Source organism: Denitromonas iodatirespirans (genome assembly GCF_018524365.1).
Classification (GTDB): Bacteria; Pseudomonadota; Gammaproteobacteria; order Burkholderiales; family Rhodocyclaceae; genus Nitrogeniibacter; species Nitrogeniibacter iodatirespirans.
Genome location: NZ_JAEKFT010000001.1, coordinates 1 through 55,906, shown reverse-complemented (window position 1 = coordinate 55,906; position 55,906 = coordinate 1). Strand labels below are relative to the sequence as shown.

Annotated in this window: 55 protein-coding genes and 1 pseudogene (1 of these 56 cut by a window edge); 25 read left to right on the top strand and 31 right to left on the bottom strand. The window is 67.2% G+C overall.

The window, feature by feature from the left end:
- A protein-coding gene (locus tag I8J34_RS00280; protein ID WP_214359356.1) for an ABC transporter ATP-binding protein crosses the window boundary here: on the top strand, positions 1-386 show its end. 409 nt of this gene lie to the left of the window's left edge; only the last 386 of its 795 coding nucleotides appear in the window; its start codon lies beyond the left edge, outside the window; it ends in the stop codon at positions 384-386.
- 42 nt (positions 387-428) lie between these two features.
- Here the strand turns inward: I8J34_RS00280 and eutC are convergent, their stop codons facing one another.
- On the bottom strand, positions 429-1,235 hold the full coding sequence (gene eutC / locus I8J34_RS00275; RefSeq protein WP_214359355.1) for an ethanolamine ammonia-lyase subunit EutC: 807 nt from the start codon (positions 1,233-1,235) through the stop codon (positions 429-431).
- Positions 1,232-2,632 (bottom strand): ethanolamine ammonia-lyase subunit EutB, encoded by a 1,401-nt coding sequence (locus tag I8J34_RS00270; RefSeq protein ID WP_214359354.1) that lies wholly within the window; start codon positions 2,630-2,632, stop codon positions 1,232-1,234. Before I8J34_RS00270 ends, eutC begins: the two co-directional genes overlap by 4 nt.
- A 183-nt stretch (positions 2,633-2,815) precedes the next feature.
- Here I8J34_RS00270 and I8J34_RS00265 point away from each other — a divergent pair, with 183 nt between their 5' ends.
- The 4 genes from I8J34_RS00265 to I8J34_RS00250 all read left to right on the top strand — a co-directional run bounded on the left by I8J34_RS00265 (position 2,816) and on the right by I8J34_RS00250 (position 5,153).
- Positions 2,816-3,310: a DUF302 domain-containing protein gene (locus tag I8J34_RS00265; protein WP_214359353.1), complete on the top strand. Its 495-nt coding sequence runs from the start codon at positions 2,816-2,818 to the stop codon at positions 3,308-3,310.
- Complete coding sequence (locus I8J34_RS00260) at positions 3,294-4,475, top strand: YeeE/YedE family protein (RefSeq protein ID WP_214359352.1); 1,182 nt, start codon at positions 3,294-3,296, stop codon at positions 4,473-4,475. Before I8J34_RS00265 ends, I8J34_RS00260 begins: the two co-directional genes overlap by 17 nt.
- Positions 4,459-4,746 carry a putative signal transducing protein gene (locus tag I8J34_RS00255; RefSeq protein ID WP_214359351.1) on the top strand — a complete coding sequence of 96 codons (288 nt, stop codon included), beginning with the start codon at positions 4,459-4,461 and terminating at the stop codon, positions 4,744-4,746. Before I8J34_RS00260 ends, I8J34_RS00255 begins: the two co-directional genes overlap by 17 nt.
- A gap of 137 nt (positions 4,747-4,883) precedes the next feature.
- Entirely contained in the window at positions 4,884-5,153 is a 270-nt protein-coding gene (locus I8J34_RS00250) for a hypothetical protein (protein WP_214359350.1), read from the top strand.
- 17 nt (positions 5,154-5,170) lie between these two features.
- Here I8J34_RS00250 and fliR read toward each other — a convergent pair whose 3' ends face one another.
- The 5 genes from fliR to I8J34_RS00225 form a co-directional block, all read right to left on the bottom strand.
- Positions 5,171-5,962: a flagellar biosynthetic protein FliR gene (gene fliR, locus I8J34_RS00245; RefSeq protein ID WP_214359349.1), complete on the bottom strand. Its 792-nt coding sequence runs from the start codon at positions 5,960-5,962 to the stop codon at positions 5,171-5,173.
- A 2-nt stretch (positions 5,963-5,964) separates the two neighbouring features.
- Positions 5,965-6,234 carry a flagellar biosynthesis protein FliQ gene (fliQ, locus tag I8J34_RS00240; RefSeq protein ID WP_214359348.1) on the bottom strand — a complete coding sequence of 90 codons (270 nt, stop codon included), beginning with the start codon at positions 6,232-6,234 and terminating at the stop codon, positions 5,965-5,967.
- Between the two features lie 28 nt (positions 6,235-6,262).
- Positions 6,263-7,009 (bottom strand): flagellar type III secretion system pore protein FliP, encoded by a 747-nt coding sequence (gene fliP, locus I8J34_RS00235; RefSeq protein ID WP_214359347.1) that lies wholly within the window; start codon positions 7,007-7,009, stop codon positions 6,263-6,265.
- Positions 7,006-7,455, bottom strand: a complete 450-nt coding sequence (gene fliO / locus I8J34_RS00230) for a flagellar biosynthetic protein FliO (RefSeq protein WP_230411651.1) — start codon at positions 7,453-7,455, stop codon at positions 7,006-7,008. Before fliO ends, fliP begins: the two co-directional genes overlap by 4 nt.
- Positions 7,456-7,564: 109 nt before the next feature.
- The gene (locus tag I8J34_RS00225) at positions 7,565-8,119 is read right to left on the bottom strand and encodes a DUF1415 domain-containing protein (RefSeq protein ID WP_230411650.1); all 555 of its coding nucleotides are present in this window, start codon (positions 8,117-8,119) and stop codon (positions 7,565-7,567) included.
- A 370-nt stretch (positions 8,120-8,489) separates the two neighbouring features.
- On the opposite strand from I8J34_RS00225, the gene I8J34_RS00220 reads away from it, so the two are divergent.
- Together I8J34_RS00220 and I8J34_RS00215 are read left to right on the top strand one after the other, a co-directional pair.
- On the top strand, positions 8,490-9,017 hold the full coding sequence (locus I8J34_RS00220) for a phasin family protein (protein ID WP_214359346.1): 528 nt from the start codon (positions 8,490-8,492) through the stop codon (positions 9,015-9,017).
- A gap of 164 nt (positions 9,018-9,181) precedes the next feature.
- The gene (locus I8J34_RS00215) at positions 9,182-9,691 is read left to right on the top strand and encodes a hypothetical protein (RefSeq protein WP_214359345.1); all 510 of its coding nucleotides are present in this window, start codon (positions 9,182-9,184) and stop codon (positions 9,689-9,691) included.
- Positions 9,692-9,739: 48 nt separating this feature from the next.
- On the opposite strand, the gene I8J34_RS00210 is transcribed toward I8J34_RS00215, so the two are convergent.
- Complete coding sequence (locus tag I8J34_RS00210; protein WP_214359344.1) at positions 9,740-11,065, bottom strand: mechanosensitive ion channel family protein; 1,326 nt, start codon at positions 11,063-11,065, stop codon at positions 9,740-9,742.
- Positions 11,066-11,290: 225 nt separating this feature from the next.
- Between I8J34_RS00210 and I8J34_RS00205 the strand changes: the two genes are divergently transcribed.
- The 3 genes from I8J34_RS00205 (at position 11,291) to I8J34_RS00195 (ending at position 13,511) form a co-directional block, all read left to right on the top strand.
- Positions 11,291-12,010, top strand: a complete 720-nt coding sequence (locus I8J34_RS00205) for a hypothetical protein (RefSeq protein ID WP_214359343.1) — start codon at positions 11,291-11,293, stop codon at positions 12,008-12,010.
- A complete protein-coding gene (locus tag I8J34_RS00200; protein WP_214359342.1) occupies positions 12,007-12,987 on the top strand; it encodes a DUF6976 family protein in 981 nt (326 codons plus the stop codon). The genes I8J34_RS00205 and I8J34_RS00200 overlap by 4 nt, the downstream gene beginning before the upstream one ends.
- A 95-nt stretch (positions 12,988-13,082) precedes the next feature.
- Positions 13,083-13,511 (top strand): GFA family protein, encoded by a 429-nt coding sequence (locus I8J34_RS00195; RefSeq protein ID WP_214359341.1) that lies wholly within the window; start codon positions 13,083-13,085, stop codon positions 13,509-13,511.
- 25 nt (positions 13,512-13,536) lie between these two features.
- Here I8J34_RS00195 and I8J34_RS00190 read toward each other — a convergent pair whose 3' ends face one another.
- From I8J34_RS00190 to I8J34_RS00170, 5 genes are read right to left on the bottom strand one after another with little or no spacing between them, the layout of a single operon-like run.
- Positions 13,537-15,363, bottom strand: coding sequence for a gamma-glutamyltransferase family protein (locus tag I8J34_RS00190; protein ID WP_214359340.1), 1,827 nt, complete (start codon positions 15,361-15,363; stop codon positions 13,537-13,539).
- Between the two features lie 36 nt (positions 15,364-15,399).
- The gene (locus tag I8J34_RS00185; RefSeq protein ID WP_214359339.1) at positions 15,400-16,203 is read right to left on the bottom strand and encodes an ABC transporter permease; all 804 of its coding nucleotides are present in this window, start codon (positions 16,201-16,203) and stop codon (positions 15,400-15,402) included.
- A complete protein-coding gene (locus I8J34_RS00180; protein WP_230411649.1) occupies positions 16,194-16,832 on the bottom strand; it encodes an ABC transporter ATP-binding protein in 639 nt (212 codons plus the stop codon). Before I8J34_RS00180 ends, I8J34_RS00185 begins: the two co-directional genes overlap by 10 nt.
- Positions 16,829-17,254: an antibiotic biosynthesis monooxygenase family protein gene (locus I8J34_RS00175; RefSeq protein WP_214359338.1), complete on the bottom strand. Its 426-nt coding sequence runs from the start codon at positions 17,252-17,254 to the stop codon at positions 16,829-16,831. The genes I8J34_RS00180 and I8J34_RS00175 overlap by 4 nt, the downstream gene beginning before the upstream one ends.
- 2 nt (positions 17,255-17,256) lie before the next feature.
- Positions 17,257-17,592, bottom strand: coding sequence for an NIPSNAP family protein (locus I8J34_RS00170; protein ID WP_230411648.1), 336 nt, complete (start codon positions 17,590-17,592; stop codon positions 17,257-17,259).
- A 75-nt stretch (positions 17,593-17,667) separates the two neighbouring features.
- Between I8J34_RS00170 and I8J34_RS00165 the strand changes: the two genes are divergently transcribed.
- Complete coding sequence (locus I8J34_RS00165) at positions 17,668-18,351, top strand: ArsR/SmtB family transcription factor (protein WP_214359336.1); 684 nt, start codon at positions 17,668-17,670, stop codon at positions 18,349-18,351.
- Here I8J34_RS00165 and I8J34_RS00160 read toward each other — a convergent pair whose 3' ends face one another.
- The 9 genes from I8J34_RS00160 to I8J34_RS00120 all read right to left on the bottom strand — a co-directional run bounded on the left by I8J34_RS00160 (position 18,352) and on the right by I8J34_RS00120 (position 31,625).
- Positions 18,352-18,594 (bottom strand): hypothetical protein, encoded by a 243-nt coding sequence (locus tag I8J34_RS00160; protein ID WP_214359335.1) that lies wholly within the window; start codon positions 18,592-18,594, stop codon positions 18,352-18,354.
- 106 nt (positions 18,595-18,700) lie between these two features.
- Positions 18,701-22,072, bottom strand: a complete 3,372-nt coding sequence (locus I8J34_RS00155) for an EAL domain-containing protein (protein WP_214359334.1) — start codon at positions 22,070-22,072, stop codon at positions 18,701-18,703.
- Positions 22,069-23,178: a chemotaxis-specific protein-glutamate methyltransferase CheB gene (gene cheB / locus I8J34_RS00150; RefSeq protein WP_214359333.1), complete on the bottom strand. Its 1,110-nt coding sequence runs from the start codon at positions 23,176-23,178 to the stop codon at positions 22,069-22,071. Before cheB ends, I8J34_RS00155 begins: the two co-directional genes overlap by 4 nt.
- Entirely contained in the window at positions 23,175-25,376 is a 2,202-nt protein-coding gene (locus I8J34_RS00145) for a hybrid sensor histidine kinase/response regulator (protein WP_214359332.1), read from the bottom strand. The genes cheB and I8J34_RS00145 overlap by 4 nt, the downstream gene beginning before the upstream one ends.
- Positions 25,377-25,383: 7 nt before the next feature.
- Positions 25,384-27,135, bottom strand: coding sequence for a methyl-accepting chemotaxis protein (locus tag I8J34_RS24935; protein WP_214359331.1), 1,752 nt, complete (start codon positions 27,133-27,135; stop codon positions 25,384-25,386).
- 71 nt (positions 27,136-27,206) lie between these two features.
- Positions 27,207-29,075 (bottom strand): HAMP domain-containing methyl-accepting chemotaxis protein, encoded by a 1,869-nt coding sequence (locus I8J34_RS00135; RefSeq protein ID WP_214359330.1) that lies wholly within the window; start codon positions 29,073-29,075, stop codon positions 27,207-27,209.
- A gap of 29 nt (positions 29,076-29,104) precedes the next feature.
- On the bottom strand, positions 29,105-29,710 hold the full coding sequence (locus tag I8J34_RS00130) for a chemotaxis protein CheW (RefSeq protein ID WP_214359329.1): 606 nt from the start codon (positions 29,708-29,710) through the stop codon (positions 29,105-29,107).
- Positions 29,707-31,155: a CheR family methyltransferase gene (locus I8J34_RS00125; protein ID WP_214359328.1), complete on the bottom strand. Its 1,449-nt coding sequence runs from the start codon at positions 31,153-31,155 to the stop codon at positions 29,707-29,709. Before I8J34_RS00125 ends, I8J34_RS00130 begins: the two co-directional genes overlap by 4 nt.
- A 17-nt stretch (positions 31,156-31,172) precedes the next feature.
- Positions 31,173-31,625 carry a chemotaxis protein CheW gene (locus tag I8J34_RS00120; protein ID WP_214359327.1) on the bottom strand — a complete coding sequence of 151 codons (453 nt, stop codon included), beginning with the start codon at positions 31,623-31,625 and terminating at the stop codon, positions 31,173-31,175.
- 395 nt (positions 31,626-32,020) lie between these two features.
- On the opposite strand from I8J34_RS00120, the gene I8J34_RS00115 reads away from it, so the two are divergent.
- The 13 genes from I8J34_RS00115 (at position 32,021) to I8J34_RS00055 (ending at position 47,292) form a co-directional block, all read left to right on the top strand.
- On the top strand, positions 32,021-32,914 hold the full coding sequence (locus I8J34_RS00115; protein ID WP_214359326.1) for a LysR family transcriptional regulator: 894 nt from the start codon (positions 32,021-32,023) through the stop codon (positions 32,912-32,914).
- A 379-nt stretch (positions 32,915-33,293) separates the two neighbouring features.
- Complete coding sequence (gene gudD, locus I8J34_RS00110; RefSeq protein ID WP_214359325.1) at positions 33,294-34,634, top strand: glucarate dehydratase; 1,341 nt, start codon at positions 33,294-33,296, stop codon at positions 34,632-34,634.
- Positions 34,635-34,681: 47 nt separating this feature from the next.
- Positions 34,682-35,476 (top strand): HpcH/HpaI aldolase family protein, encoded by a 795-nt coding sequence (locus I8J34_RS00105; protein WP_214359324.1) that lies wholly within the window; start codon positions 34,682-34,684, stop codon positions 35,474-35,476.
- Between the two features lie 23 nt (positions 35,477-35,499).
- A complete protein-coding gene (locus tag I8J34_RS00100) occupies positions 35,500-36,390 on the top strand; it encodes a 2-hydroxy-3-oxopropionate reductase (RefSeq protein WP_214359323.1) in 891 nt (296 codons plus the stop codon).
- Positions 36,391-36,418: 28 nt separating this feature from the next.
- Complete coding sequence (locus I8J34_RS00095; protein WP_370661874.1) at positions 36,419-37,684, top strand: glycerate kinase type-2 family protein; 1,266 nt, start codon at positions 36,419-36,421, stop codon at positions 37,682-37,684.
- Between the two features lie 135 nt (positions 37,685-37,819).
- Positions 37,820-38,857, top strand: coding sequence for a type 2 periplasmic-binding domain-containing protein (locus I8J34_RS00090; RefSeq protein WP_214359322.1), 1,038 nt, complete (start codon positions 37,820-37,822; stop codon positions 38,855-38,857).
- A gap of 79 nt (positions 38,858-38,936) precedes the next feature.
- Entirely contained in the window at positions 38,937-39,377 is a 441-nt protein-coding gene (locus I8J34_RS00085; protein WP_214359321.1) for a tripartite tricarboxylate transporter TctB family protein, read from the top strand.
- Positions 39,378-39,395: 18 nt separating this feature from the next.
- Positions 39,396-40,898, top strand: a complete 1,503-nt coding sequence (locus I8J34_RS00080) for a tripartite tricarboxylate transporter permease (RefSeq protein ID WP_214359320.1) — start codon at positions 39,396-39,398, stop codon at positions 40,896-40,898.
- A gap of 158 nt (positions 40,899-41,056) precedes the next feature.
- Entirely contained in the window at positions 41,057-42,169 is a 1,113-nt protein-coding gene (locus tag I8J34_RS00075; RefSeq protein WP_214359319.1) for an SMP-30/gluconolactonase/LRE family protein, read from the top strand.
- 13 nt (positions 42,170-42,182) lie between these two features.
- Complete coding sequence (garD, locus tag I8J34_RS00070; RefSeq protein WP_214359318.1) at positions 42,183-43,769, top strand: galactarate dehydratase; 1,587 nt, start codon at positions 42,183-42,185, stop codon at positions 43,767-43,769.
- A 55-nt stretch (positions 43,770-43,824) separates the two neighbouring features.
- Positions 43,825-45,243: a pyruvate kinase gene (pyk, locus tag I8J34_RS00065; protein WP_214359317.1), complete on the top strand. Its 1,419-nt coding sequence runs from the start codon at positions 43,825-43,827 to the stop codon at positions 45,241-45,243.
- Between the two features lie 136 nt (positions 45,244-45,379).
- On the top strand, positions 45,380-46,318 hold the full coding sequence (locus I8J34_RS00060) for an AEC family transporter (protein ID WP_214359316.1): 939 nt from the start codon (positions 45,380-45,382) through the stop codon (positions 46,316-46,318).
- A 35-nt stretch (positions 46,319-46,353) separates the two neighbouring features.
- A complete protein-coding gene (locus I8J34_RS00055) occupies positions 46,354-47,292 on the top strand; it encodes a 2-hydroxyacid dehydrogenase (protein ID WP_214359315.1) in 939 nt (312 codons plus the stop codon).
- Positions 47,293-47,530: 238 nt separating this feature from the next.
- Here I8J34_RS00055 and I8J34_RS00050 read toward each other — a convergent pair whose 3' ends face one another.
- From I8J34_RS00050 to otsB, 9 genes are all read right to left on the bottom strand, one after another.
- Positions 47,531-48,013, bottom strand: coding sequence for a hypothetical protein (locus I8J34_RS00050; protein ID WP_214359314.1), 483 nt, complete (start codon positions 48,011-48,013; stop codon positions 47,531-47,533).
- 25 nt (positions 48,014-48,038) lie between these two features.
- Entirely contained in the window at positions 48,039-48,419 is a 381-nt protein-coding gene (locus tag I8J34_RS00045) for a DUF6152 family protein (RefSeq protein WP_214359313.1), read from the bottom strand.
- Between the two features lie 369 nt (positions 48,420-48,788).
- A complete protein-coding gene (locus I8J34_RS00040; RefSeq protein WP_214359312.1) occupies positions 48,789-49,340 on the bottom strand; it encodes a glutathione peroxidase in 552 nt (183 codons plus the stop codon).
- Between the two features lie 315 nt (positions 49,341-49,655).
- Positions 49,656-51,047, bottom strand: a complete 1,392-nt coding sequence (locus tag I8J34_RS00035; RefSeq protein ID WP_214359311.1) for an alpha,alpha-trehalose-phosphate synthase (UDP-forming) — start codon at positions 51,045-51,047, stop codon at positions 49,656-49,658.
- Positions 51,044-51,826 carry an SDR family oxidoreductase gene (locus tag I8J34_RS00030; protein WP_214359310.1) on the bottom strand — a complete coding sequence of 261 codons (783 nt, stop codon included), beginning with the start codon at positions 51,824-51,826 and terminating at the stop codon, positions 51,044-51,046. The genes I8J34_RS00035 and I8J34_RS00030 overlap by 4 nt, the downstream gene beginning before the upstream one ends.
- Entirely contained in the window at positions 51,819-52,514 is a 696-nt protein-coding gene (locus I8J34_RS00025) for a hypothetical protein (protein WP_214359309.1), read from the bottom strand. Before I8J34_RS00025 ends, I8J34_RS00030 begins: the two co-directional genes overlap by 8 nt.
- Entirely contained in the window at positions 52,511-53,506 is a 996-nt protein-coding gene (locus I8J34_RS00020) for a Gfo/Idh/MocA family protein (protein WP_214359308.1), read from the bottom strand. The genes I8J34_RS00025 and I8J34_RS00020 overlap by 4 nt, the downstream gene beginning before the upstream one ends.
- A 13-nt stretch (positions 53,507-53,519) precedes the next feature.
- Complete coding sequence (locus tag I8J34_RS00015; RefSeq protein WP_214359307.1) at positions 53,520-54,566, bottom strand: zinc-dependent alcohol dehydrogenase; 1,047 nt, start codon at positions 54,564-54,566, stop codon at positions 53,520-53,522.
- Positions 54,567-54,642: 76 nt separating this feature from the next.
- Positions 54,643-55,329 carry a trehalose-phosphatase gene (gene otsB, locus I8J34_RS00010; RefSeq protein WP_214359306.1) on the bottom strand — a complete coding sequence of 229 codons (687 nt, stop codon included), beginning with the start codon at positions 55,327-55,329 and terminating at the stop codon, positions 54,643-54,645.
- A gap of 453 nt (positions 55,330-55,782) precedes the next feature.
- Between otsB and I8J34_RS00005 the strand changes: the two are divergent.
- A pseudogene (locus tag I8J34_RS00005) lies at positions 55,783-55,906 on the top strand (IS5/IS1182 family transposase); the annotation flags it as partial.

Here is a 55,906-nt window from a genome sequence, read left to right as displayed (position 1 = left end):
CGAACGAGATCTCCGGCGGCATGAAGCAGCGCGTGGGCATCGCCCGCGCCTTCGCCATGGAGCCGCAGATCCTGCTCATGGACGAGCCCTTCGGCGCGCTCGACGCGCTCACCCGCGCCAGCCTGCAGGACGAGCTGATGGGCGTGATGGGCAAGACCGGCGCCACGGTGGTGATGGTGACCCACGATGTGGACGAGGCGGTGTTGCTCTCCGACCGTGTGGTGATGATGACCAACGGCCCGGCGGCGACCATCGGCGAGATCCTTGAGGTCAAACTCGACAAACCGCGCGAGCGGCTCAAGCTGGCGCATGACCCGGCCTTTGCCGAATACCGCGCGGCGGTGATGGAGTTCCTCTACCAGAAGCAGATGAAGAAGGCCGCCTGAGATCGCGACCGGCGCGGGCTCCGTATCTGCCCGCGGCGGTGCTCAGTCGTCGGTCAGAAAACTGCCGCGCGACACGATGCGCTGCGCGGTCGCGGTCTCGTCCTTGAGGCGCACGCCCGAGATCCGGCGGCGCATCGCCTCGCGCAGCAGGTACATCAGCGTGTGGGTGGCCGCGTCATACGACAGCCCGGCCGTGCGGATGTTGGAGATGCAGTTGCGCTCGGCGTCGGTGCTGCCTCTGCGGGGGGCGTAGGTGACATACACGCCCAGACTGTCGGGCGAGCTCAGGCCGGGGCGCTCGCCGATCAGCACTGCCACCATGCGGGCGCCGAGCGCCACGGCAACCGGATCGCCGACGGCGACCCGGCCCTGCTCGACGATGGCGATCGGCGCCAGCGACCAGCCGGTGTCGGCCAGCGCCGGGATCAGCGTGTGCAGCAAGGCCACCGCATGGTGATGGACGGCCGTCGCCGACAGGCCGTCGGCGATGACGATGGCGAGATCGACGCCGGCCGCCGGATCGGGACGGCGGGCCGACAGCGCCTGTGCCGACGCCGCGTCCAGTACGCGGCCCAGGTCCGGCCGCTGCAGGTATTCGCGGCGATCTCGCGCGGCGCTGTGCAGGCGGATGGCCGGATAGCCGAGTGCGGCGAGGCCTTGCGCCACGGCGTCGACATCGAGCGGCAGATGCACCGCGTCGCGCGCCTGGGCATGGGCGAGCTGAAAGGCCAGGTGCGGGTGGGTCGGCAGGCTGACGCCGCTGCGCCCCAGGGCGATGCGCGCATCGGTGAAGCGGCGCAGGGTGCCCCATGGATCTTCGGTGACGAGGGCAGGTGTCTTGCGGCTCATGCGTCTGTCTCCCGGGGTAGTTGGGCGAGCGCGCGGCGGAAGGCGTCCGGCACGGCATTGCCGTTGCCCTGCTGGCCGGCCTCGAAGATGCCCATGCGCGCCAGCCACGTTTCGAACTCGGGCGCCGGGCGCAGGCCCAGCACGCGGCGCAGGTAGAGGGCGTCGTGGAAGGAGGTTGTCTGGTAGTTGAGCATGATGTCGTCGGAGCCGGGGATGCCCATGATGTAGTGGCACCCGGCGGTGCCGAGCAGGGTGAGCAACACGTCCATGTCGTTCTGGTCGGCCTCGGCATGGTTGGTGTAACACACGTCGCAACCCATCGGCAGGCCCAGCAACTTGCCGCAGAAATGGTCCTCCAGTCCGGCGCGGATGATCTGCCGCCCGTCGAACAGGTATTCCGGCCCGATGAAGCCGACCACGGTATTGACCAGCAGCGGCCGGTAGCGGCGGGCCACCGCATAGGCGCGCGTTTCGCAGGTCTGCTGGTCGACGCCATGGTTGGCGTTGGCCGACAGCGCGCTGCCCTGGCCGGTTTCGAAGTACATCAGGTTGTCACCGAGGGTGCCGCGACCGAGCGCCAGGGCCGCGGCATGGGCCTCGTCGAGCAGCGCCAGATCGATGCCGAAGCTGCGGTTGGCGGCCTCGGTGCCGGCGATCGACTGGAACACCAGGTCCACCGGTGCGCCGCGCCGGATCGCCTCCAGGTGGGTGGTCACATGGGTGAGCACGCAGGACTGGGTGGGGATCGCATAGCGCTCGATGATCCGGTCGAGCATCTCCATCAGCGCCATTACCGCGCTGATGTTGTCGCTGGCTGGGTTGATGCCGATCACCGCATCGCCGCTGCCGTAGAGCAAGCCGTCGAGCACGCTGGCGGCGATGCCGGTGGGGTCGTCGGTCGGGTGGTTGGGCTGCAGGCGCGTCGCGAGCCGGCCGTCGAGGCCGAGCGTGCTGCGAAAGCGGGTCACCACCCGGCACTTCTTCGCCACCAGGATCAGGTCCTGGATGCGCATGATTTTCGACACGGCGGCCACCATTTCGGGCGTGAGGCCGGGCGCCAGGGCCGCCAGCTCCGCCGCGCCGGCCGGGTCGGACAGCAGCCAGTCGCGAAAGTCACCGACCGTCAGGTGCGCCACCGGCGCGAAGGCGTCGGCGTCGTGCCCGTCGATGATCAGGCGCGTGATCTCGTCGTCTTCGTAGGGGATCAGCGCTTCGGTCAGGAAGCGCTTGAGCGGCACCTCGGCCAGCGCCATCTGCGCGGCGACGCGCGCCTCGTCGGTGTCGGCGGCCAAACCGGCCACCACATCGCCGGCGCGCGCTGGCGTGGCCTGGGCCATGAGTTGGCGGAGCGAGTCGAAGCGGTAGGTGGTGCTGCCGATCGTCTGGGTGTAGGCCATCGTCCGTGGGTCTCCCGCAGGGCGCCGGGGGCGGCATCCTGCCAGCCCCGGGCCCGTGCCTTTCATTGTAGATACTGGCTGGCGCATCGTGCGCCAGCGATCCGCCCGGGCGGTGTAAGTCCCTTGCCCGGCCGGCGGTCTACCGGCAGAGGCGCCTGTTGCGTCGATGCGGAGATCCTGTCCATGAAGCTTTTCATTCGTTCCGCCGGCCTGCGCCGGTTGTCGCTGGCCGCTGCGGCGCTGACCCTCAGCCTCGGTCTGCTGGCCACGGCGGCATCGGCCGCCCCGCCAGCGGTGACCACCGTCGCCAGCGCCCATGATTTCGACACCCTGGTGAGCCGTCTCGAAGCGGCCATAGCCCGGCACCAGATGGGGCTGGTGGCCCAGGCCAGCGCCAGCCATGGCGCGGCGGCGCGCGGGGTGAAGATCCCCGGCAACGCGGTGCTGATGGTGTTTCGCAACGACTACGCGATGCGCATGCTGGCCGCCAGCGTGCCGGCTGGCATCGAGGCGCCACTGCGCCTGTACGTGACCGAGCGGCCAGACGGCAGTGCGCAGATCAGCTATCCGCCACCGAGCACCGTGTTCGCCCCCTATGGCAATGCCGAGCTGGACGCCATGGCGCGCGAGCTCGACCCGGTGTTCGCGCAGATCGTGGCCGATGCCGTCGCCCCATGAGCGCCCCCGGGTGCAGTGGCCGGTGGCGGCCATCGCGCTGCTCGCCCTGGTTGCGCTGGCGGCGGGTCTGCCGGCACGCATGGCGGCGCTGCTCGGCATCGGCGCACTGCTCGGGCTGACGCTGTTCCATGCCGCCTTCGGCTTTGCCTCGGCCTATCGGGTGGCCATCCTGCGTCGCGACACGGCGGGCGTGCGTGCGCAGCTGGGCATGATCGCGCTGGCGAGCGTGCTGTTCGCGCCGGCGCTGGCCGATGGCGCGTTGTTCGGCCAGGCAGTGGGCGGCGCGGTGGCACCGGTCGGCGTGCAGGTGGCGGTGGGCGCCTTCCTGTTCGGCATCGGCATGCAGTTGGGCGGCGGTTGCGGCTCGGGCACCTTGTATACCGTTGGCGGCGGCAACCGGCGTATGGCGATCACCCTGGTGGCCTTCATCGCCGGTTCGTTCTGGGCCAGCCTGCACATGGGCGACTGGCAGCGTCTGCCGAGCGGGCCGGCGGTGTCGCTCGGCCATGCGCTGGGCTGGTGGCCAGCGGAGGTGTTGCAACTGGCGGTGCTTGGCGGCGTGGCCTGGTGGCTCAAGCGGGTGGATGTGGCGCCGGCCGCGGCGCGGCGCCATCGGGTGTGGCAGGGGCCGTGGCCGCTGGCGGCCGGCGCGGTGCTGCTGGCGCTGCTCAATGTCGCCACACTGGCGCTGGCCGGGCATCCGTGGACCATCACCTGGGCCTTTACCCTGTGGGGCGCCAAGCTGGCCAGCGCGGCAGGCTGGGAGGCGGCCACCGCGCCGTTCTGGCAGGGTGGCTTCCAGCAGGCGGCGCTGGCGGGCAGTGTGTTCGAAGACACCACCTCGGTGATGGACATCGGCTTGCTGCTGGGGGCCATGCTGGCGGCGGCCCTGGCCGGGCGCTATGCCGCCCGCCGGCCGATGCCCTGGCGCACGGTAGTGGCGGCGGCGGTCGGCGGCGGGTTGATGGGCTACGGCGCGCGCATCGCCTTTGGCTGCAACATCGGCGCCTTTGTCGCGGGCGTGGCCTCGACCAGCCTGCATGGCTGGCTGTGGATTGTCTGCGCGATTCCGGGCACCCTGTGGGGTATCCGTTTGCGGCCGTTGTTCGGGCTGGCGAACGAGTCCACCAACCGACAGGAGGGCGAGGATGAGGGACGACGGTGACTGGCTGATGGCGGCGCGCTGCCTCGACGCGACCGAAGCGCATCTGCTGCGAGCCTGTCTGGAGGCGGCCGGTGTCGAGGCGATCGTGGCCGACGCCCATCTGGTGCAGACCCATTCGCTGATCGCGGTGGCGGTCGGCGGTGCACGGGTGCTGGTGCCGGCGGATCAGCTTGAGCGCGCCAAGGCGGTGCTGGTGGCCTTTCATCGCGGCGACTTTGCGCTCGACGACGATGCCGATGTCGGCGAGGCGCCCGAGGCGGCGGACGACTGAGCGCGGCTCGCGCCGGTGATGGCTGGAGCGACGATCTGCGCCACGCCGTAGGAGCATGTCATTCGGGCCATCATCATGGCCAGCCGCGGGTCGGTGGGTTCGGCTATGCTGATTCCATTTTTCGACGGTGGGCGCCGATGGATGCTGGCGATGTGTTTGAGCTGCCCCGAACGCTCCTGGTGGGGGTGTTGCGGGCGCTGTGGTGGCTGGGCTGGGAGTTCATGATCGAAACCGTGGGATGGTCGATCGGGTGGTGCGCCCTGCGGGTGCTCACTGTCGGCCGGTTTCCGCGGGAGCGGCTGTCGGGCCAGGACGATGCCAGCGGGCCGGTTCAGTGCCTGGTCGAGTCGGTCGGCCTGTTGTGTCTGGCCGCACTCCTGTGGCGCCTGACGGGCGAGTGGCCTTAGCCGCAGGCGTGCGCGCCTCAGGGCGCTCCGCTCAGGGCTTGCACCACCACCGCGATCGCTTCGAAGCCCTCGTCATAGAAATGCGTCATGACCGGGCCGAAGGCATCGAGGCTGAGCAACAGCACGACGAAGCCGGCCGTCATGGTGATCGGGAAGCCGACGGCGAACAGGTTGATCTGCGGCGAGGCGCGTGTCAGCACGCCCATGGCGATGTTGGTGATGAGCAGCGCGGCGACCAGCGGCAGGGCCAGCAGCAGGCCGGCGGCGAAGAGCAGGGCGCCGGTGGCGGCCGCTTCGCGCCAGCCGATGGCGAAGACCGGCTCGGGGCGGATCGGCAGCCATTCGAAGCTGCGCACCACCACGTCGATCATCAGCAGATGGCCGTTGAGGGCGAGAAACAACAGCGAGGCGAGCAGGCCGATGAACTCGGCGAGCACGCCGGTCTGGCCGCCCGACTGCGGGTCGAAGAAGGTGGCGAAGGACAGGCCCATCTGCAGGCCGATCAGCTCGCCGGCGACGTCGACCGCGGCGAACACCAGGCGCATGACGAAGCCGATGACCACGCCGATCAGGATCTGCTGCACGAAAATCGTGAGCCCCAGGCCGGAGCCGGGGTCGATCGCCGGCAGCGGCGGCAGGGCAGGCACGATGGCCATCGCGGCGACCAGGCCGACGGCCAGGCGGATGCGCACCGGCACGGCGCCGTTGCTGAACAGCGGGGCGGCGGAGATCATGCCGAGGATGCGCGCGAGCGGCAGCATCAGCCCGGCGATCCAGGCGTTGAGCTCGGCGCTGGTGACGTCGATCATCGCTAGCCGATGATGGTGGGAATCGACTCGAACATGCGGATCATGAAGTCGGTCAGCAGCGTGATCATCCACGGGCCGGCCAGGATCAGCGTGACGAAGATGGCGATCACCTTGGGCACGAAGGAGAGCGTCATCTCGTTGATCTGGGTGGCGGCCTGGAAGATGCTGATCAGCAGGCCGGTGACCAGCGCGGCGATGAACAGCGGCGCAGCCACCAACAGGGTGACTTCGACGGCCTGACGGCCGATGTCGATGACGGTGGCGGGGGTCATGAGCGTGCTCCGGGGGCTTGGGGGGCGGTCATTGCACGAAGCTCTGCACGAGCGAGCCGATCAGCAGCGTCCAGCCGTCGACCAGCACGAAGAGCATGATCTTGAACGGCAGCGAGACGATCACCGGCGACATCATCATCATGCCCATCGACATCAGCACCGAGGCGACCACCATGTCGATGATGAGGAAGGGGATGAACACCACGAAGCCGATCTGGAAGGCGGTTTTCAGCTCCGAGGTGACGAAGGCTGGCACCAGCACCTTCATCGGCAGATCGGCGGCCGAGTCGACCTTAGGGGTGTCGGCCATCTGCGAGAACAGGTTCAGATCGGGTTCGCGCACCTGGCGCAGCATGAAGTCCTTGACCGGTTCGGCGGCGCGGTTGGCCGCTTCGTCGAGCTCGATGGTGCCGGCGGTGAGTGGCAGGTAGGCGTCGGTGTACACCTTCTCGATCACCGGCGACATGATGAAAAAGCTGAGGAACAGCGCCAGGCCGACCAGGATCTGGTTGGGCGGCGAGGTCTGCGTGCCCAGCGCATGGCGCAGCAGCGAGAAGACGATGATGATGCGCGTGAAGCTGGTCATCATCAGCACCACCGCCGGCAGGAAGGTCAGCGAGGTGAGCAGGACCAGCGTCTGCACGCTGAGGCTGTAGGTGGTGCCGCCACCGGCCGTGGGGGTGCCTGTGATGGCCGGCACGGCCTGGGCCAGGGCGAGGCCGGGCAGCAGGCTCAGTGCCAGGGTGGCGAGAAGGCGGAGGGCGCGCGCGCTCATGGTTTGCGTGCCTCGATCAGCGTCTTGAGTTTGGCGGCAAAGCCGGTTGCGTTGGCGGCCTCGGCTGGGGCTGCGGCGAGGGCGAGCGCGTCCGGATCGACGCTGTGCAGCATGCTCACCCGGCCGGGCGCGACACCCAGCACCAGCACGGTGTCGGCCACTTCGACCAGCACCACCCGCTCGCGCGGGCCGACCGGCGCGGCGCCGAGCACCTTGAGTCCGCGCGCGCCGCCGCGCGGTGCGCCGAGGCGTTTGAGCAGCCACAGGCACACCAGCAGCACGGCCACGACGACGATCAGCCCGAAGGCCATCTGACCCAGGCTGCCGGCCAGCGAGGCGCTGCCGGCGGTTGTCGCGGCGGACGAGGGGGTGGGCGTGGCGGGGGCGTCCGCCGCCTGGCAGGCCAGCGGCAGGGACAGCACCATCCACATCAGGGGTCGCAACATCGGGTGCCTCGGGGCGGTTCAGGAACACGCTGGCAGAGTAGCCCGGTGCGGGGCAAGGCAAGGGCGGGATAAGGCGGCAAAAATTGCCGCTATTCCCGTGGCGCCGCGTCTATTTGGACGGAGGGTCGAAGCAGGCGTCGAGCAGGGCCTGCATTTTCTCCGCGCCGAGCGCCTCGACCCGGGCGATGTTGCGCTCGGGGATCTGGTCCGGGTCGGGGTAGTGGGCGACGGCCCGCGCCAGGCTCGCTTCGCGGATCAGGTGCAGCAGCGGGTAGGGCGAGCGGTTGGTGGTGTTCTCCACATCGTCCGGCTCGGTGCCGCCGAACTGGTAGTCGGGGTGGAAGCTGGCGATCTGGAAGGTGCCGCGATAGCCCAGCTGGGCCACCACCCGGTCGGCGTGGTTGAGAAACTGGTTGTAGTCGAAGAAGTCCTGCAGCACGTGCGGGTGGATCAGCAGCGTGGTCTCGATGGTCTCGTCTTCGGCCAGCAAGGCCAGCTCGGCTTCGAGGTCCATCTGCAATTGTTCGTCGGTGGTCGCTTCCGAGACATAGAAGCGCACCCGCTCGTGCGCCAGTTCGCGCTTGGCGAAGGGGCACAGGTTGAGGCCGATGACCAGGGTCTCGAGCCAGCGACGGACCGGTGCGATGTAGTGTTGATGCTCCAAGACGGTGTCCTTTGTCGGTGCGGGGGCGCGCAGCTTACCTAAAAACACCCGCGCCGGTGCGTGTCGAGGCGGCAGGCGGTGGCGCTTTCACTAGGATGTCATCCAGGGCTGGACAATGGTAGATGCTGCGAGCGCAAGGGCTGGCTGCTGACGAGCAGGGTAGCGAAAACCGCGGTGCTGTGCCCGATCGGTTGCCGGGCGGCGCCCTGGCCGTGCCAGCAGAGCGCGTTAATTGTGCAGTGCACAAAATTCCTTGACATCACGAACAAAACCCCTATACTTCGAACCATGCTGCACCGCAACATAACATGTGCCCGAGACGGCACCTTGCGGGCAGGTTTTTTGAATCATCACATCGAGGAAGATCACCATGAACAAATTCGCTACCCCCGAGCAACTCGCCGACGTCAGCAAAGCCAGTCTTGAGGCCCTGCTGTCGCAAGCCACCACCGCCTTTTCCCGTGCCGAGCGCCTGGCCGCGCTGAACCTGAACACCAGCCGCACCATGCTGGAAGACGGCGCCGCCAACACCAAGGCCATCCTGGCTGCCAAGGACCCGCAAGAGCTGGTCAAGCTGCAGGCCGAACTGGCCAAGCCGATGGTCGACAAGGCCGTGGCCTATGCACGCAGCGTGTATGAAATCGCCACCGAAGGTCAGAACGATCTGACCAAGGTTTTCGAGTCGCAGATCGCCGACATGAACAAGGCCTTCAGCACCGCGCTCGAGCAGGCCGAGAAGTCCGCACCGGCCGGCTCCGAGGCCCTTTTCGCTGCTGCCAAGACGTCGATGGCCGCTGCCAGCACCGCGTACGACACCATGAGCAAGGCCGCCAAGCAGGCGACCGAGATGGCCGAAGCCAACGTGGCTGCCGCCACCAAGGCCGTCCGCGGCAAGTAAGTTTGCCGGGTCCGGGTCCGTCCCGGATCGTAGTACCCAGAACATGCCGTCCGGCGAAAGCCGGGCGGCATGTTTGCGTTCATGTCGGCGCCGCGCCGTTGGCATGGCTTTGTAATACAGGCCGGCTAAGGTCCGGGATACCCCATTTCCAGCGGAGACGCTTCATGATTGCCCAACACCTGATCCGTGCGCACCATGCCGAATCGCTCGACCACTTCCATCACGCCGGCCAGCTGGCGGTCGATACCCTGGAACGGCTGACCGATTTGTCGCTGCGCCACCTGCGCGGCAGCACCGACACGCATGGCCAGCGCGCACAGGCCGTGGCCGAGGGCGAGCAGCTGACGCCGGTGGATGTCGATGCGGCGGTGTCGACCTTCGAAGCGTCGCTGCATGTGCTGACCGAGAGCTATGGGCGGTGGATCAAACTGCTCGAAGCCCAGATGCAGCTGATGCAACGCACCACCCATGCGTCGCTGGAAGACTTGCAGCGCTGGATGCCGAGTGGCACCGAGTTTGCCGTGGAGGCAGTCGGTCTGCTGGGTGACGCGGCCGAATCGGCCTCCGAACTGGCCGCGGATGCCAGCGTGGCGGTGGCCCGCTCCGCCGAGGCGTCGGTGAGCGCGCCGCGGGCCCCGGCCCGCCGTCGCACGGTTGCGGCCAAGGCCGGCTGACCGGTCGTTCGTGGGCCGGGCAGGGGCGTCTCCGGGGCGCCCCTGTGCTTACCCGTTCAGCGTGTCGGGGCGAGCGGGCGGCGTCTTGAGGTGCACGTCGCGCTGCGGGTAGGGGATGGTGATGCCGTTGGCCTTGAACAGGCGCCAGATCGCCAGATTCACCGCGGTGCGCACATTGCCGATACCGTTTTCCGGGTCGTTGATCCAGACGCGCAGCTCCAGCTCGATGCCGTTGTCGGCAAAGGCCAGCAGGCGTGCCGCGGGCTCGGGGATGGCGAGGATGCGCGGCGAGGCCTTGGCCGCCTCCATCAACAGCGCCAGGGCGTGCTCGGGATCGTCGTCATAGCTGATCTGCACCGGAATGCGCACCCGCGTGTTGGGGTCGGAATAGCTCCAGTTCACCACCTCGGAGGTGATCAGGTTCTCGTTCGGGATCAGGCGTTCGACGCCGTCGCGGTCGCGCACCACCACGTAGCGGGCGCGCAGCTCCTGCACCCAGCCGTACTTGGCGTCGTTGGTGCCGACCGAGATCACGTCGCCGGGTTTGATCGAGCGGTCCAGCACCAGGATGAAACCGCTGATGAAATTGCTGGTGATGCGCTGCAGGCCGAAACCGATGCCGACGCCGAGCGCGCCGCCGAACACGGTGAGGGTGGTCAGGTCGATGCCGACCGCGTCGATGGCCAGGAAGATGGCCAGCGCGATCAGGAAAAACTTGCTGAATTTGCCGAAGGCCACCTGCAGCGAAGGTGTCATGTGCGGCGAGGCGCGCATGCGTCGCTCGATCACGCCCGAGATCCAGAAGGCCATGGTCAGCAGCAGGGCGATCAGGCCGGTCAGCTTGATCGCCGACAGCACCGACACGCGCGAGCTGCCGATGGTGACAGCCAGTTCGTCGAGCGTGGTTTCGACCGCCGGCAGCCAGCCGACCAGGTGCAGGGCCACCATGGTCCAGATGCCGGTGACGATGATGTTCTCCCAGGCCTTGAGCAGCGGCGTGGCGCGAAAGCCCTTGCGTAGCACATAGACCAGCAGGCGAATGGTGGCCAGCGACAGCAACAGCGGAATGGTGATGTCGAGCAGGCCGGTCGGCTCGCCGAGGGCGCGCAACACGCCGCGCCCGAGCAGCACGCCGGCCAGCGCCGTGACCGGCCACATCAGGCGTTGCACGGCGCGCAGCGCGACATGGCGCAGCTCGTCCCGTCCGTAGCGATCGCTGCGTGCGCGCAAGGGCTGCTTGACGAAGCGCTGCAATAGCCAGGTGGCGATGGCGGTCAGGACCAGCACGCCGGCTTCGTAGGCCAGCGACCAGCTGGCCAATGCGGCCAAGCGTTCGGGCAGCCTCTCCAGCCAGGCCTGAATGTCCGGTCCCATCGTCTCTCCTGTTGCCGTGGCGGCGATGCGTCAGCTTATCGCAAGGCGCGGCTGCCGCGGCAACCGCCACGGGCGGAGTGTCCGCCGGGGGTGCTCCGTTTTGCAGCACCGGTCTTGTTTCGATGCACTTTTCATGGCCGGCGTTCCCATTCCATGCGGTTTTTGCCGTTGCACGATCCTTGCTGCATCCGTGATCCGAACGGCATCAAGCGACATGGAGACAGGATGAGCACCAATGAAGATCTGCTATGCCAAGCCCTCGAGATCGAGCCGCCCTGGCGCATCGTCCGCATGCGCAACGACCTCGGCCGGCGCCAACTCGACGTCTGGGTGGCGCGGCACACGCCGCGACGCGGCTGGTTTTTCGGCACGTCCGCCGCGGCGCCAGAGGCGCCGGAGCAGGTGTGGCGGCATGTCAACGTGGGCCAGGCACGCTGCCTGATCCATGCCTCGCCCACCGACGACATGATGCAGGCGCCGCTGCCGTGGGTCGGCGCCGACGAGCAGACCTTCACGCACGGGATGACGCGGCTGATCGCCGCCCACTTTCTGGCCGGCATCAAGTTCCAGAGCATCTGCGAGCTGCTCGACATCCCGGTGGCCGATCTGTGGAAGTTCAAGCACAACCTCGACAACGGCAAGGTCTCCCTGTCGGGCCGCGAGACGCTGATGGCCGATCGCCAGCCCTCAGCCTTCGGCGTGCCCGAGGCCGACCATCCGGTATGGGCCTCGCTGCTCGACGGCGCCATCGAGCTGGACATCCGCGTGCTCAGCCTCAAGCTGCTGCTGACCAAGCTGCGCGGGCAGATGCCCTTGATCAGCGATCCCGAGGTGCGCCAACTCAAGGCGCGCGAGCTGCAACACTACTTCGAGCGCTACGCGCCGCAACTGGCCCATGAGCTCGGGCAGATCCGCCCGGCAACGCTGTCTGGAGATTCCCTATGACGCCCAACGCAGGACTGATGTCGGTGGCCGCCGCGGCCGAACGGATCCTCGGCGGACAGGTGCTGAGCATCGCCGGCGACGAGGCCGCGCTGCGCCAGCTGCCGCCCGGCCAATGGATCGGCGGCACGATTCCCTATTTCATGGCCGCCGAAGGCGGCACGGTGAGCCGCGAGCAAGTGTTCGTGCAAGTGGTGAGCGACTACGCCGCGCCGCCCCGGCTGCGCTTCTACGATGCGGCCAGCCTGCCGCAGCTGTGCCGCAATGCGCCCGAGCATGGCTACAGCCTGCTCATCGTCCCGGCCTTCAGCACCTGCCACAGCGACTTCGCGCGCAACGCACCGAACTACGAAGACATGTACCTCAAGCCGCTGGCCGGCTGGGTGGCCGGCACCCACCTCGACGACGCCGGCCGGGCCCGCCCGCAGGTGGTGCACGGGCCGACCGGGCAGTTCTCGGCCGAGCACGCCGTGGTCATGGATGTCGAACTGCCGCCCGAGCGCTATGCGCAGATCGAGATCCTCAACGCTTTCCGCCCGGGCGAGGGGGCGGCCATCACCTTCGCGCAGACCGGCTTCGACGCCGGCGCCTGCCAGATCGACGGCTCGCCCGCCAATCTGGCCGACTACCTGCTCGACCAGGCCATCGACACCCGCCTGCCGCTGGTGGCCGACTATTGCGGCGCATGGGTGAACGTCAGCATCAAGGACATCGATGCGGCGGCCCGGCGGGTGGCGTTCTACGCGCCGGTGTTTCCCGGCCTCACCTACCGGGTCGCGGTGCCGGTCGACGGCAGTGGCGCCACCGATGCCGTCCCGTCGGCTGCCGACACCGTGCCCTTCGCCTGCAACTGCATCCTCAACTTTCTCTACGGCGCGCTGGAGGGCAAGCCCAGCGGGCCGCTCACCGGCCCGGTGACCTTCGGCGAGATCGGCTACCAACTGCTCAACCAGACCCAGGTCTATCTGCGCGTGCGCTGAGGGGCGCCGCGCGTCCGGCCGGTTTGCCGAATCCGGCCGGGGCGATAGACTCCATGCCATGCGACTTTCCTCAATCCAGCGCAAGGAGAAGAACCATGGCTGACAACGATCCGGCTAGCGGCGCCTGCCTGTGCGGCGCGGTGAGCCTGAGCGTCGCCCACCCCTCGGCAAGCGTCGGCGCCTGCCACTGCAGCATGTGCCGCAAGTGGGGCGGCGGGCCGCTGCTGGCGGTCGAGTGCGGCACGGCGGTGACGATCGCGGGCGAGGACAGCGTGTCGGTGTTCGACTCCTCGCCCTGGGCCCAGCGCGGCTTCTGCAAGCACTGCGGCACGCACCTGTTCTACCGGCTCAAGGGCAATGGCCAGTACCACCTGCCGGCCGGCCTCTTCGATACGGTGCCCGAGCTGCACTTCGACCAGCAGATCTTCATCGACGAGCAGCCCGCCTACTACCGCTTCGCCAACGACACCCGCAACATGACCGGGGCGGAGGTGTTTGCCCTGTACGCGCCGCCGGCCGACTGAGCTGACATCGCGGGCACGGCCCGTCCTACTCGCCCATCACCACCCCTTCGCGGCGCGGATCGGCGCCGCCGAGCAGGGTCGTGGCGCCGCCCTCGCGCTTGACCTGAATCGCCTGCAGGCCGCTGGTCATGTCGATCTCCTTGAGCGCATGGCCGCGTGCCTTGAGGCCGTCCATCGTGGCCGCATCGAAGCGCCCGGTTTCGAGCAGCACCGGCACCTTGCCGCCGATCGAGGCGAAGTTGGGCAGATCGATCGCCTGCTGCGGCGTCAGCCCGCGCTCGAGCACGCCATACAGCGTCTTGGCGGTGTAGTGGATGATCAGCGCGCCGCCCGGGCTGCCCGCGCTCATCACCAGTTGGCCCGTGGCCTTGTCGAAGACCAGCGTGGGCGCCATCGACGAGCGCGGCCGCTTGCCCGGCTCGACCCGGTTGGCGATCGGCGTGCCGTCGGCGGCGCGCGGCGCGAAGCTGAAGTCGGTCAGCTCGTTGTTGAGCAGAAAGCCCCGGACCATCTGGCGCGCGCCGAAGGCGTCTTCGATGGTGGTGGTCATGGCCACGGCGCGGCCGGCGGCGTCGACGATGCTGATGTGGCTGGTGCCGTATTCGGGCTGCGCGGGCATTGGCGCGTAGGCGGTCTTCTGCGGGCCCGGTGTGCCGGCCGGTGCGTCCGGCATGGCCATGGCGCCGATCAGGCGGGCGCGGGCGGCGAGGTAGGCGGGGTCGAGCAGGGTCGACCAGTCGCCGCCCGGCGCGGTGACGAAGTCCGGGTCGGCCAGGTATTGCGCGCGGTCGGCGAAAGCCAGGCGCGAGGCCTCGACATAGCGGTGCAGCCAGTCGACCGACAGCATCTCGTCGCTGCCGGGCGTGCCGGCCTCGAGCGTGGTGGTCGGGCTTCGGGTGGCGGCGAGGATGCCGAGGATCTGGCCCACCGTGGTGGCACCCGAGCTGGGCGGGGGGAAGCCGCAGATGCGGTAGTCGCGCCCGCGCGCCGCGTAATCGTGGCACAGCGGTGCGCGCATCTTCGGCCGGTAGCCGGCCAGGTCCGACAGCGCCAGCAGGCCGGGGTTGGTCGGATGCGCGCGTACCTTGTCGACGATGGCCTGCGCCACTTCGCCGGTCAGCAGCCCCTTGGCGCCGTCGCGGGCGATGCCGCGCAGCACGGCGGCCAGCGCCGGGTTCTTCAGCACATGGCCGACCGGCCAGGGCTGGCCGGCGGCGTCGAAGAAGTAGGTACGCGCGGTCGGATCGGCGGCGATGTACTTGTCCTTGGCGAGCATGGTGTTGAGCCGCGCGCTGACCTTGAAGCCCTGCTCGGCCAGTTGGATGGCCGGCTCGAACAGCGTCGCCCAGGGCAGCTTGCCATGCTGTCGATGCGCCATTTCGAGCATCGCCACCGTGCCCGGCGTGCCCACCGCGCGACCGCCCACCTTGGCGGCATCGAAGGCCAGCGGCTTGCCGTCGGGGTCGAGAAACAGCGCTTCGGTGGCGGCGGCCGGTGCGGTTTCGCGGCCGTCGAAGGCCTCGACCTGGCGGCCGTCGTAGTGCAGCAAAAAGGCGCCGCCGCCGAGGCCACTCGACTGCGGCTCGACCAGCGTCAGCACCATCTGCACCGCAATCGCCGCATCGATGGCCGAGCCGCCGGCCTTGAGGATCTGGTCGCCGGCGTCGGTGGCCAGGGGGTTGGCCGCGGCCACGGCATAGCGGTGATGCGTCCAGCCCGGCTTGGCGGTGTAGCCGGAGGCGGCTTCGGGCTGGTCGGGGCGGTGGTAGGTGAATGACGGCGTGCTGGTGCAGCCGGCCAGCAGGGCGGCGCCGAGCAGGCCGCCGAGCATCGTGTTGAGCGCGACACGCATGGCGGATCCTCCGCGATGATGAATGCCTACTATAGATCAGTGGCCGGGCTTGGCCAGCCGGTCCAGCCGCAGCCGCTCGCGTTCGTCGAACAGGCGACGGCTGGCGGCGAGCACCGCCACCAGCGTGCCGAAACCGGTGCCGACGGTGATCGTGAACATGATCAGAATCTGGTATTTCACCGCCAGCGACGGTGGCGCGCCGGCCAGGATCTGGCCGGTCATCATGCCCGGCAGGCTGACGATGCCGGCCGCCGCCATGCTGTTGATGATCGGGATCATGCCGCTGCGCATGGCGTCGCGACGCGCGTCGCCGACCGCCACCTGCCAGCGCTGGCCGAGCATCAGGCGGTTTTCGATGAGGGCGCGCTGGCGCCACACCGCATCGGTGAGCCGGTCGAGGCCGATGGCGATGCCGGTCATGGTGTTGCCGAGCATCATGCCCAGCAGCGGGATGGCGTATTGCGGGGTGTACCAGGGCTCAGGGCCGATGATCACGATCAGCGTGAGCACGGTGACGCTGAAGGCCGAGACGAACATCGACAGCGTGCCGATGCCGAAGGCCCAGCCGCCGGTGAGGCGGCGCTTTTGCCGGGCGATGACCTCGCGCCCGGCCATCAGCAGCATGACGCCCGCCATCAGCGCGATCCATGGTAGCGCTGCGACCGAGAACAGCGCTTCGAGCACCAGCCCGATCAGGCTCAGCTGCACCACCGTGCGCAGCGCGGCGACGAGCAGGGTCTGGCCGATGGCCAGCTTCGCCACCAGCGTACAGCCGGCCAGCGCCAGCACCAGCGCGGCGCCGAGCGCCAGTTGCCACCAGGCCAGGTCGATCAGCTGCATGGCACGTCCTCCAGGCGCTTGCCGGCGATGCGCAGATGTTGGTCGGCCACGCGGCGGATCTGCGCGGGGTCGTGCGCCACCCACAGCACCGGCCAGTGATGGCGTGCGATCAGATCGCCCAGCCAGGCTTCGACCCGGGCCGTGGCCTCGGCGTCGAGATTGGCCGTCGGCTCGTCGAGCAGCAGGGCGCGCGGCTGGTGGGCCACGGCGCGCAGCAGCGCGAGACGCTGCCGCTCGCCCGACGACAGCCGGCTCACCTGCCAGTCCATCGTCGCCGTGTCGAAGCCGAGCGTGTCGAGCCCATCGGGCGCACCGTCGGGGAAATGCTCGCCCACGGTGTCGGCCCACCATTGGCTGTCGGCCGGCACCATCATCACCGCCTGGCGCCAGCGGTGGCCGGGCACCGCGCCCTGGCGCATGTCGCCGAGCGCCACCGTGCCTTCATGTGGATCGAGATCGGCCAGCGCGCGCAGCAATCGGCTCTTGCCCGAGCCGGAGGGGCCGGAGAGGGCGAGGATGCGGCCGGGCGCGATGCAAAGATCGCCCGCCGACAGATCGCCGACGCGCAGCGCATCGGCGACCAGGGCGGCGGGTTCGTCGGCGGTGGCGGGGGTGGCTACAGGCTTCAATCCGGTGGCTCGGCGGGAGGTGGTGGCCTCATGATACCCGCCGCCGGGCACGCGGATCGGGGTTCGCCGAGCGCCGCGCCGTCATGCCATTGGCGCGAATCGTCCGGCGCGCCGGCTCGCTCGGCCAGGCCGTAGTCGCGCACCACCTGTGCCACGCGCAGGCGGTAGTCGGCAAAGACATGCTGCCGGCCGGCGGCCTGGGCCTGCCGGTGGGCCTCCAGCGTGCGCCAGCGCCGGATGGCTGCCTCGTCGCGCCAGAACGACAGCGACAGCAGCTTGCCGGGTTGGCTGAGGCTTTCGAAACGCTCGATCGAGATGAAGCCGTCGATGGCTGCCAGCGACGGGCGCAGCGCGGCGGCCAGGTCCAGATAGGTGGCGCGCTGGCCGTCGGCGGGTTCGACTTCGAAGATGACGGCGAACATGCTCAGGCCGCCATCTGCGGTGGCAGGCAGAAGGTGCCCGCCACCGTCGTGACGAAGCTGCGCGTCTCGCGCAGGATGAAGCGTTTCTCTTGCGCGAAGGCGAAGTTGGCGCGGCCGTCGGCATCGCTGCGCAGTCGCGCGCGGTAGCGTTCGTAGGCGGCCAGGCTGTCGAAGCCGATCAGCCCCCAGGCGATGTCATTGGTCCCTTCGTGGGGCAGAAAGTAGCCGAGCAGGTGGCCGCCGCAGCGCGGAATGATGCGGCCCCAGTTTTCCGCATAGGTCTGGAAGGCCTCGCGCTGGAAGGGGTCGATCCGGTAGCGGATGAAGCAGGTGATCATGGTCATGGCTCCGTCGAGAAGGTGAGCTCACGATAGCCCGTTGAAGTGGCGAGATGGTTCGATTACGATCGAACCATGAAAGACGGCCCCAACATCGCCCGCATCGCCGCGCTGATCGGCGACCCCGCCCGCGCCGACATCCTTACCGCCTTGATGGCCGACCGTGCGCTGACCGCCACCGAGCTGGCGGGCATCGCCGGCGTGACCAAGCAGACCGTCAGCGCGCATCTGGCCAAGCTGGTCGACGCGCGGCTGATCGCGGTCGAGGCGCAGGGCCGGCACCGTTACTTCCGCCTGGCCGGGCATGACGTGGCGCAGCTGCTCGAAGCCTTGATGGGCGTGGCGTTTCGCACTGGCGCCGTGCGCCTGCGCTCCAGCCCGCGCGAGCCGGCGCTGCGCAAGGCGCGGGTGTGCTACGACCATCTGGCCGGCGAGCTGGCGGTGGCGGCTTTCGAGGCGATGCTGATGCGCGGCTGGTTTCTCGCCCGCCCCGGCGAGTTGCGCCTGACCGATACCGGGCGGGCCGAGCTGGCGCGGCTGGGCATCGACGTGTTGGCGCTCGATGCCGGACGCCGCCCGGCCTGCCGCATGTGCCTGGACTGGGGCGAGCGCCGCCACCATCTGGCCGGCGCCGTCGGCGCGGCCGTGCTGCGCCATGTGCTCGACACGGGCTGGGCCCGGCGCCTGCCGGACAGCCGGGTGGTGGCCTTCAATCCCTGGGGCGAGAGGGCGTTTCGCGAAGAGTTTCTGCTGGCCTGATCAGCGCCGGCGCACGATCAGTTCCACGACCAGCCACACCACGCCGATGGCCACACCGAAGGCGCCGGCAATGGTGCCGAACATGGCGGTCAGCGCCAGCCCGGTGGGGGTGACGTCGGTCGGGCCGAACTGGTTGAACAGCCACAGCGGCGCGGCGGTGAGCGTGCCGAGCACCAGGCTGGTCAGCACGATCTTGATGCCGGTGCGGACATCGCTGCGGTAGAAGTTGAGGATCGGGGTCACGGCGCGCTTCCGGAGTGGGTGTGGAGTGACGATACCGGAGCGGCGATGGGCGGGGTTTGATCAAAGTCGAGAATTCTGCCCGGCGGCAGTGCGTTCTCGACCTCGATCAGAGGCCTTGCCCCGCCTCGCTGTGGCGGAAGCCTTCGCGCACATGCTCGCGCAGCTGCATTTCGTCCCAGGGTTTGGTCAGGAAGCGGTAGATGGCGCCGCGGTTGACGGCACCGGTGATCGCCTCGATATCGGTGTAGCCGGAGAGCACGATGCGGATGGTGGCCGGATAGAGCTCCTTGACGCGAGAGAGGAATTCGGTGCCGCTCATCGCCGGCATCCGTTGATCCGAGATGATGACCTGGATGTCGTGCTGGGCGAGGATGTCGAAGCCTTCGGCCGCGCTGCCGGCGGCGAATATCTCGTAGCCGTCGCGGCGCAGAACGCGCGTCAGCGCCGACAGGATGTTGGGCTCGTCATCGACCAGCAGCAGTTTCTTGCGTCGCCGATCCTGGGCTTCCGGCGCCAGTGTCAGCACCTTTTGCGTTCTGAGCAGTTCCGCAAAATCGTCGGCCGGCACCGGCCGGCTGAACAGATAGCCCTGAATTTCGTCGCAGCGATGGCGGCGCAGGTAGTTCATCTGGCTTTCGGTTTCCACGCCCTCGGCGATCACTGTCAGGCGCAGGTTGTGGGCCAGATCGATGACGGCGATGCAGATCGCTGCGGCGTCGGGGTCGGTGGTGATGTCGCGCACGAAGCTCTGGTCGATCTTCAGGTAGTCGATGGGGAAGCGTTTCAGGTAGCTGAGCGAGGAATAGCCGGTGCCGAAATCGTCGACCGCGATCTTCAGGCCCATCTCGCGAATCGCCCCGAGGCGGCGGATGTTGGCCTCGATGTCTTCCATCAGCAGGCTCTCGGTGAGCTCCAGTTCGAGGCTGGCGGACAGGCCGGGGTGGCGTGACAGCAGCTTTTCGAGCGCGGGGAGGAAATCCGCGCGGCGCATCTGTACGGCCGACACATTGACCGCCACCCGCGGCGCTTGCAGGCCCATGCGCCGCCATGCGGCCTGGTCGGCCAGTGCCTGCTCCAGCGCCCAGTGCCCGACGTCGATGATCAGACCGGTTTCTTCGAGGACCGGGATGAAGGCTCCGGGCTGGACCAGCCGGCCCTCGGGGTCCCGCCAGCGGATCAGCGCCTCGACGCCGATGATGTTGCCTTGTTGCAGCTCGACCTTGGGCTGGTAGTGCAGGACGAATTCGCCGTTGTCGAGGGCGCGGTGCAGCTTGTTTTCCAGCGTCAGGTTTTCGGCCACCCGCGCATTCATGGCGGGCGCGTAGAACAGGTAGCGTTCCTGCGATGCGGCGGCCTTGCGCATGGCCGTCTCGGCGTTGGCGAACAGCGCTTCGGCCTCGGTGCTGTCGCTGGGAAACAGGGCGATGCCGAGCTTGAAGGTGAGATGCAGGTCGTGGCCCTCGATCTCGAAGCTGCGACCGAGCCTGGCGAGGATCTGGTCGTCGAGCCGATGGGCCAGTTCCGTCGCGCTGCCGGCATTGTCGAGGATGGCGGCGAAGTGGTCGTTGCCGATCCGGGCGAGGTGGTCGGTGCTGCCCATCGCCTCGCCCAGGCGCTCGGCCACCGCCTTGAGCAGGGCATCGCCGATGTGGCGGCCGAAACTGTCGTTGATGTGCCGGAAACGGTCGATGTTGATCAGCACCAGCGCGACCGTCGGTGTGTCGTGGCCGTCGGGGACATGCAGCAGCTGCTGCAGGCGGTCCTGGATCAGCCGGCGGTTGGGCAGGCCGGTCAGCGTGTCGTAGTAGGCGAGGTAGTCGAGCTTTTCGACGTTGCGGATATGGCCGAGTGCGAAGGAGATGTCGCCGGCCATCTCGTTGAGCAGGGCCAACTCCATGGCGTCGAAGACATTGCGCTCGGCGGCATACAGGGCGAATGCGCCGATTGGCTGCTCGTCGAGCAACAGCGGAAAGACGGCCATCGACTGGCAGCCTCGGGCCGACGCGCCGGCCGGGAAGATCGGCTCGGCGGCGGCCGACAGATCGTTGCAGGTGACGGTGGCGCGCTCGTGCAGCGCCCGCGCGAACATGCCTTGCTGGAGGTCGATGCGGTCATCGAGTTTCAGTGGCGGGCTGCGGTCGGCCGTGGCCCCGGTGTCGCACCGCCAGGTGACCGGTTGGAGGAACTGGCCGGTGGGGTCGGCGATGCCGATCCAGGCCAGGCGGAATTTCCCCTGCGCGACGGCGATCCGGCAGGCTTCGCGGAACAGGGTGTTGCGGTCGTGGACGCGGACGATGGTGGTGTTGATGCTGGAGAGCACCGCGTAGATGCGGTTCAGGCTGGCGACCTTCTGCTCGGCCCGGGTCCGTTCGACGATCTCGCTGCGCAGGGCGGCGGTACGTTGCTCGACCTGGCTTTCCAGGTGCCCGTAGAGCTGCGCGCGCTGGATGGCCTGCGCGACCTGGCTGCCGATGGCGTCGAGCATCCGCAGATCTTCGGCACTGATGGGGCGATCGGCATGGCCGGCCAGGTTCATGATGCCCAGCGACTGGGTGCCGGTGGTCAGCAGGATGCTCAGGTGGGTGCGCATGTCGCTGTCGTCGCGGGCATGGAGGGCGAGGCGTTCGCAGTCGATCACCACGCCATGACGTTGAGTCTCGCCCGAGCGCAGCATGCGGCGGCAGCGGCAGTCGCCTTCGAGGGCGCCGGGCGCCAGCAGGGCGGCGGGCAGTTGGCTGGCGGCGGCGAGGCGCAACTCGCCATCGCCGTCGTCGAGGAAGATCCAGCCGGCCGTGAAGTCGGTCAGTTCGAGCAGGCCGCGCAGCGCCTGGGCACAGACTTCGTCTTCGCTCAACTGGTGGTTCATGTCGGCGGCGATGCGATAGAGGGTGCGCAGGTTGCGGTTGGACTGCGCGATCTCGTCTCGTTGGCGCTGGAGTTCGTCGTTCATCTGGACGGCCTCCTCGTAGGTCGAGATCAGCAGATCGACGATCTGCTCCCGCCCCGAGGAGATGAAGTGGGTCTTGCCGCCCATGTAGATTTCCATGCCCATCTGCATCTTGCTCGACTTGCGCAGTTCGAGATTGAGCAGGATGTACTCGATGCGCGCCAGCAGCGTCTTCGCGTCGTAGGGCTTGCGGATGAAGTTGTCGGCGCCGCACTCCAGGCTCTTGGCGATGTCCTGGATGCCCGTCAGCGAGGTCACCATGATTACCGGCAGATCCTTCAGCGACGGGTCGGCCTTGATTGCGGCGCACAGCTCGTAGCCGTCCATCTCGGGCATCACGATATCGGTGATGAGCAGCGTCGGCGAAAGATCGAGGGCGGCGCGCAAGGCCTCGCGCCCGTTGGTGGCGACGGTGACGCGGTAGCCCCGTTTGGTCAGCAGGATCCGTAGCTGCTCGGCCTGGGTGGGGCTGTCTTCGGCGATCAGGATGTGGACCTGGTCGGTGCGCACAGCTGGATTGGCGGCGTTCATCGGGGGTTCTCCTGGGGATTCGGGTCCGGTGGCGGCCGGCGCCCGGTCAGCCCGGCGATCATCGTCGCGATGTCGGGCGGCGCGAGGACATGGGTGGCGGCCTTGAGCCTGACCGCCTCACCGGGCATGCCGAAGACGATGGCGCTGGCGGCATTCTGGGCAATGGTCACGGCGCCGGCGTCGCGCATCGCCTTGAGTTCGTGCGCACCGTCACGGCCCATGCCGGTGAGCAGCACGCCGACGGCGCTCCGGCCGAAACCGGCGGCGAGCGAGCGGAACAGATACGAGACGGCCGGCTGGACGCCATGCTCGGCGGGCGCGTCGGTCAGCTCGACGCTGCCGTCGGGCTTCAGGCCCATCTGGCAACCCGAGGGGGCCAGATAGGCGATGCCGTCTTGCACCTGCTCGCCCGCGCGCGGCACGCGCACGGGGTAGCCGGTGTCATGCGCCAGCCATTCGGCGAAGCCTTCGGTGAATCCGCTCGAAATATGCTGGACGATCAGCAGCGGGGCGGCCAGATCCCCGGGCAGGCGCGACAGGATCTCCCGCAACGCCTGCGGCCCACCGGTCGAGGCGCCGAGCGCGACGACGCGGACCGGCGCCGCGGCGGGCGCCGGTGTGGGGATGGTCGGTGGCGCCGAACGCGCCGGCCAGCGGCGGACCACCGGGACTTCCGCCACCAGCCGGACGGTGGACAGAAACTCCCGCGTCTGCTCGGCGAAATTCGGAGATCCCGGCCCGCTCGGCTTGGCCAGGACCGCCAGCGCACCGGCCTCCAGCGTGCGGAAGGTGTCCGCCACGTCGTCCGGTTTTGTGCTGGCGGTGACCATCACGATGCGGGTCGGTGCCGTCTCCATGATCCGCCGGGCGGCGGCGTAGCCATCCAGCTCGGGCATGTGGACATCCATGACGATGACGTCGGGCGACAGGCGCTGGGCGGCGAGCACGCCCTCCACGCCGTCGTCGGCGGTGCCCGCGACGGTCAGCCGCGGATCGCTCTCCAGCAAATAGCGCAGCAGTTCGCGGGCGAGGGGCGAGTCGTCCACCAGCAGTACCCGGATCTGCGGGGGTGTCTGCGACGGGTCGTGAGGGAGGTCGTTGCTCATATCAGCCTGCGGATGGCCTCGAACAGATCGCTCTGGTCGAAGCTGCTCTTGACGATATAAGCATTGGCACCGGCTTCGACGCCGCGTTCCCGATCCTCGCGTGATTCGAGGGCGGTCACCAGGATCACCGGGGTGTCGGCCAGTTTTTTGTCCTGGCGTATCGACTCGGTCAAGCTGAAGCCGTCCATGCGCGGCATTTCGACATCGGAGACAACCAGATCGTAGGCGCCGGTGCGCAGCGCGGTCAATGCGTCGATGCCATCGACCGCGGTGTCCACCCGATAGCCGGCGCTCTCCAGGATGCTCTTGAGCAGGATGCGCGCGGTGATCGAGTCCTCGACCACCAGCAGGCTGTGCTGGCGGGGCGGCGGGGCGCTCGGCGTGCTGCTCTTGGCCGCGGCGCGCGGGGCCGATTTCATCAGATCGGCGACATCGATGATGGGCACCAGGCGCCCGGAGCCGAGCACGGTGGCGCCCGAGAAATTTGCCACGCGCCGCAACTGCGGCCCCAGCCCCTTGACCAGCACCTCCTGATCGCCGAGCACGGCATCGACGGCAAAGGCGATGCGCTGCCCGGCGGCGGACAGCACCACCAGCGGCAGGCGCCCGTCGTCGGCAGTGTCGGCCGGCAGCCCGAGGACGTCGGCGAGCCGCACCAGTGCCACGGCCAGACCGTCGATCTCGATCGCCTCGCGGTTTTCCACGGTCTTGATGCTGTCGACGGCAACACGCTGCACACGCTCGACATTGCGCGAGGGCAGCACGAACTGCTGCTCGCCGACGCCCACCAGCACCCCACGGAAGGTCGCCAGCATGCTTGGCAGCACGATGCGAAAGCGCGTGCCGCCGCCGTCGGGCAGTTCGGCGACGATGCTGCCCGAGAGTTTTTCGACCTTTTCGCGGACGATCGCCAGCCCGAGGCCGCGCCCGGAGAGGTTGGTGAGGATCGGGCTGGTGCTCAGGCCGGAGGCGAACATCAGCGACAGCGCGGCCTGGTGGCTCACCGTCGCCACTTCTTCCGGGGCGATCAGGCCGAGCTTGGCGGCCGAGTTGGCGATCTGTGCCGGATCGATGCCGGCGCCGTCGTCGGCCACCAGCAGCTCGACCCTGCTGCCCTCCAAGGGCTGGATGTCGATGGCGATGCGACCGCGCGACGCCTTGCCGGCGCGGTGCCGCTCGGCGGGGCTTTCGATGCCGTGATCGACCGCGTTGCGCACCAGGTGGATCAGCGGATCCTTCAGTTGTTCGAGGATGCGACGGTCGATTTCCAGCTCGGCGCCATCGATCCGCAATTCGATGTCCTTGCCGCTGTCGCGGGCCAGGTCGCGCACCAGCTTGGGCATGACTTCGAGCAGCGACGCGAAGGGCAGCATCAGCGCGATGCGCAGCTCGGCCTGCAGGGTGTCGACGCTGCCGGCCAGCGCGCGGCTTTCGCGCTCCGCCCGCTGGGCGAGCGCGCTCAGGCGGTCGCCCAGGGTCTTCAGCAACGGGTCGTCATGATCGACGATGTCGAGCAGTTTTTCGATGGTGCTCGCCGTTCGTGCGCCGGCATCGCCGGCGGCACGCCGGCCGTGGCGGCGGCGCAAGGCTCGCGCCTCGCGGGCGGCGCGCGCCATTGCCTTGCGCCGGCGCGCGACCTCGTCGGCCACCGCATGCAGTTCGTCGGCCACATGGCTGGTGCCGAACTTGAAGGCGAGCAGCGCTTCGGCCTCGACCAGCAGCGCGGCCAGCCGGGAGCTCGAAATGCGCACCGTGTCGCCGCTTGCACTGGGTGGCGGGGGGGCTTTTTCCGGTTTGGCCGCGGGCGACGGCGCTGCGGCCGGTGGCGGCGTTGGCGTTGGCGTCGGCTCCCCGGGGCTGTCGGCGAGCAGCGTGTCCAGCGTGTCGAGGCTGCGGTAGATGGCCTTGAACCAGGCCGGCGGCAGCGACGCTGGCGGCCGCCGCTTGAGGCCCGACAGTTCGTCTTCCAGGCCTTTGCAGACGGCCTCGATCTGCGACAGATTCACCGAACGGGCGGCGCCCTTGAGGCTGTGCGCCTCGCGGAACAAGGCCTCGATCAGCGCCGGGATGTCGCTCGCCGCCGCCGGTGCTTCCAGGGTCGAGAGCAGGCCGGCCATCGCCTTCAGGTGCTCGGCGGCCTCGATCCGGAAGATACCGAGCAGGCGCTGCAGTAGGTGTTCGTCGTCGATGTTGGGCATGACGGGGTCACACGCTGTAACGGGCAACCAGCTGCTTCAAGGTCTGGCCGAGCTCGTTGAGGTTGTGGGCGGCGGTTTCGGCCTGTCGGGTGCTGTCGAGGTTCTGCGCGGTGGCGAGGCGGATGTCGGCGGTGGCCTCGGCGAGCTGGTCCATGCCGGCCAGCTGCTGCTGGGCGGAGACGGCGATCTGGCTGGCGGCCTGGGCACTTTCGCCGATGCTGTCGGCCAGCTGGCGAATCGCCTCGCCGGCCTCGCGCGATTGGCGCACGCCGGCTTCGACCGCCTTCGACCCCTGCTCGGTGGCGAGCACGGCACTGCCGGTGGCCTTCTGGATGTCGCCGAGAATGGTGCGCACCTGGGCGGTGGCCTGTTTCGACTGGCCGGCGAGGTGCTTCACCTCCTGGGCGACGACGGCAAAGCCCTTGCCCTGTTCGCCGGCCTTGGCGGCCTCGATCGAGGCGTTGACGGCGAGCAGGTTGGACTGCTCGGAGAGGTCGTTGACGGTGGCGATGATCTCGCCGATGGCCTGCCCCTGCTCGGAGAGGCGGACGATGCTCTCGGCGATCTGTTCCATCTGCTCGCGGATATGCTGCATGCCCTCGACGGTGTCTTCGACCGACTGGCTGCCGCCCTGGGCCACCTGGGCGGCCTGGCGGGCGGCCTCGGCCACGGTCTTGGCCTTCTGGCTGGCGAGCGTGGCGGTCTGCTTGATCTCTTCGACGGTGGTGGCGGTCTCGGACATCGCGGCGGCGGTCTGGGTGGCGCCGGTGGCGACCTGGCTGGTGCCGGTGAGGATCTCGGCGGCCGAGGCGGCGAGTACATTGACGCCTTCGCCGATTTCGCGATTGAGCTCGCGCAGGGTGCTGACCATGGTGGCAAAGGCCTGCCCCAGGGCGTCGGCGTCGGATTGCAGCTTGACCTCGACGCGCAGATCGCCGGCGGCGATGCGCTGCGCCAGCTCGGCCTTTTCGCGGAGCGAGGCGCTCATGCGGTTGAACTGCCGGTCGAGATCGCCGATCTCGTCGTGGCGCTCGCTCAGCGCCGGGGCGAGGGCGATCTCGCCGTCGGCGATGCGGGCCGCGCGCTCGGCGATGTCGCCCAGCGGCACGGCGATCAGGCGGTGCAGGAACACGGCCATGGCAAGGCCGGCCACCAGCGCCACGATGCCGAGCAGCGCGGCCAGCTGGACGGTGTCCTGCAGGCGCTGCTCGTTGTCGTGGATCGCGGCCTGGCCGCGTTGGCGGGCTTCGTCGTCGAGTGCCAGTGCGAGGCTGCGGATCTTTTCGAAGCGCTCGACCTGGGTATCGTTGATCAAATGGCGGGCCTGTTCAGTCTGGCCGTCGTAGATCATGGTGATCAGCTGTTGGCGGGTCTGCCGGAAAATGGCCAGCGTCGCCTTGATGTCGTCGATGCGGGCGATGAAGGCCGGATCAGCGCCGCCCAGCCGTGTCAGCCGCTGCAGGCGCTCGTCGATCGAGCCGGCGCGCTGGGCGATGTTGTGTGCCCGAAGCTCCTGTTCGCTGCGTTGAGGCTCGATCAGCATGACAAGGAGCTGGGCGTGCTGCAGATTGAGCTCGGCGCGCAGTTCGACCAGCTCGGTTGAAATCACCATGTCGCGTTCCAACAGGGTTTTCTGGGCCTGCTGGATGGCGCTGATCCCCCAGTAGCCGCCGGCGATCAGGGCGGCGAGCAGTGCCAGCATCAGGCCGAAGGCGAGCAGCAGCTTGGTGCGGATGGCGAGATTGAGTAGCCAGTTCATGGACTCTCTCCTTTGGGGGTGTGGCCGGAGCTCGGGTGTCGAGCGCTTGTCGGTGGCGTTGGTGGGTGGTCTCACAGACGGTAACGGGCGACCTGCCGTTTCAAGGTCTGGCCGAGCTCGTTGAGGTTGTGGGCGGCGGTCTCGGCCTGCCGGGTGCTGTCGAGGTTTTGCGCGGTGGCGACGCGGATGTTGGCGGTGGCTTCGGCGAGCTGGTCCATGCCGGCCAGCTGCTGCTGGGCGGAGACGGCGATCTGGCTGGCGGCCTGGGCACTGTCGTCGATGCTGTCGGCCAGCTGGCGGATCGCCTCGCCGGCCTCGCGCGATTGGCGCACGCCGGCTTCGACCGCTTTCGACCCCTGCTCGGTGGCGAGCACGGCACTGCCGGTGGCCTTCTGGATGTCGCCGAGAATGGCGCGCACCTGGGCGGTGGCCTGTTTCGACTGGCCGGCGAGGCTTCTCACCTCCTGGGCGACGACGGCGAAGCCCTTGCCTTGTTCGCCGGCCTTGGCGGCTTCGATCGAGGCATTGACGGCGAGCAGGTTGGACTGCTCGGAGAGGTCGTTGACGGTGGCGATGATCTCGCCGATGGCCTGCCCCTGCTCCGAGAGGCGGACGATGCTCTCGGCGATCTGTGCCATCTGCTCGCGGATGTGTTGCATGCCCTCGACGGTGTCCTCGACCGCCTGACTGCCACCCCGGGCCACCTGGGCGGCCTGGCGGGCGACCTCGGCCACGCTCTTGGCCTTCTGGCTGGCGAGCGTGGCGGTCTGCTTGATTTCCTCGACAGTGGTGGCGGTCTCGGACATCGCGGTGGCGGTCTGGGTGGCGCCGGTGGCGACCTGGCTGGTGCTGGTAAGGATCTCGGCGGCGGAGGCGGCGAGGACCTCGACGCCCTCGCCGATGTCGCGGTTGAGCTCGCGCAGGTTGTTGACCATGGTGGCGAAGGCCTGCCCCAGGGCGTCGGTGTCGGACTGCAGCTTGACCTCGACGCGCAGATCGCCGGTGGCGATGCGCTGCGCCAACTCGGCCTTGTCACGAAGACTGCTCGCCATGGTGGCGAAGGCCTCGCCCAGGATGTCCTTGTCCGACAGTTGCTTGACCTCGACGCGCAGGTCGCCGGCGGCGATGCGCTGCGCCAGCTCGGCCTTGTCGCGGAGCGAGGCGCTCATGCGGTTGAACTGCCGGTCGAGATCGCCGATCTCGTCGAGGCGCCCGCTCAGTGCCGGGGCAAGGGCAATCTCGCCGTCGGCGATGCGGGCCGCGCGCGCCGCGATGTCGCTCAGCGGTACGGCGATCAGGCGGTGCAGGAACACGGCCATGCCGAAGCCGGCGATCAGTGCCGTGGCGCCGAGCAATACGGCCAGTCGGACGGTGTCCTGCAGGCGCTGCTCGTTGTCGCGGATCTCCGCCTGGCCGCGCTGCCGGGCCTCGGCGTCGAGCGTCAGCGCGAGGCTGCGGATTTTCTCGAAGCGGTCCAGCTGGACGCCGGTGCCGAGCAGGCGGGCCTGCTCGACTTGGCCGCCGTAGATCATCGCGATCTGTTGTTGGCGGGCCTGTCGGTAGGCCGCTAGCGTCTGGCGAATGTCGTCGAGGCGGGTGGCGAAGGCGGGGTCGTAGCCGCCGAGCGTTGCCAACGTGTTCAGGCGCAGGTCAAGCTCGGCGGAGCTGGTGTTGATGCCTGCTTCCAGGGCCTCCTGTTCGGCGCGCCGTGATTCGAGCTGCATGACCAGGATGTTGGCGCGTTGCAGGTTGAGCCCGGCGCGGAATTCCTCCAGCTCGGTGGAGATCACCATGTCGCGTTCGAACAGGGTTTTCTGGGCCTGCTGGATGGCGTCGAGCCCCGAGTAGCCGCCGGCGATCAGCGCGGCGAGCAGTACCAGCATCACACCGAAGGCGAGCAGCAGCTTGGTGCGGATGGCAAGATTGAGCAGCCAGTTCATGGGGATCCCCTTTGCGGTGTGGTCGACCATCAGTCGCCGACGTCGGCGCAGACCACGATGGCCGGGTCTGACAACAGTTTGTGGGCGTCGAGCACGACCTCGCGGCGGCTGGTGATGCCGAGCAGGTAATCGGCCCGGATGCCGGTCAGGGTCGGCAGCGCCTCCTGCACCTCGGCGTGCAGCAGCCGGCGGACGCCGACGATGGTGTCGGCGAGGATGCCGAACTCCATCGTGCCGTTGGACAGGACGATCACCTTGTTGAGGTCGGACAGGCCGATCTGCGGCATGTCGAAGAAGCGCTTCAGGTCGAGCACCGAGACCACGCGGCCGCGGACATGGACGATGCCGAGGACAAAGGCCGGCGTGCCGGGCAGCTGCGTGAACTCCCGTAGGGGATAGACCTCCCGCACCCAGACGGTGTCGATGGCGTAGTGCTCGCGTGCCAGCGTGAATTCCAGGGCGTCGAAACCGGCCCCGGGCGCCGGTGCCGGCGCGACCGCCAGGGCCCGCGCGCGGGCCTCGAGGAGGGCGCGGCGCTTGTCGGCAGGCGGCGCGAATTCTTCCTCGAGCCGCTGTCCGGCAGCCTCGATCCGTTGTTTGACGGCATCCCAGTCGATCGGGTCGGGTCGGGTCATGAGATCTGCTCCGTACTGTCGATGATGGCGAGCAGGCGGCTGGCGGTGAGCCCTTCCGCATGCGGCAGCGGGCTGTCGGCCGCGCAGTTGGCGAGCAGCCGGCGGGCGTTGTCGAAGTGGCGGGCCGCCTGCGTTGCCATGCCCAGGCGGCGATGCAGATTGCCGAGGGCGAAGTGGGCAAGCGCGAAATCCGGGTCGAGATAGAGCGCCTGCCGGAAGCAGCCGATCGCCGCTGCGGCGTCGCCCCGCTCGGCCAGGATCACCGCCTGCAGATAGCGCAGCTCGGGGCCGGACTTGTCGGCGCTGATCGCCAAGGCGCACCAGCGTAGCGCGTCGTCCAGCCGGCCGATGTTGGCGCAGGCATGGGCGGCCAGGGCGCAGTCGGGGGCCGCGGTGGGGGCGGCGGCGCTCAGCAGGTCGGCGGCCTGGGCATAGGCGCCCCGGGAGAAGCAGGTCCGGGCTTGCGCGATCGCTGTTTCCGGCGGCGCGGCGGCAGGGCGCGCCGGGGGAGCCGAGCGTGCAGCAGGGCGCGCGGGCCGGGGCGGGAGGGGCGCGGCGGCCCACGACGGTGCGGTTGTTGGGGCTGGACGTTCGGCGGTTTCGGTCTTGCGGTAGACCAACGTGTCGGAGAACTCGACGGCGGTGAAACCGCTGCGCAGCGCGGCGCTGCCTTCGGTCGGGCTGAGCGCCAGCCAGCCGTCGGTGGTGAGACAGCGGCGCAGCTTGGCGACGATGGCATCGACCGTGTCTTCGGCGAAGTACATCAGTACGTTGCGGCAGAGGATCAGATCCATGCCGTTGGTGTTGCTGGCCAGCGAGGGGTAGGTGTCGTCGACCAGGTTGAGGTAGTCGACGCTGACCAGGCGCCGGATGCGCGGCTTGAGCGTGAAGGTGCCGTCCTCGGCGGGCGTGAAGTACTGCGGCTTCAAGCTGACGGCGGTGCCGCGGAACGACCACTCGCGGTAGGCGCCGAGGCGCGCGCGGGCCAGGAAGTGCGGATTGATGTCGGTGGCGAGCAGGGTGATGTGCCAGTCGTCGAGATCGGGGATCAGGCGGTCGAGCAAAATGGCCAGCGAATAGGCCTCCTCGCCGCTGCAGCAGCCGGCGCTCCACAGCCGCAAACGGCGGCCCTGTTCGCGCCCGGCGGCGATCAGCGGCGGCAGGATGTGGTGTTCGAGGGCCGCGAAAACGGCCGGATCGCGGAAGAAATAGGTTTCGCCGACGGTGAGGTGGCTGGCGAGGGTTTCGACCTGCTCGCGCCGCAGCGGCGCCGACATCAGCCGGCGGATGCAGGACTCGGGGCCGGCCAGGCCGAAGTCGGCCGCCGCCGCGCTCAGGCCGCGTTCGAGATCGGCCCAGCGCGGCGGCGGAAAATGCAGCCCCAGACGCGCCGACAGGAAGGCGCTGAACTGCTGCAACAGGGGGGCGGGGAGGGTGGTCGGCATATGCGGTGTTGCCCGGGTCAGGGGCTCGCGGCGAGGGCGTCGTCGAGCGCCTCGGCTTCGGCCGGGGACAGGAAGCTGTCGAGGTCGTGGATCAGCAGCAGGCCGTCTGCCGTCTTGACCACGCCCGCGACATGGCGGGTGCCACCGACGACCCGGTCGACCGGGATGAAATCGTGGTCGTCGCAGGTGATGAGGTCGCCCACGCGATCGACGATCAGCGCCAGCGTCCGCCGGCGGGTGTGCACGATCAGCAAACGGTCGGCAGGGTCGATCTCGCGCTCGGGCAGGCCGAGCCGGCGGCGCATATCGATCACCGGCACGATATCCCCCTGCACATTGATGATGCCGCAGACGATGTCCGGAGCCGCCGGCAGCGGGCGCGGCGCGACGGCTGCCAGCGCGCGGTGCACGGCGCCGAGCGGTAACCCGAACGCCTGATCGGCGACGACAAAGGCAAGGAAGGGACTCATCGTCGATATCCTTCGCCGCGGCGCCCGGGATGGGCCCGGCGTGTCGCGGCCGGCAAGTGGGTATCCTCGTTCGCACAGTCTATGCATCTGGAGAATGGCATCCGGTTTGCCGGACGCGCTCCGTCATATGACCACGAGAAATACCATATGGATGGTATCCGGGGCGGATGGCGGAATACAAGTAAAGAAGTGCGTCGCAAGGACCGGCGCAGGCCGGCCAGGCGCGCACCGCAACCGGATGGCCTCATTCGTACGGCGGCAGGCGGAGTGGTTCCGCCGTCCGGCGCGTCGGTGCGTGCTGTCGGCTGGCCGTGTGCGCGGCAGTCGATGGCGTTGCGTGTTGTCGAATTCAGTCAAAGAATAGACCCTTCGCGATTCTTGCCGGATGTGCCTCAATGTTCGAAATCAGCCAGATCCGGTGTTTCGTCGCCGTGGCCGAAGAGCTGCACTTCAGCCGTGCCGCCGAACGCCTGAACATGACCCAGCCGCCACTGAGCCGGCAGATCCGCCTGCTGGAGCACCATGTCGGCACACAGCTGATCGAGCGGACCAGCCGCTCGGTGCGGCTGACGGCGGCAGGGCGTGCCTTCCTGCCGCAAGCCGCCCGCATTCTGCGCATGGCCGAGGAGGCGGCGGCCACCGCGCGGCGGGTGGCCAAGGGCGAGACGGGTTCCTTGTCGATCGGCTTCACGGCGGCTTCCGGCTATGGCCTGCTGCCGCAGATCGTGCGTCGGATCAGGGTGCATTCTCCCGGCATTTCCTTGACGCTCAAAGAGTTGGTCAGCCGCGGGCAACTGGAGGCGCTGGCCGCCGGCCAGCTGGATCTCGGCCTGCTGCGCCCCCATGCCGAGCATGGCGAGTTGGAGGCCATCTCGCTGGCACAGGAAAGCCTGGTGCTCGCCATCCCCTCGCGCGAGGCCGCACACTGGCCGGAGCGGCCCGTGCCGGCGGACCTGAACGGCCGACCCTTCGTGATGTATTCGCCCTACGAGGCGCAATACTTCTACCACTTGCTGCAGGGTATCTTCGACCGGTCGGCGGCTTCGCCGGATGTTGTCGAGTATGTTGCCCAGATGCACACCATGCTCGCCCTGGTGCATTCGGGCATCGGCGCCGCGCTGATTCCCGAGGCGGCGACCCGCCTGCATTTCGAGGGCATCGTGATGCGCCGGCTCGCCACCGATCCGCCGCGACCGGTGGAGACCGTCTGTGCCTACCGCAAGGACAACGACAACCCGGTGCTGGGCATCTTCAAGACGCATATCCTGCCCGGTCTCAACGGTCATTGAGACGGGCGGTCATGCAGCGCCTGGCGCCGGCGCTCTCCTGGGATTGATTCATTGTTTGAATTTATTGAGTCATCAGTTGGTTTGATTGTGAATTGATCTCCTTCCACAATGAATCACCCAGAAAGAGGTGCCACGCAGGACAGCGCCGGCACCCGGAAGGAGGAGACAAACATGGAGCAACTGCTGACCCACGGTGCGTCCGTCACCGGCTCAGCCGCCGTCGGCGCCCGCCACGGTACGTCGCTGCCTGCCCGGTCGACGCTCATTGTCGGCCGGCCCCTTCCTCCGAATGCTTTGCGCCTGATTGCGGCTTGCCCGCCGCGTCGGTAGCCGTCAGGCCGCCTGAATTGACGTTGCTTCTCCCCATTCGGAGCCTTTCATGAACACTTCCATTTCCGGCGCCCCGACCATCACCGAGCTGCAGGTCATCCCGGTGGCGGGGCAGGACAGCATGCTGCTCAACCTGAGCGGCGCCCACGGTCCGTGGTTCACCCGCAACATCGTCATCCTCAAGGACAGCGCCGGCAACACCGGCCTGGGCGAAGTGCCGGGCGGCGAGGCGATCCGCAAGACCATCGACGATGCGCGCGAGCTGATCGTCGGCAAGACGCTGGGCGACTACAACAAGGTGCTCAACGCGATGCGCAAGGCGTTCGCCGACCGCGACGCCGGCGGGCGCGGCCTGCAGACCTTCGACCTGCGCACCACCATCCACGCGGTCACCGCGGTGGAATCCGCCTTCCTCGACCTGCTCGGGCAGTTCATGAACGTGCCGGTCGCGGCGCTCCTCGGCGAAGGCCAGCAGCGCGACGCGGTGGAGATGCTGGGCTACCTGTTCTTCATCGCCGACCGCAACAAGACCAATCTCGCCTACCGCTCGGAGGCCGGGGCCGACAACGCCTGGTTCCGCCTGCGCAACGAAGAGGCGGTCACCCCCGAGGCCGTGGTTCGCCTGGCCGAAGCCGCGCGCGAACGCTACGGCTTCAACGACTTCAAGCTCAAGGGCGGCGTGCTCGCCGGCGAGGCGGAAGTCGAGGCGATTCGCGCGCTGCACGCGCGCTTCCCCGACGCCCGCGTGACGCTGGACCCCAATGGTGGCTGGCTGCTGAAGGACGCGATCCGCCTGTGCCGCGACCTGCACGGCGTGCTGGCCTATGCCGAAGACCCCTGCGGCGCCGAAGGCGGCTTCTCCGGGCGCGAGGTGATGGCCGAGTTCCGCCGCGCCACCGGCCTGCCCACTGCCACCAACATGGTCGCCACCGACTGGCGCCAGATGGCCCACTCGATCCAGCTGCAGTCGGTCGACATTCCGCTCGCCGACCCGCACTTCTGGACCATGCAGGGCTCGGTGCGCGTGGCCCAGCTGTGCGACATGTTCGGCCTGACCTGGGGCTCGCATTCCAACAACCACTTCGACATTTCACTGGCGATGTTCACCCACGTGGGGGCGGCCGCGCCGGGCAAGATCACCGCGATCGACACCCACTGGATCTGGCAGGACGGCCAGCGCCTGACCAAGGCGCCGCTGAAGATCGAAGGCGGCATGGTGCGTGTGCCCGAGCGGCCCGGCCTCGGCATCGAGATCGATATGGCCGAGGTCGAAAAGGCCCACCAGGCCTACAGGAACATGGGCCTGGGCGCGCGCGACGATGCGGTGGCGATGCAGTTCCTGATCCCCGGCTGGACCTTCGACAACAAGCGTCCGTGCCTGGTGCGCTGAGCGTGCGTCCCCAACCCCGAATTCAGCGCAACCTGGAGACAACGAACATGCGCGAAAACAGACTGCGAAAAATCTGGAAGGCCGGCGGCGCCGTCGTCAATGGCTGGCTGGCGATCCCGAACGGTTTTTCTGCCGAGACCATGGCCCACCAGGGCTGGGACTCGCTGACCATCGACCTGCAGCACGGCGTGGTCGATTACCTGGCCATGGTCGGCATGCTGCAGGCCATCTCCACCACCGCGACGGTGCCGGTGGTGCGTGTGCCCTGGCTGGAGCCGGGCATCCTGATGAAGACGCTCGACGCCGGCGCCTATGGCGTGATCTGCCCGATGGTGAACAGCCGCGAGGACGCCGAGAAACTTGTCGCCTGGACCCACTACGCGCCGCGCGGCACGCGCAGCTTCGGCCCGGTGCGCGCGCTGCTCTACGGCGGCGCCGACTACCCGCAGCACGCCAACGACACCATCGTCACCTTCGCGATGATCGAGACCGCCAAGGCGCTCGACAACCTCGACGATATCCTGTCGGTGGACGGGCTGGACGCGATCTACATCGGCCCCTCCGACCTGTCGCTGGCGCTCGGCTGCACGCCGACCTTCGACGATCTCGACCCCAAGGCCGCCGAGGCGGTCGACCATATCCTCGCTCGCGCCAAGGCCCACGGAGTGGTGGCGGGCATCCACAACGGTTCGTCGGAAGCCGCGCTCAAGCGCATCGCAAAGGGCTTCCAGTTCGTCACCGTCAGCTCGGACGCGCGGCTGATGGCCGCCGGCTCGCAGCAGGTGCTCGGATCGATGCGCGCTGCCCAGGCGCGCCCGCAGGCCGCCGGCGGCACTTACTGACACCCCTCCAGGAGAAACGCGACATGAGCAAGATCGGATTCGTCGGACTCGGGATCATGGGCACCCCCATGGCCGAACACCTCATCAAGGCCGGCCACGAGGTTTTCCTGTACACCATTTCGGATATCCCCGCGGTGCTGGTCGAGGCCGGCGGCAAAGCCTGCGTCAGCGGCAAGGACGTGGCGCAGAAGGCCGACATCATCATCACCATGGTGCCGGACACCCCGCATGTGGCCGCCGCGCTGTTCGACGCGAACGGCATCGCCGCGGGCCTGTCGGCGGGCAAGATCGTGGTCGACATGAGCTCGATCTCGCCGGTGGAGACCAAGAAGTTCGCCGAGCGCATCAACGCGCTGGGCTGCCAGTACCTCGACGCCCCGGTGTCGGGCGGCGAAGTCGGCGCCAAGTCGGCGAGCCTGACCATCATGGTCGGCGGCCCCGAGGACGCCTTTGCCACGGTCAAGCCGCTGTTCGAGCTGATGGGCAAGAACATCACCCTGGTCGGCGACAACGGCGCCGGGCAGACCACCAAGGTGGCCAACCAGATCATCGTCGCGCTCAACATCGAGGCGGTCGGCGAAGCGCTGTTGTTCGCCGCCAAGATGGGGGCCGACCCCGCCAAGGTGCGCCAGGCGCTGATGGGCGGTTTTGCCTCGTCGCGCATCCTTGAGTTGCACGGCGATCGCATGGTCAAGCGCACCTTCGACCCGGGCTTCCGCATCGAGCTGCACCAGAAGGATCTCAACCTGGCGCTCTCCAGCGCCCGCGCCATCGGCGTCTCGCTGCCCAACACCGCCAATGCGCAGGAGCTGTTCAATGCCTGCGCCGCGCATGGCGGCAGCGGCTGGGACCACTCGGCGATGGTGCGCGCGCTGGAGAAGCTCGCCAACTTCGAGATCGGCCAGCAGGCCTGATCCCTACGGTCCGCCGGAGCGACGCGCGATGATGAACCCCCGCGACCTGCTACGCGAGATGTTCGCCGCGGCCGTCCAGGCCGCCCAGTCGGCGCACTGCATTCCGCCGCACCTGCCGTCGCCGGGCGCCGGGCGCCTGGTCGTCATCGGCGCAGGCAAGGCCTCCGCGGCGATGGCGCAGGCGGTCGAGCGCCACTGGCCGGGCCCCTTGTCCGGGCTGGTGGTCACCCGCTACGGCTACGCGGTGCCGTGCGAGCGCATCGAGATCGTCGAAGCGGCGCATCCGGTGCCGGACGCCGCGGGGCGGGAAGCGGCGAGCCGCATCCTGGATCTGGTCGCCGGGCTCGGCGCTGACGACACCGTGCTGTGTCTGATCTCCGGCGGCGGCTCGGCGCTGCTGCCCTTGCCGCTCGCCGGGGTAACGCTGGAAGAGAAGCAGGCGATCAATCGTGCGCTGCTCAAATCCGGTGCCACCATCTCCGAGATGAACTGCGTGCGCCGCCACCTCTCGGCGATCAAGGGCGGGCGGCTGGCGGCGGCCTGCCATCCGGCCCGGGTGATCAACCTGCTGATCTCCGACGTGCCCGGCGACAACCCGATGGACATCGCCTCCGGCCCCACGGTGGCCGACCCGAGCACCTGCGCGGACGCGCTGGAGATCGTGCGCCGCTATGCCATCGAGCTACCCGCGGGTGCGCGCCGGCTGCTGGAAAGCGGCGAGGGCGAGAGCGTGAAGCCGGGCAACGCGCGTCTCGCGCAGGTCGACACCCGCCTGATCGCCACCCCGCAGATGGCGCTCGAAGCGGCGGCGCAGGTGGCCCGCGAAGCAGGCATCACCCCGTACATCCTGGGCGATGCGATCGAGGGCGAAGCGCGCGATGTGGGCAAGGTCATGGCCGGCATCGCCCGCCAGGTGGCCACCCACGGCCAGCCCTTCGCCACCCCCTGCGTGCTGCTGTCGGGCGGCGAGACCACGGTGACCGTGCGTGGCGAGGGCCGCGGCGGGCGCAACGTCGAGTTCCTGCTCGCGCTGGGCATCGCGCTCGACGGCCACCCCGGCATCCATGCCATGGCCGGCGATACCGACGGGGTGGACGGGCAGGAGGAAATTGCCGGCGCACTGCTCGCATCCGACACGCTGGTGCGCGCCTGGGCGCTTGGCATCAAGCCCATGGATGCCCTGCAGAACAACGACGGACACGGCTTCTTCGGCGCGCTGGGCGATGCCGTGGTGACCGGCCCGACATTGACCAACGTGAATGATTTTCGCGCCGTGATCGTCACGGGCGAGTGACACACCGGCGCGCAAGCGCCGGACAGGGACCGGGTTGGAGCGTGGCCCGCATGGATCGGCCACCAGCCCATTTTGTAGGCGGCGGTACGCCAACCGCCAATCTGCGTATCACCGCATCATGAGGAGACTTAGACAATGAAAAAGATTGCATTCGGAATGTGTCTTGCCGTGTCCACCGTTGCCGCGAGTTTCACCGCTGCGGCGGCCGATAGCCCGCTGCCCGGCAACGTGCGTATCGTGATCGGCTCTACGTCCACGGGCGGTGACACCTACCAGGTGTCGGCCATCGTCGCCGACGCGCTGTCGAAGAAGCTCGACATCAACGCCAAGGTCGATGCGGTCGGCCCCACCGCGGCGCTGCAGGCCATCGCCAAGAGCACCGACGGCAGCACCATCATGCTGTTCCACGACCAGTCCTATGTCGGCAACCTGTACGGCGTGCGCGGCTTCCCGGACATCTTCAAGGAATACAAGATCGGCCCGACGGTGGCGATCAACCCGGGCGACGCCTTCCTGGTGCCGGCCAAGTCGCCGTACAAGACCGTCGACGACATTCTCAAGGCTGCCGGCGAAGGCAAACGCATCCGCGTCGCCATCCAGCCCGGCGGCACCTCGGCGCTCGGCTACACGGCGCTGAAGAACGCGGTCGCGGTGCGCTTCCCGGGCAAGGAAGGCAATGTGGTGGCGGTGAACACCGGCTCGCAGGCCGACAAGAACCAGCTGCTGTTCGACGGCAACGCCGACGTGATCAACGGCTCGGTGCAGGGCAACGAGCAATACACCCGCCTGCCGGCCGACGACCAGAAGGCGATGCGCTTCGTGTGGATCACCGCCCGCCAGCAGACCCTGCAGCAGGCCAACCCGGAAGGCATGGGGCAGACCTCGCGTGAGCAACTGCTGACCTACGCGACGCCTGCAGCCTCGGTGACGCTGGACGGCAAGAAGAACTGGGCCTTCGACAAGGAGTTCTTCCTCATCTACAACGCCGACATCAAGCCGGAAGTGGTGGCGGCGCTGGACAAGGCGCTGGCCGAGATCTACGCGGACGGCTCGATCAAGACCACGCTGAAGAAGTCCTTCTTCATTCCCAACTTCATGCCGGCCAAGGACGCACAGGGCTACCTGAAGGCCAAGGCTGACGAGACCAAGGTCCTGATCGACAAGATCAAGTAAGCGCCAGTGGCGTACGCTGCCGGTCCGGCCGAGCGGCCGGCAGCGTACGCCCTCCAGAAGCGCAGAGGTGGATGAGGCAATGGAAAAAATCTCCGACTTCTTCAAGGTTCGCATCGACTTCGATCAGTCCCACCTGTTCTTCCCGACCATCGTCGAGTGGGTGCTGGTGGTGCTGATGCTGGCGATCGTCGTGACGCACGGGCGGCACTGGGTGGCGCGGTGGCGCGAAACCCCGTTGGGTGCACGCATCCGGGCCTGGGAGATCGACAAGCGGCGCCTGTTCGGCTGCCTGACGCTGACGCCGGTGTATTTCGCGGTCATGGAACCGGTCGGCACCATCTACCCCAATACCGGCGTCGGCTTCCTGCTGACGTCCTACGTCTATGGTTTTGCCCTGTCGTGGCTGTTCGTCCATGACAACAACCGTCGCAAGACCCTACTGATGGCGCTCAACGCGCTCGTTACGCCGACAGTCGTGTGGTTCGTGTTCGCCCACATCTTCCGCATCACCCTGCCGTAAGCGCGAGGAACCCATGTGATGGACGCAATTCTCTCTTCCCTCGACGTCACCTATTTCCTGCTGGTGACCCTCGGTACCGTCATCGGCATCCTGTTCGGTGCCATCCCGGGCATGACCGCGACCATGGCGGTGGCCGTGTGCCTGCCGATGACCTACGCACTGGACCTGAACCATGGTCTCGCGCTGCTCCTCGGCCTGTACGTCGGCGGCATTTCCGGCGGCTTGGTGCCGGCCATCCTGATCAACATCCCGGGCACGCCATCGTCGATCACCACCACCTTCGACGGCTACCCGATGACCAAGAACGGCGAGCCGGAAAAGGCGCTCAAGCTCGGCATCGCCTCGTCGCTGTTCGGCGGCCTGTTCAGCGCCGCGGTGCTGTTCTACTTCGCCCCCACGCTGGCCGACTGGGCGATCAAGTTCTCCTACGTGGAGAAGTTCTTGATCATCCTGTTCGCGCTCACCGTCATCGCCTCGCTGTGCAAGTCGCTGCTGGTGGGCATCTTCTCCGGCGTGCTGGGCATGTGGGTGAGCTTGTTCGGCGTGTACAACATGAGCACCGGTGGCAACGGCGAGCTGCGCATCGTGCCCGAGTTCCTGTCGCCCTGGCTGGAAAACGGCTTCTCGCTGCTGCCGCTGTTGATCGGGTTGTTTGGTCTTTCCGTGATTTTCGAAGAGGCGCAGAAGGGCGTGCATGACGAACACGCCGAGAGCGTCAAGCTCGCTGCGCGCAAGCGCTTCCAGTGGTCGGTGTTCAAGGGGCAGGTCACCAACCTGGTTCGCTCCTCATCGATCGGCACTTTCATCGGCATGCTGCCCGGCGTGGGCGGCAGCGCGGCCTCGGTGCTGGCCTATTCGCAGGCCAAGAACTTCTCCAAGGAGAACGACAAGTTCGGCACCGGCCATCCGCCGGGGGTGATCGCCTCCGAATCGTCCAACAACGGCCTCACCGGCGGTGCGCTGATTCCGCTGTTGTCGCTGGGCATCCCGGGTGACTCGACCACCGCGGTGCTGATCGGCGCCTTCACCCTGCAGGGTATCCAGGTGGGGCCGCTGTTCATCGGCGAGAACCAGACCACCTGGGACGTGATGATGATCGGCCTGGTCGCCGCCAATCTGGTGATGTTCCTGGTGATGTGGTTCGCGATCCGTCATATCGCCAAGGTCATCACCGTGCCGAAGTACTTGCTCTACCCCGGCATCATGATGATGTGCGTGGTCGGCGCCTATGCGATCAACAGCGGCATCATGTTCGACGTGTGGACCCTGCTCATCTTCGGCCTGTTCGGCTTCGTCGGCGCCAAGCTGGGCCTGGAGATCGCGCCCTTCATCATCGGCTTCATCCTGGGGCCGTCGGCCGAGGTCTATTTCGTCAAGAGCCTGGAGTCCTTCGGCACGCTCTCAATCTTCTTCACCAAGAGCCCGATCGCCGTCTTCCTGTGGGTGCTGATCGCGCTGTCGGTGGGGTACTCGATCTATAGCCACCGCAAAAACAAGCGCCTGACGCCATCCGGCAAGTGATGGCGGGCTGAATCCGGACGAGGACATGGCCCGGCGCTGCCGGGCAGGGCTTGCGTTGCGAGCCAGTTCCGGCACGACGTTTCTCCGCCAGGCCGCCCGCCGGTCTGGCGGCCCAAAAAAAAACGACTTCCCGCAGGGCATCAACGAGGAGACACCCCATGACGCAACAGCACGCCAATACCCGTCGTCACTTCCTGAAGGCCGCGGCCGGTGCCGGCCTGGCAGCGACGAGCATCCCGGTTTTTGCACAGGCGTTTGCGTTCAGTCCGAACCAGCGCTATCCGGATCCGGCGATCCAGATCCTGGACCCGGGTTTCGCGAAATACCGGGTCTATGCCACGTCGCTCGAACAGGTCGCCACGGGCATGCGCTGGGCAGAGGGCCCGGTCTATTTCCCGGGCGAGAATGGCGGGCCGGGCTACGTGCTGCTGAGCGATATTCCGAACAACCGGATCATGAAATACAGCGAAAAGGACGGCAGCTTCACGGTCTTCCGCAGCCCGTCGAATTTCGCCAATGGCAACACCCGCGACCGCCAGGGGCGCTTGATCACTTGCGAACATTCGGGGACGCGTCGGGTCGTTCGCACCGAAAAGAACGGCGAGATCACCGTGCTGGCCGATGCCTACGAAGGCAAGCAGCTGAACGCGCCGAATGATGTGGTGGTCAAGTCGGACGATTCGATCTGGTTTACCGACCCGCTCTTCGGCATCAACGGCGAATACGAGGGCAGCCGTGCGAAGCCGGAGCAGGCCACGACCAACGTCTACCGCCTCGCACCCGATGGCCGGCTCAACGCGGTCGTGACCGACCTCGTCAATCCCAACGGCTTGGCCTTCAGCCCCGACGAATCGAAGCTCTATGTCGTCGAATGGAAGGGCTCGCCAAATCGCAGCATCTGGCGCTTCGACGTGAACGCCGACGGCACCGTGTCGAACAAGACCAAGCTCATCGACGCGGCGGACTTCGGTGCGCTCGACGGTTTCAAGGTGGATCGCGATGGCAACCTGTGGTGCGGCTGGGGCAGCAACGGCGCGCTCCAGCCCGAACCCACGGAAGTGGGCGGTCGCCAGGTCTTCCAGCTCAAGGGCAAGCCCGAGGACCTCGACGGCGTGATGGTCTTCAGCAGCCAGGGCAAGCCGCTGGCGCATATCCGCCTGCCCGAGCGTTGCGCCAACCTGTGCTTCGGCGGGCCGAAGAACAACCGGCTCTACATGGCCAGCAGCCACTCCCTGTACGCCTTGTATGTCGAGACGCACGGTGCCGTCTGAACAGGACACGACCATGACGCACGCTTCCGCCTCCCTTCCGCGCACGATCCGCATCCATCCGGACGACAACGTGGCGGTTGTCGTCAACGACGGCGGCTTGCCCGCCGGCACGGTGCTCCCCGACGGGCTGACGCTGCGCGAGCACGTGCCCCAGGGGCACAAGATCGCCCTCACGGATCTGGCCGCCAGCGCCGCGGTGCTGCGCTACAACGTCGCCATCGGCTACGCGCAGCAAGACATCGCCGCCGGCAGCTGGGTGCACGAGCGCTTGCTGCGCATGCCGGCCGCGCGCGCGCTCGACGGGCTACCGATCGCCACCCGCCAGCCCGCGCCCTTGCCGCCGCTGGAGGGCTATACCTTCGAGGGCTACCGCAACCCGGACGGCTCGGTCGGCACGCGCAACATCCTGGCCATCACCACCACGGTGCAGTGCGTGGCCGGCGTGGTCGATTTCGCCGTGCAGCGCATCAAGGCCGAGCTGCTGCCCAAGTACCCCAACGTGGACGACGTGGTCGGGCTCGAACACAGCTACGGCTGCGGCGTCGCCATCGACGCGCCGGACGCCATCATCCCCATCCGCACCCTGCGCAACATCAGCCTCAACCCCAACTTCGGCGGCGAGGTGATGGTGGTCAGCCTGGGCTGTGAGAAGCTGCAGCCCGAGCGCCTGCTGCCGCCCGGCAGCATCCCCATCCTCGACGAGCGCAACGTCGCCGACGTGGGCCTCACCGCCAACCCGGAACTCGACGTGGTGTGCCTGCAAAGCGAGCATCATGTCGGCTTCATGTCGATGATCGACAGCATCCTGGTCACGGCCGAGGAGCACCTCGAACGCCTCAACGCCCGCCGGCGCGAGACCTGTCCGGCCTCCGAGCTGGTGGTGGGCGTGCAGTGCGGCGGCTCGGACGCCTTCTCAGGCGTCACCGCCAACCCGGCGGTGGGCTTCGCCACCGACCTGCTGGTGCGCGCCGGTGCCACGGTGATGTTCTCGGAAGTCACCGAGGTGCGCGACGGCATCGACCAGCTCACCGCGCGCGCGGTGAATGCCGAAGTGGCCGAGGCGATGATCCGCGAGATGGCCTGGTACGACGCCTACCTCGACAAGGGGCGGGTGGATCGCAGCGCCAACACCACGCCCGGCAACAAGAAGGGCGGGCTGTCGAACATCGTCGAGAAGGCGATGGGCTCGATCATCAAATCGGGCACCGCGCCGATCAGCGGCGTACTGTCGCCGGGCGAGAAGCTCGCCCAGCGCGGCCTGATCTACGCCGCCACGCCGGCCAGCGACTTCATCTGCGGCACCCTGCAACTGGCCGCCGGGATGAACCTGCACATCTTCACCACCGGCCGCGGCACGCCCTACGGGCTGGCCGAGTGCCCGGTGATCAAGGTCGCCACGCGCTCGGACCTCGCGCGGCGCTGGCACGACCTGATGGATGTCAACGCCGGGCGCATCGCCGACGGCGAGATCGACATCGACGGCCTCGGCTGGGAGCTGTTCCGCCTGATGCTGGAGGTGGCGAGCGGGCGCAAGACATGGGCCGAGCACTGGAAGCTCGCCAACGCGCTGACGCTGTTCAACCCGGCGCCGGTCACCTGAGGGGCGGCCGCATGCCCGCTCGTCGAACCCGCACACAGAGATGGAAAACCCCCTGATGAAACGCGACCGCAAAGCCAAGATTCTCGCCACGCTGGGCCCGGCGAGTTCTTCCGAAGAGACGATCCGCGCCCTGTTCGAGGCCGGGGCGGACGTGTTCCGCCTCAACTTCAGCCACGGCAGCCATGACGACCACAAAGCGCGCTTCGATCTCATCCGCGCGCTGGAGCGGCACAGCGGCCGGCCGGTCGGCGTGCTCGCCGATCTGCAGGGCCCCAAGCTGCGCGTGGGCGCTTTCGCCGATGGCCCGGTGCAGCTGGTCGAGGGCGACACCTTCCGCCTCGACCTCGACCGCGCGCAGCCCGGTGACCGCACGCGGGTGGCGATGCCACACCCCGAGATCTTCGATGCGCTGGTCGAGGGCACCGACCTGCTGCTCGACGACGGGCGCATCCGCCTGCGCGTCGAGCGCTGCGGGGCCGACTTCGCCGAGACGCGTGTCATCGCCGGCGGCGCGCTCTCCGACCGCAAGGGCGTGAACGTGCCGGGCGTGGTGTTGCCGCTCTCGGCGCTCACCGACAAGGACCGCGCCGACCTCGACTACGCGCTGCAACTGGGCGTCGACTGGGTGGCGCTGTCCTTCGTCCAGCGCCCGGAGGACATCGTCGAGATCAAGGGCATCGTGCAGGGGCGCGCGGGCATCGTCGCCAAGCTGGAAAAACCCGCCGCCATCGGCAGCTTGGCGGCGATCGTCGCTGAAAGCGACGCCATCATGGTGGCGCGCGGCGACCTCGGCGTGGAGATGCCGCCCGAGGAGGTGCCGGCGATCCAGAAGCGCATCGTGCGCGCCTGCCGCCAGGCCGGCCGCCCGGTGATCGTCGCCACCCAGATGCTCGAATCCATGGTCGGCACGCCGGTGCCCACGCGCGCCGAAGCCTCGGACGTGGCCACCGCGATCTACGACGGCGCCGACGCGGTGATGCTGTCGGCCGAGTCGGCCTCCGGCAAATATCCGGTGGAGGCGGTGCGCATGATGGACCGCATCATCGCCCAGACCGAGGCCGACCCCTACTACCACCAGGCGATCGACGCCGCGCAGACCCCGCCCGAGCCGAAGAAAGCCGACGCCATCGGCGCCGCGGTGCGCGACATCGCCGCGCTGCTGCAAGTGGCCGCCACCGTGGCCTACACCAGCTCGGGCTATTCGGCGCTACGCATCGCCCGCGAGCGCCCGCAGGCGCCGGTCATCGGCATGACGCCGCGGCGGGCCACCGCGCGCCGGCTGGCGCTGGTCTGGGGCGTGCATGCGGTGCTCTGCCACGATGTGCAGAGCGTCTCCGAGATGAGCGACCTGGCCTGCGACACCGCGCGCACGGCGGGCTTCGGCCGCTCGGGCGACACCGTGGTGATCGCCGCCGGCATGCCCTTCGGCGCCTCGGGCACCACCAACCTGTTGCGCATTGCGCAGATCGACTGATCGCTGCTGCGCCGCCACCGCACCGGCGAGACCGGCGCGCCGGTGCGCCGCGGCATCCCCTCAGCATCAACGGCGTGGTCGCGGGGTTACGCAACAGCGGCTGAGGCCGCCGGATTCTGCCATCGGAGCATAGCGCGTGAGCCAGGTCATCGAGATCATCCTGCCGGTGTTCGGCATCCTCGCGCTGGGCTACGCGTCGGCCCGCGCGGGCAAGTTCGACGACCATGCCAACCGCGGCCTGTCGTTGTTCGTGTTCGGGTTTGCGCTGCCGTTGCTGCTGTTCCAGTCGATTGCCGCCGCGGAGCTGCCGGCACAGATCCCCTGGGCCTATCTTGCCGCCTATTTCGGCGGCACCCTGGCCACCATGGCGCTGGCCATGGCGGTGGGGCGTTGGTGCTTCGGCCGCCGGCTCGACGAGCAGGGGGTGATGGCGCTGGGGGCGGGCTTCTCCAATACCTCGATGCTCGGCATTCCGCTGGTGCTCACCGCTTTCGGTGCGCAAGGGGCGCTGCCGATGTTCATCCTGCTCGCCGTGCACAGCCTGATCCTGCTGCCCATCGTCACGGTGGCGATCGAGACCGGGCGCGGCAAGGGGCAGGGCCTGGGCAAGACCTTGTCGGCCATCCTGCGCGGCCTGGCGGGCAACCCGATCATCCTCGCCCTGGCTGCGGGGCTGATCAGCAACCTGGCCGGCCTGAGCCTGCCCAAGGTACTGCTGGCGGTCATCACGCCGCTGGGCTCGGCTGCCGTGCCCTGCGCACTCTTCGCCCTGGGCGCCTCGATGGCGCGCTACAAGGTGGCCGGCCAGCTCGCCGAGCCGCTGTCGCTGGTCGCCTTCAAGACCGTGGTGCACCCGGCGCTGGTGTGGCTGCTCGCTACGCCGGTGTTCGGCCTGCCGGATCTGTGGGCTGCGGTGGCCACCGTGCTGGCCGCCCAGCCCACCGGCATCACCGCCTACCTGTTCGGCCAGCGCTACCAGGTGGTGGTCGAATCGTCGGCGACGACAATCCTGCTGTCGACCGGTTTTTCTGCCGTCACGCTGTCGGTGCTGGTTCTGCTCCTGGTGCCGTCCTGAGCGCGGCGCTTGCCCCCTGATGAGGCATCGAGACGATGAAGATCCCCCTGTTGCAGACCTCCGCCCTGTCCCCGGCGCTCGATGCCGCGCTGGCCGATGCCTACGACGTGCATCGCCTGTGGGAGCAGGACGACACCGCCGCTTATCTCGCCCGGCATGGCGCGCGCATCGAGGCGATCGCCACCTCGGCGCCGGTCGGCGCCTCGGCCGAACTCATCGCCGCCTTGCCGGCGCTGCGGGTGATCTCGTGCCGTGGGGTAGGGCTCGACAAGATCGACCTGCAGGCCGCCCGCGAACGCGGCATCGCGGTGAGCGGCACCTTCGGTGTGCTGACCGACTGCGTGGCCGATCTCGCCTTCGGGTTGATGATCGACGTCGCGCGCCGGATCTCCGCCGCCGACCGCTTCGTGCGCGACGGCCGCTGGCAACGCGAGAAATTTGCGCTCACCCGTCGGATCAGCGGTAAGCGTCTGGGCATTGTCGGGCTCGGGCAGATCGGCCGTGCCATCGCTCTGCGGGCGGGCGGGTTCGGCATGCGCGTCCGCTACACCGGCCGCAAGCCGGTCGACGGCGTCGACTACGGTTTCGAGCCAGACGTGGTGGCACTGGCCTACTGGGCAGACTTTCTCGTGGTGTCGGTATCGGGCGGGCCGCAAACGCGTCACCTGATCGGCGCGTCGGTCCTCGATGCGCTGGGCGCCGAGGGTTTTCTGATCAACATCGCGCGGGGTACGGTTGTCGATCAGGCGGCCTTGGTGGCCGCGTTGAGCGCCCGGACCATCGCCGGCGCCGGCCTGGACGTATTGGAAGGCGAGCCCGACGTGCCCGGCGAACTGCTCGTCCTGGACAACGTCGTGCTCACGCCGCACATGGCCAGCGGAACGCGGGAGACGCGGCAGGCCATGGAGGCCCTGCTGCTGGAAAACCTGCAGGCCTTCTTCCGCACCGGCAAGCTCGTCACGCCGGCGCTCTGAGGCGTTTCGGGCGCGGGCGTCGGTGCTTGTCGGCCCAAAGCAGGCCGTCGCCTGCACCCCGCCAGCCGGCGCGCAAACGACCGCTCCATGCTGCAAGCTGCCGGACGGTCGATGTGCGTAACTCGGCCTCGGCCACCGCTTGTGTTTTGCCGATGACCGTAAGCGCGCTATCCACTACCGCGCCGACGGGCACTTCTTTCCTACCGGCAGGGCTGATCGGGTCGATCGGGCGCGGGCTTTACCGATAGCCCACCAGCCGCCCCAGGATGAGCACCACCAGCCAGGCGAGCAGCGAGACGGCGGCACCGGCACGAACGCGGCGCGGCAAGGCGTGGCCGGCGTCGGCCGCGCGCAGACAGGCGTGAAAGCCGCTCAGGCGCAGGGCCAGTGCATTCAAGGTGGCGAGCGCGACGACGGTCATTTTGGTGACGAACAGGTCGGAGGCCGCATAGTCGCTGGCGCCGGTGACGAAGAGTAGGGCGCCGCACACGGCGGCCAGCAGCAGGCCCGCAGCGGCGCAGCCGGCCAGCACCCGGCAAAAGGGCGCCAGCGGCACCGCGGGCCAGGCGCCCAGCAGGCGTAGATCCATGGGCACGATGGCACCCACCAACAGCGCCACGCCCAGCACATGACCCGCATTGATCAGCGGATACACCCACTGCGAGCGGCTCAGCGCGGTGGCAAGTGCGCTGGCTTCAAGCGTGGCGAGCAGCGCTTCCACAGGCGCGCACCGTCCGCGTTGCCAATCAGGAGTCGCGATCCGGGTAGAGGTTGTAGCTCTTGTCGTCGATGACGATGCGCTCGGCCTTCATGACGCGCCGCGCCGGGTCGCTCGCGCGGTGGCCGTGGGCGGTGATGCGCGTACCCACGCGCAGCAGATCCTCGGTGAGCCCGGCGCGCTGGTTGCGCCACGGCTGCCCCACCTCGACCTCCCAGCGCTCGCCATCGGCATCCAGCGTCAGTTCGCCATGCGGATTGCCCAAGCGCACCGCGGTGATGGTGCCGGAGAGTTCAAATTCCTGATCGCTGGCCCAGCGCCAGCCATGATGAGCCCAAGCGCCCGAGGCCAACACCAGGCCGGCCAACAGCGCGAGCGCCGCCAGCCAGGTGCGCGAAAGAGTAGGCATGTGCATGATCCGTTCCTCCGTGTCGAGACGATCGCCGCGCAGGGCTCCTTGGCCGTGCGCGATTCAACTTCGACAATGCAAGGCGCAAAAAGCGCCCGCCGCCCGTCAGGCGCAAAGCCGCCGCCGTTTGCTGGCGCTGCAAGCGGAGCCGGCACCGTGGCTGCGCTTGGGCGCGCCACGGCCGCAGTCTTCCACCGGCCAAGAAGATGGACCGGCTGTGCACCTCACCTCACGGCACCAGGCATGCTCCGCCCGGATGCACCGCCAGCCAGACCGTCGCCGCGCCGCTGGGCAGTGCGGGGGCGAGACGATGCGCTCGACAATCGGGAGCGAGCATTGGAAGGCCAGCGGGGCAAACCGCAAACGCCCTCAGAGCATCCGCTCGATCGCCGCGCGCACCTGGGCCGCATCCGGTTCGACCCGGCTCGGGAAGGTGGCCACCACGCGGCCATCGCGATCGACCAGATACTTGTGGAAATTCCACGCCGGTGCCTCCGAGCGGCGCGCGAGTTCGCCGAATAGCGGATGCGCCCCCGTGCCGCGCACGTGGATTGGGGCGAACATGTCGAAGGTGACGCCGAAGTTCACAAAGCAGACCTCGGCCGCCTTCGCTTCATCGTCGGCTTCCTGGTCGAAGTCATCCGAGGCAAAGCCGACCACCCGCAGGCCCCGCTCCTTGTAACGCTGGTGGATCGCCTCGAGCGCGTGGAACTGCTTGGTAAAGCCGCAATGGCTGGCCGTGTTGACGACGAGCACAGGCTGTCCGGCAAAGCGGTCGGCCAAGCGCACCACCTCGCCCGAATGCAGGCGGCGCAACTCGTGCGCAAACAGCCCGGCAGACGCCTCCCCGGCCGGCGCAGTGGCCGGGAGCAGCGTGGCAAGTAGGGCGATCAGGGCAGGGAACAGGGTGCGACGCAACATGATCGAGGTCTCCGGTCGGGGGTGTTCCATAGACCTTTCAAAGGCGCTGCTGGTTCAAAGGTGCGGGAGGGAGGTGGAAGCGGAGGGGGGTTGATGTTCGATTCTGAATGGCGGCCTCCGGCCAGGGGCAGACAGTCGAGAACTCCGGAAAGCAGCGACCCGACTGTCTGCTGCTCCCCAAAACCTGGCGGAGAGCCAATTCACTCAACTCGACCTTTAGAGCCGTTAAGGGAATCTCCAAGCGACTGCACGCACCTGATTGCAAAACTGATGTACGACATATGCTTGCCATATAACCATGCTAGCCTCCCTCGGTCAGACGGACTCCAGATCGTGGAGGAAATTGCCGGCCCAGACATGGACATTCTCGTCCCGCACATTGTCGGCCAGTCGTTCCCAACGGCTGCGGCGTTCCTCAAGCGGCATGTCCATCGCGGCCCGGATCGCTTGGGCGATTTCTACGGGATTGTGGGGATTGACGATCAGCGCCGAATCCAGCTGGCGCGCGGCCCCGGCGAAGCGAGAAAGGATCAGCACGCCAGGATCGAGGCGATCCTGCGCCGCGACATACTCCTTCGCGACCAGGTTCATCCCGTCGCGGAGCGGCGTAACCAGTGCGATCCGGGCCGCACGATAGAGGCCATAGAGTTGCGCCTGGCTGAAACCGCGCTTCACATAGCGGATCGGGTCGAATTCGACTTCCGAAAAGGCGTCATTGATCTGCCTAGTCTTCCGTTCAAGCCGCGCGCGGATATCGCGGTAACTCTTCACATCCTCCCGGCTGGGCGGAGCGATCTGCACGAAGACGAGGTCGTGCGTCCGTTCGGGATGGCGTTCGAAGAAGCAGCCGATGCCATCGAGGCGCTCAGGCAGACCCTTAGAATAGTCGAGGCGGTCGACCCCGATCATGGCTATGCGTTCACGTGTGCTGGACCTCAGCCACCAAGCAGCCTCCTGCGCCTCGGGTGTATCGGCAAGCGCGGTGAAGTGATCGAAATCAATGCCAACCGGATAGACGCGGGCGTGAGTCGTCACACCCTCATACTTGATCCGACCACTTTGCTCGTCCACCGCCGCACCCAGATCCTTGCGGCAATAATGAAGGAAATTCTCCAGCCACTCGTCGCACTGGAAGCCGATAAGGTCATACTTCAGCAAGGACGATACAAGCCGTTCGTGAAACGGCAGCGAGGAGAACAGCCGAACCGGGGGCCAAGGGATATGCAGGAAAAACCCGATCCGGTTGGCGATTCCACGCATTCGCAGCCCCTTACCCAGCGCCATCAGGTGATAATCGTGGACCCATACTAGGTCGCCGGGGCCGATCAGCTGCGCAGCACAATCGGTAATTCGCTTATTGACCCGTTCATATCCCTTGCCGAAGTTCCGCTCGTACCTTGTCAGGTCCAACCGACAATGGAACAGCGGCCAAATCGTGGAATTAGCATACCCATTGTAATATTCCTCCACATCCTGCGGTTCGAGGTCAATTGTCGCTTTCCTTATGCCGTCGCGGTAGTTGATGTGCACGTCTCCCGTGAATTCGCCCCGCTCATTGCCGGACCATCCACACCAGGTGCCACCACGACGCTTGAGCACTGCTTCAAGCGCACCTGCCAGACCGCCTTGCGCACCGGGCGCCCCGCGCCCTGTCAGACCAGAAACGCGATTGGAAACGACAACGAGCTGGTCACGCTGCCCGGTCAAGGTCTTCCTATCACCGGAAACTGTTCCACCTCGCAAACCGATCCGGAGACCGGTGCAGATCGGGGAGAAAGCCAGAAGCAGACATGCTCAGCCACTTCACTGGGCTGTAGGATGGTTCCACGCGGGGCATCACGCGGGGAAATGTGCTCGCGCCAGTCGGCGCCGCCACCGGTCGAACGCTGGAGCGCGTCCTCTCCCTCGGTATCGGTCCAGCCGACGTTCAGCTGGTTGATGCGGATGCCCGTGCCCGCAAGGCTGTTGGCCAGATTGCGGGTCATCGTCATCAGCCCGCCCTTTGCCATGGCGTAGGCAGAGAGTTCAGGGAGACCACAATAGGCATTGATCGATCCGATATTCACAAGCGAACATGGTTTGCCATTTTTCAGCGCCCGCCCAATCACGGCCTGGGCTAGGAAAAATGGAGCACGCAGATTGAGTTGCATGACTTTGTCATAGAGCTCCGGTGAAGTATCGGTCACTCCGCCGCGCGGATAGGCTCCCGCGTTGTTAGCCAGGCCGTCCAACCGCCCAAACCGCGCCATGGTCAGTCCCACGATTGCATCTGGCGCCTCTGCATCGGTCACATCGGCTAGAAGAAAGTGAAACTGCTTCTCGGCATCAGCCAGCATGTCGGCGCCTGGCAATGCGCAATTGTCAACGCCGAGCACGCAGGCGCCCTGAGCCAGCAGGCGATCTACTGTGGCGAGACCAATCCCGGCAGTAGAACCGGTAACGATGAAGGCAAGACCGTTGAGCGCGCGGGCACCATCATCATCCATTGCCCTTCCCCAGTATGCAGGCGAGATCGTAGGCCTTCGCAAACGATGCCTTGTAGTGCCGGAAATTTATCCCGACAGCGATGGAAACTCCAACCAGAAGACCGGTATAGCTGCCCACCGCTAGATACCGGTAGATCGTCTCGAGCGGAGCCGCTAGTCTAGTGACAGCGTCGACGCCTACAGCGCAAAGGAGCAGGAACGCCAGGACGATTAGCGCTCGAAGCGGATAATGCGTCCAGCTGCGATGGAACAGTTGGGCCACCAGATCTTCCCAGAACGCAGGCTTGTCCCCGGTCAGATCCTGCATCTTCTCTTCGAGGTATTTGCGATAACCGCCAAGCTGATAGACGAGTTCGTAACGTTGGATGCCCTGGAAGACGACAATGCTCAGCGCAAAGGGCCCAAGCGCAACGATCTTGTGGGCGTCGACCGAAATGCCGTAGGTCATCACCGCACCCAGGATCAGGATCGCAATATTCAGCAGCCGCTCGTTCGATTGCATTAGTTCGATGATTTCCAACCTGCACCCTTCGTAGTGCGACATCAGCGAATCCAGTTGCTGGTCCGGGGATGGCCTTTCTTCGGTTGGAGCCGGCTTTCCTGCACCAACATCTGTCTTCACCACGGACGTGCGTGGCGTCTTTGCAGGTTTCGCCGGTGTTTCCGGCTTGGGATTCTGGTCGCTCATCGTAGTCCAAGACTCTCCCGCAGTAGTTGAACATTTTCGGCCAGAGCAATGGAATCTGTATGGCTGAAGTATGGACTCTCGATCAGGCCATTTTGCCAACACCGCACCACTTCCCGCAATTGCGGCGCATAGTCGGACTGGGAGCGGTGCAATTCGCGCTGCGTGCTACCAAGATAGGGTGACTCGGTAAATGGCGGGTCGTCTATCGCCTGAAGCAGGGAGATGCATTCACTGCGCCAGAATGGCTCAGCCATGTCGATGACGCCCTGGCTGCCATAGATGATTGCCTTCTGGCAGACCGGCAATTCGAACGAGAGTAGCAGTTGCGCCACCTTGCCACCAGCATATTCTAGCATGGCGCAGACATGGCTCTCTACGCCGGATGCTGCGCGTCGGGCAATGGTATGGCTCGTCTGAGGCGGACCCAGAAATGCAGTTGTCAGCAGCAGCGGATAGGGCGCAAGATCGTATATGCAGCCGCCGCCCTGCGCGGGATCGAACAGCCGCGATCGGTTTGCGAATGGCATCCTAAAACCGAAATCGGCGCGGATGAACTCCACCGATCCGATAGTGCCGCTGTCAATTTCGCGCCGGACCTTGAGAAAGGACGGCAGGAAGGCCGTCCACATCGCTTCCACCAGCAGCACGTTGCGCGCACGCGCCAGCGCGGTCAGTTGCTCTGTCCTTGCGGGAAAAAGTGTCAGCGGCTTTTCGCAGAGGACCGCCACGCCAGCTTCAAGAGCGACGCTGGCAAGATCAAAATGTGCTTCATTGGTCGCGGAGATATAGACGATATCCACCTCGCCCGAATACAACATCTCCGCATAGTAGCGGTAGGTCCGGCCGAGGCCGAACTCCTCAGCCAGCGCCTGCGCCCGTTCGAAAGTGCGCGAATGAATGCCTGACACGGGATAGGACAAGCGTGCGAGCGTGCGCGCAATGACCCTTGCCATCCCTCCGGCACCAACCAACCCCCAACGTGGTAACGCCATCCCGCGGCCTCCTTCAGTCGAACAGCACGGCGGTTTTCATGCGATTATCGTGTGCGTGGTTGGTGAATGCCTCGTTCACTTCGTTCAGATGGCCGAATTTAGTGACATTGGTCACCAATGGTGCCGGATCGACGATACCGCATTCGAGCATCCGCAACGCCGATCGCAGCACGGCCGCGGTACGCCACATGGGAAAGCGCCGCATATCGAAACCGGCGGCCAGCAGCTGCAAGCCTTTGGATAGCACTAGCCAGTGATTCAGCGGCTGGGGCCGCTCTGGCGCGCCATAGAGAAGATATTTGCCACCCGGCCGCAACAGCCGCATGGCCATTGAGCGGACATCTTCACCAGGCAGCCCGCCGATATCCGGCAGCAGGTCAATCACCATATCGACAGCATCACCTTGCGTGTCTCGCTCGAGCCGATCGATTTCTGAACCTCCATTCCCGGGGTCGAACACAGATTCCGCACCGAGTTGACGCGCCAGTTGCCGCCGATAGGGGTGGACTTCCAGCACAACGATCTCGCCGCAGCCAAACGCGCGCAAGGCCTGGATCGCCAGCAATCCGCAAGTCCCCGCGCCCAGCACGGCGACCCGGTCCCCCGGTTCAGGTGGGTAGGAATAGAGCAAGCGTAGCACCGCTGTCAGAGGTTCGGCGAGTGGCGCGAGATGAAGCGGGATCGTGCGCGGAACCACTGCGACTGCCGCCCCGGTGGCATCGCAGAAATGACGGTTGGTATAGAAGACCCGCTGGTCTGAGCTGCTGGTCACAGGGGAGATTGCACGGAATTCGGCAAGACCATCAAAATCCGTCTGGCCCCAATAAGTCACCAGATCGCCGATTTTCATGCCTGGAGCCGCACCACGCACGTCCACCAATTCTCCGACATATTCATGGCCGGGAACAATCGGCCATGGCCCATCGGGTGTCGCCAGACCGCGCCAATAGGCGACATCAGTGGCGCAGATCGAAACGCTGACCGTGCGCAGCAGGATCTGGCCCGGCGCAAGGATTGGAATAGGCCGCGGCCCAAGTCGCAGGGCTCCGGGCCGGTCCATTATGTAGCAATCCATAGTGTTTTTGCTGCACACGGCCAATCTATCTTCTCCCGCTCTATCCACGGAATCGACTGAACTACAATTCCAGCCAATGATGAACCCCTTTCACATCGGGTAGGCAAAAGCGCGCGCGAGTGCCTCTTCTAAGCCCGCCCACCAAGATACCGAAGCCACCCAGTTCCTCCGCAGCACGAAAGCCGTCCTCGTCGGTGACGTCGTCGCCGATAAAGAGGGGCAATGCTCCAGCAAAGGGAGCTTCGGCCATGAATGCCAACACTGCCCTGCGCTTGTCCGCGCCGGGATGGACTAGTTCGACCACGCACTTGCCGCGCTTGCATTCCAGGCCATGCTGCCGCGCGATTTCGGCGGCATGAGCCACTGCGGCCTCCTCCTGCCCTGGATCGGCGCGGAAATGGAGGGCCGCGCCAAAAGCCTTGCGCTCGATCGTCACCAGCGGATGCTGTGCGGTGAAACCCGCCAGCACCTCCACAATTGATGTAGGAATCGGCGCCGGTACATCACCAAGGCGCGAGCCATCAGCACGGATACGTTCGATCCCGTGCGATCCTGCACAGGCCAAAGCGAGCTGACCCAGATGGCCGGCCAAGTCCTCCAGCGAACGCCCGGTCACCAGTGCCAGCCGCCCATCCAGTCGCCGGGAAAGATCCACTAACCGCTCGCCGAACCGCTCCGGCACCGCGATCGTATCGTTTGTCGGGGCAATCTCCACCAGCGTGCCATCGAAATCGAGCAGGATCGCCACGCGCCGCCTTTTGCGGAGGGTGCCTAGAGGCGGCGGAGCGACGGAAGCTTTGGCTGAAACCATCACTTTGAAGCAACTTGAGCCGTGCGCCCATGTCCAACCGCATTGCCGGTTTGCACCGGCGAATACGCAGCATGCAAGGCCGAAAGGACGGCCAATTTGCTCCAGAACGTGGCGGTGGCACAGAAAAGCATCATCTCATCATGTTTATAGCAACCTAAAGGAAGGATGCCATGACATCGATTCTCACCCCACACCTGCGCGGCAACGGACAGGAAGGCTGTTTGCAGGCCGTGCTGAACATCACCGATGCCAGATCGCGAGCGTGATGCCCGTTCTGAAAATGGATGCAAATGGCCTAGGGAAACGCTGATTATTTCGTTTGCATATCGCCCCACGGGCGGCTCTGTTTGAGACAATACGCATAGTTCCTTCACGACGGTGACGATCCCGATGCAATCGAGCTTCTCCGACCTTGAGTACGCGGCCAAGAAGAAGATGACGCGCCGCGACCGGTTCCTTGCCCAGATCGAAGCGGTGACACCGTGGGCGGCGCTCGAAGCGCTGATCGAGCCGC

Bases quoted from the DNA above. Each gene is read 5' to 3' on its own strand.
- eutC (WP_214359355.1), bottom strand. From the start codon at position 1,235: ATGAGCCGCAAGACACCTGCCCTCGTCACCGAAGATCCATGGGGCACC.
- I8J34_RS00270 (WP_214359354.1), bottom strand. From the start codon at position 2,632: ATGGCCTACACCCAGACGATCGGCAGCACCACCTACCGCTTCGACTCG.
- I8J34_RS00265 (WP_214359353.1), top strand. From the start codon at position 2,816: ATGAAGCTTTTCATTCGTTCCGCCGGCCTGCGCCGGTTGTCGCTGGCC.
- I8J34_RS00260 (WP_214359352.1), top strand. From the start codon at position 3,294: ATGCCGTCGCCCCATGAGCGCCCCCGGGTGCAGTGGCCGGTGGCGGCC.
- I8J34_RS00255 (WP_214359351.1), top strand. From the start codon at position 4,459: ATGAGGGACGACGGTGACTGGCTGATGGCGGCGCGCTGCCTCGACGCG.
- I8J34_RS00250 (WP_214359350.1), top strand. From the start codon at position 4,884: ATGGATGCTGGCGATGTGTTTGAGCTGCCCCGAACGCTCCTGGTGGGG.
- fliR (WP_214359349.1), bottom strand. From the start codon at position 5,962: ATGATCGACGTCACCAGCGCCGAGCTCAACGCCTGGATCGCCGGGCTG.
- fliQ (WP_214359348.1), bottom strand. From the start codon at position 6,234: ATGACCCCCGCCACCGTCATCGACATCGGCCGTCAGGCCGTCGAAGTC.
- fliP (WP_214359347.1), bottom strand. From the start codon at position 7,009: ATGAGCGCGCGCGCCCTCCGCCTTCTCGCCACCCTGGCACTGAGCCTG.
- fliO (WP_230411651.1), bottom strand. From the start codon at position 7,455: ATGTTGCGACCCCTGATGTGGATGGTGCTGTCCCTGCCGCTGGCCTGC.
- I8J34_RS00220 (WP_214359346.1), top strand. From the start codon at position 8,490: ATGAACAAATTCGCTACCCCCGAGCAACTCGCCGACGTCAGCAAAGCC.
- I8J34_RS00215 (WP_214359345.1), top strand. From the start codon at position 9,182: ATGATTGCCCAACACCTGATCCGTGCGCACCATGCCGAATCGCTCGAC.
- I8J34_RS00210 (WP_214359344.1), bottom strand. From the start codon at position 11,065: ATGGGACCGGACATTCAGGCCTGGCTGGAGAGGCTGCCCGAACGCTTG.
- I8J34_RS00205 (WP_214359343.1), top strand. From the start codon at position 11,291: ATGAGCACCAATGAAGATCTGCTATGCCAAGCCCTCGAGATCGAGCCG.
- I8J34_RS00200 (WP_214359342.1), top strand. From the start codon at position 12,007: ATGACGCCCAACGCAGGACTGATGTCGGTGGCCGCCGCGGCCGAACGG.
- I8J34_RS00195 (WP_214359341.1), top strand. From the start codon at position 13,083: ATGGCTGACAACGATCCGGCTAGCGGCGCCTGCCTGTGCGGCGCGGTG.
- I8J34_RS00190 (WP_214359340.1), bottom strand. From the start codon at position 15,363: ATGCGTGTCGCGCTCAACACGATGCTCGGCGGCCTGCTCGGCGCCGCC.
- I8J34_RS00185 (WP_214359339.1), bottom strand. From the start codon at position 16,203: ATGCAGCTGATCGACCTGGCCTGGTGGCAACTGGCGCTCGGCGCCGCG.
- I8J34_RS00175 (WP_214359338.1), bottom strand. From the start codon at position 17,254: ATGTTCGCCGTCATCTTCGAAGTCGAACCCGCCGACGGCCAGCGCGCC.
- I8J34_RS00170 (WP_230411648.1), bottom strand. From the start codon at position 17,592: ATGATCACCTGCTTCATCCGCTACCGGATCGACCCCTTCCAGCGCGAG.
- I8J34_RS00165 (WP_214359336.1), top strand. From the start codon at position 17,668: ATGAAAGACGGCCCCAACATCGCCCGCATCGCCGCGCTGATCGGCGAC.
- I8J34_RS00155 (WP_214359334.1), bottom strand. From the start codon at position 22,072: ATGAACGCCGCCAATCCAGCTGTGCGCACCGACCAGGTCCACATCCTG.
- cheB (WP_214359333.1), bottom strand. From the start codon at position 23,178: ATGAGCAACGACCTCCCTCACGACCCGTCGCAGACACCCCCGCAGATC.
- I8J34_RS00145 (WP_214359332.1), bottom strand. From the start codon at position 25,376: ATGCCCAACATCGACGACGAACACCTACTGCAGCGCCTGCTCGGTATC.
- I8J34_RS24935 (WP_214359331.1), bottom strand. From the start codon at position 27,135: ATGAACTGGCTACTCAATCTCGCCATCCGCACCAAGCTGCTGCTCGCC.
- I8J34_RS00135 (WP_214359330.1), bottom strand. From the start codon at position 29,075: ATGAACTGGCTGCTCAATCTTGCCATCCGCACCAAGCTGCTGCTCGCC.
- I8J34_RS00130 (WP_214359329.1), bottom strand. From the start codon at position 29,710: ATGACCCGACCCGACCCGATCGACTGGGATGCCGTCAAACAACGGATC.
- I8J34_RS00125 (WP_214359328.1), bottom strand. From the start codon at position 31,155: ATGCCGACCACCCTCCCCGCCCCCCTGTTGCAGCAGTTCAGCGCCTTC.
- I8J34_RS00120 (WP_214359327.1), bottom strand. From the start codon at position 31,625: ATGAGTCCCTTCCTTGCCTTTGTCGTCGCCGATCAGGCGTTCGGGTTA.
- I8J34_RS00115 (WP_214359326.1), top strand. From the start codon at position 32,021: ATGTTCGAAATCAGCCAGATCCGGTGTTTCGTCGCCGTGGCCGAAGAG.
- gudD (WP_214359325.1), top strand. From the start codon at position 33,294: ATGAACACTTCCATTTCCGGCGCCCCGACCATCACCGAGCTGCAGGTC.
- I8J34_RS00105 (WP_214359324.1), top strand. From the start codon at position 34,682: ATGCGCGAAAACAGACTGCGAAAAATCTGGAAGGCCGGCGGCGCCGTC.
- I8J34_RS00100 (WP_214359323.1), top strand. From the start codon at position 35,500: ATGAGCAAGATCGGATTCGTCGGACTCGGGATCATGGGCACCCCCATG.
- I8J34_RS00095 (WP_370661874.1), top strand. From the start codon at position 36,419: ATGATGAACCCCCGCGACCTGCTACGCGAGATGTTCGCCGCGGCCGTC.
- I8J34_RS00090 (WP_214359322.1), top strand. From the start codon at position 37,820: ATGAAAAAGATTGCATTCGGAATGTGTCTTGCCGTGTCCACCGTTGCC.
- I8J34_RS00085 (WP_214359321.1), top strand. From the start codon at position 38,937: ATGGAAAAAATCTCCGACTTCTTCAAGGTTCGCATCGACTTCGATCAG.
- I8J34_RS00080 (WP_214359320.1), top strand. From the start codon at position 39,396: ATGGACGCAATTCTCTCTTCCCTCGACGTCACCTATTTCCTGCTGGTG.
- I8J34_RS00075 (WP_214359319.1), top strand. From the start codon at position 41,057: ATGACGCAACAGCACGCCAATACCCGTCGTCACTTCCTGAAGGCCGCG.
- garD (WP_214359318.1), top strand. From the start codon at position 42,183: ATGACGCACGCTTCCGCCTCCCTTCCGCGCACGATCCGCATCCATCCG.
- pyk (WP_214359317.1), top strand. From the start codon at position 43,825: ATGAAACGCGACCGCAAAGCCAAGATTCTCGCCACGCTGGGCCCGGCG.
- I8J34_RS00055 (WP_214359315.1), top strand. From the start codon at position 46,354: ATGAAGATCCCCCTGTTGCAGACCTCCGCCCTGTCCCCGGCGCTCGAT.
- I8J34_RS00045 (WP_214359313.1), bottom strand. From the start codon at position 48,419: ATGCCTACTCTTTCGCGCACCTGGCTGGCGGCGCTCGCGCTGTTGGCC.
- I8J34_RS00040 (WP_214359312.1), bottom strand. From the start codon at position 49,340: ATGTTGCGTCGCACCCTGTTCCCTGCCCTGATCGCCCTACTTGCCACG.
- I8J34_RS00030 (WP_214359310.1), bottom strand. From the start codon at position 51,826: ATGGATGATGATGGTGCCCGCGCGCTCAACGGTCTTGCCTTCATCGTT.
- I8J34_RS00025 (WP_214359309.1), bottom strand. From the start codon at position 52,514: ATGAGCGACCAGAATCCCAAGCCGGAAACACCGGCGAAACCTGCAAAG.
- I8J34_RS00020 (WP_214359308.1), bottom strand. From the start codon at position 53,506: ATGGCGTTACCACGTTGGGGGTTGGTTGGTGCCGGAGGGATGGCAAGG.
- I8J34_RS00015 (WP_214359307.1), bottom strand. From the start codon at position 54,566: ATGGACCGGCCCGGAGCCCTGCGACTTGGGCCGCGGCCTATTCCAATC.